The organism is Lentibacillus sp. (assembly GCF_035301675.1).
Classification (GTDB): domain Bacteria; phylum Bacillota; class Bacilli; order Bacillales; family Amphibacillaceae; genus Lentibacillus.
The window spans coordinates 1-56,189 of sequence record NZ_DATGTT010000001.1 but is presented as its reverse complement, the minus strand read 5'-3'; the positions used below and the strand labels follow the sequence as shown (position 1 = coordinate 56,189).

At 43.4% G+C, this 56,189-nt stretch carries 46 protein-coding genes and 1 riboswitch; of the genes, 31 read left to right on the top strand and 15 right to left on the bottom strand.

Annotated elements, in window-relative coordinates; genetic code table 11:
* Window positions 1–448: 448 nt before the first annotated feature.
* From VK097_RS00230 to VK097_RS00200, 7 genes are all read left to right on the top strand, one after another.
* On the top strand, window positions 449–673 hold the full coding sequence (locus VK097_RS00230) for a DUF1659 domain-containing protein (RefSeq protein ID WP_324209782.1): 225 nt from the start codon (window positions 449–451) through the stop codon (window positions 671–673).
* A gap of 33 nt (window positions 674–706) precedes the next feature.
* Window positions 707–922 carry a DUF2922 domain-containing protein gene (locus VK097_RS00225; RefSeq protein ID WP_324209781.1) on the top strand — a complete coding sequence of 72 codons (216 nt, stop codon included), beginning with the start codon at window positions 707–709 and terminating at the stop codon, window positions 920–922.
* Window positions 923–1,023: 101 nt separating this feature from the next.
* Entirely contained in the window at window positions 1,024–1,158 is a 135-nt protein-coding gene (locus VK097_RS00220) for a YvrJ family protein (protein ID WP_324209780.1), read from the top strand.
* A 244-nt stretch (window positions 1,159–1,402) separates the two neighbouring features.
* The gene (locus VK097_RS00215) at window positions 1,403–4,567 is read left to right on the top strand and encodes a DEAD/DEAH box helicase (protein ID WP_324209779.1); all 3,165 of its coding nucleotides are present in this window, start codon (window positions 1,403–1,405) and stop codon (window positions 4,565–4,567) included.
* A gap of 75 nt (window positions 4,568–4,642) precedes the next feature.
* Window positions 4,643–4,792, top strand: coding sequence for a hypothetical protein (locus tag VK097_RS00210; RefSeq protein WP_324209778.1), 150 nt, complete (start codon window positions 4,643–4,645; stop codon window positions 4,790–4,792).
* A 273-nt stretch (window positions 4,793–5,065) separates the two neighbouring features.
* Complete coding sequence (locus tag VK097_RS00205) at window positions 5,066–6,079, top strand: TAXI family TRAP transporter solute-binding subunit (protein ID WP_324209777.1); 1,014 nt, start codon at window positions 5,066–5,068, stop codon at window positions 6,077–6,079.
* Window positions 6,080–6,296: 217 nt separating this feature from the next.
* Window positions 6,297–8,204, top strand: coding sequence for a TRAP transporter permease (locus VK097_RS00200; protein ID WP_324209783.1), 1,908 nt, complete (start codon window positions 6,297–6,299; stop codon window positions 8,202–8,204).
* A gap of 87 nt (window positions 8,205–8,291) precedes the next feature.
* On the opposite strand, the gene VK097_RS00195 is transcribed toward VK097_RS00200, so the two are convergent.
* Window positions 8,292–9,590, bottom strand: a complete 1,299-nt coding sequence (locus VK097_RS00195; protein WP_324209776.1) for a hypothetical protein — start codon at window positions 9,588–9,590, stop codon at window positions 8,292–8,294.
* Between the two features lie 201 nt (window positions 9,591–9,791).
* Between VK097_RS00195 and VK097_RS00190 the strand changes: the two genes are divergently transcribed.
* Window positions 9,792–10,844 carry an NAD(P)H-dependent flavin oxidoreductase gene (locus VK097_RS00190; RefSeq protein ID WP_324209775.1) on the top strand — a complete coding sequence of 351 codons (1,053 nt, stop codon included), beginning with the start codon at window positions 9,792–9,794 and terminating at the stop codon, window positions 10,842–10,844.
* A gap of 335 nt (window positions 10,845–11,179) precedes the next feature.
* Here the strand turns inward: VK097_RS00190 and VK097_RS00185 are convergent, their stop codons facing one another.
* Complete coding sequence (locus VK097_RS00185; protein WP_324209774.1) at window positions 11,180–12,796, bottom strand: long-chain fatty acid--CoA ligase; 1,617 nt, start codon at window positions 12,794–12,796, stop codon at window positions 11,180–11,182.
* Window positions 12,797–12,964: 168 nt separating this feature from the next.
* On the opposite strand from VK097_RS00185, the gene VK097_RS00180 reads away from it, so the two are divergent.
* From VK097_RS00180 to VK097_RS00165, 4 genes are all read left to right on the top strand, one after another.
* Window positions 12,965–14,338 carry an MATE family efflux transporter gene (locus VK097_RS00180; RefSeq protein WP_324209773.1) on the top strand — a complete coding sequence of 458 codons (1,374 nt, stop codon included), beginning with the start codon at window positions 12,965–12,967 and terminating at the stop codon, window positions 14,336–14,338.
* Between the two features lie 88 nt (window positions 14,339–14,426).
* Window positions 14,427–15,053: a lysozyme family protein gene (locus tag VK097_RS00175; RefSeq protein ID WP_324209772.1), complete on the top strand. Its 627-nt coding sequence runs from the start codon at window positions 14,427–14,429 to the stop codon at window positions 15,051–15,053.
* Window positions 15,054–15,111: 58 nt separating this feature from the next.
* Window positions 15,112–15,489 carry a RidA family protein gene (locus VK097_RS00170; RefSeq protein WP_324209771.1) on the top strand — a complete coding sequence of 126 codons (378 nt, stop codon included), beginning with the start codon at window positions 15,112–15,114 and terminating at the stop codon, window positions 15,487–15,489.
* Window positions 15,490–15,507: 18 nt separating this feature from the next.
* On the top strand, window positions 15,508–16,692 hold the full coding sequence (locus tag VK097_RS00165) for an iron-containing alcohol dehydrogenase (RefSeq protein ID WP_324209770.1): 1,185 nt from the start codon (window positions 15,508–15,510) through the stop codon (window positions 16,690–16,692).
* Window positions 16,693–16,888: 196 nt separating this feature from the next.
* Here VK097_RS00165 and VK097_RS00160 read toward each other — a convergent pair whose 3' ends face one another.
* Window positions 16,889–17,134 (bottom strand): YuzB family protein, encoded by a 246-nt coding sequence (locus VK097_RS00160; RefSeq protein ID WP_176448532.1) that lies wholly within the window; start codon window positions 17,132–17,134, stop codon window positions 16,889–16,891.
* Window positions 17,135–17,297: 163 nt separating this feature from the next.
* Window positions 17,298–18,524 (bottom strand): MFS transporter, encoded by a 1,227-nt coding sequence (locus VK097_RS00155; RefSeq protein ID WP_324209769.1) that lies wholly within the window; start codon window positions 18,522–18,524, stop codon window positions 17,298–17,300.
* Window positions 18,525–18,786: 262 nt separating this feature from the next.
* Between VK097_RS00155 and VK097_RS00150 the strand changes: the two genes are divergently transcribed.
* On the top strand, window positions 18,787–19,686 hold the full coding sequence (locus VK097_RS00150; RefSeq protein WP_324209768.1) for a DUF1002 domain-containing protein: 900 nt from the start codon (window positions 18,787–18,789) through the stop codon (window positions 19,684–19,686).
* Window positions 19,687–19,821: 135 nt separating this feature from the next.
* On the opposite strand, the gene VK097_RS00145 is transcribed toward VK097_RS00150, so the two are convergent.
* From VK097_RS00145 to VK097_RS00130, 4 genes are read right to left on the bottom strand one after another with little or no spacing between them, the layout of a single operon-like run.
* Window positions 19,822–20,835, bottom strand: coding sequence for an ABC transporter ATP-binding protein (locus VK097_RS00145; protein ID WP_324209767.1), 1,014 nt, complete (start codon window positions 20,833–20,835; stop codon window positions 19,822–19,824).
* Complete coding sequence (locus VK097_RS00140) at window positions 20,822–21,835, bottom strand: ABC transporter ATP-binding protein (RefSeq protein WP_324209766.1); 1,014 nt, start codon at window positions 21,833–21,835, stop codon at window positions 20,822–20,824. Before VK097_RS00140 ends, VK097_RS00145 begins: the two co-directional genes overlap by 14 nt.
* A 21-nt stretch (window positions 21,836–21,856) precedes the next feature.
* Complete coding sequence (locus VK097_RS00135; RefSeq protein ID WP_324209765.1) at window positions 21,857–22,777, bottom strand: ABC transporter permease; 921 nt, start codon at window positions 22,775–22,777, stop codon at window positions 21,857–21,859.
* Window positions 22,778–22,792: 15 nt separating this feature from the next.
* Window positions 22,793–23,692, bottom strand: coding sequence for an ABC transporter permease (locus VK097_RS00130; RefSeq protein ID WP_324209764.1), 900 nt, complete (start codon window positions 23,690–23,692; stop codon window positions 22,793–22,795).
* 135 nt (window positions 23,693–23,827) lie between these two features.
* Between VK097_RS00130 and VK097_RS00125 the strand changes: the two genes are divergently transcribed.
* Window positions 23,828–25,450, top strand: a complete 1,623-nt coding sequence (locus tag VK097_RS00125; protein ID WP_324209763.1) for a glutathione ABC transporter substrate-binding protein — start codon at window positions 23,828–23,830, stop codon at window positions 25,448–25,450.
* Window positions 25,451–25,871: 421 nt separating this feature from the next.
* Here the strand turns inward: VK097_RS00125 and VK097_RS00120 are convergent, their stop codons facing one another.
* Complete coding sequence (locus VK097_RS00120) at window positions 25,872–26,234, bottom strand: DUF3899 domain-containing protein (RefSeq protein WP_324209762.1); 363 nt, start codon at window positions 26,232–26,234, stop codon at window positions 25,872–25,874.
* Window positions 26,235–26,705: 471 nt separating this feature from the next.
* Between VK097_RS00120 and VK097_RS00115 the strand changes: the two genes are divergently transcribed.
* From VK097_RS00115 to VK097_RS00055, 13 genes are all read left to right on the top strand, one after another.
* Window positions 26,706–28,397 carry a peptide ABC transporter substrate-binding protein gene (locus VK097_RS00115; RefSeq protein WP_324209761.1) on the top strand — a complete coding sequence of 564 codons (1,692 nt, stop codon included), beginning with the start codon at window positions 26,706–26,708 and terminating at the stop codon, window positions 28,395–28,397.
* A 154-nt stretch (window positions 28,398–28,551) separates the two neighbouring features.
* Window positions 28,552–29,481, top strand: coding sequence for an oligopeptide ABC transporter permease (gene opp3b / locus VK097_RS00110; RefSeq protein WP_324209760.1), 930 nt, complete (start codon window positions 28,552–28,554; stop codon window positions 29,479–29,481).
* Window positions 29,482–30,639, top strand: a complete 1,158-nt coding sequence (gene opp3C, locus VK097_RS00105; RefSeq protein WP_324209759.1) for an oligopeptide ABC transporter permease — start codon at window positions 29,482–29,484, stop codon at window positions 30,637–30,639.
* 19 nt (window positions 30,640–30,658) lie between these two features.
* Entirely contained in the window at window positions 30,659–31,714 is a 1,056-nt protein-coding gene (locus VK097_RS00100; RefSeq protein WP_324209758.1) for an ABC transporter ATP-binding protein, read from the top strand.
* The gene (locus tag VK097_RS00095) at window positions 31,714–32,649 is read left to right on the top strand and encodes an ABC transporter ATP-binding protein (protein WP_324209757.1); all 936 of its coding nucleotides are present in this window, start codon (window positions 31,714–31,716) and stop codon (window positions 32,647–32,649) included. Before VK097_RS00100 ends, VK097_RS00095 begins: the two co-directional genes overlap by 1 nt.
* Before the next feature lie 441 nt (window positions 32,650–33,090).
* On the top strand, window positions 33,091–34,107 hold the full coding sequence (locus tag VK097_RS00090; protein ID WP_324209756.1) for an ABC transporter ATP-binding protein: 1,017 nt from the start codon (window positions 33,091–33,093) through the stop codon (window positions 34,105–34,107).
* Window positions 34,094–35,026 carry an ABC transporter ATP-binding protein gene (locus VK097_RS00085; RefSeq protein ID WP_324209755.1) on the top strand — a complete coding sequence of 311 codons (933 nt, stop codon included), beginning with the start codon at window positions 34,094–34,096 and terminating at the stop codon, window positions 35,024–35,026. Before VK097_RS00090 ends, VK097_RS00085 begins: the two co-directional genes overlap by 14 nt.
* Window positions 35,027–35,031: 5 nt before the next feature.
* Window positions 35,032–35,994: an oligopeptide ABC transporter permease gene (opp4B, locus tag VK097_RS00080; RefSeq protein WP_324209754.1), complete on the top strand. Its 963-nt coding sequence runs from the start codon at window positions 35,032–35,034 to the stop codon at window positions 35,992–35,994.
* 29 nt (window positions 35,995–36,023) lie between these two features.
* Window positions 36,024–36,944, top strand: coding sequence for an ABC transporter permease (locus VK097_RS00075; protein ID WP_324209753.1), 921 nt, complete (start codon window positions 36,024–36,026; stop codon window positions 36,942–36,944).
* Between the two features lie 149 nt (window positions 36,945–37,093).
* The gene (gene opp4A, locus VK097_RS00070) at window positions 37,094–38,959 is read left to right on the top strand and encodes an oligopeptide ABC transporter substrate-binding protein (RefSeq protein WP_324209752.1); all 1,866 of its coding nucleotides are present in this window, start codon (window positions 37,094–37,096) and stop codon (window positions 38,957–38,959) included.
* 290 nt (window positions 38,960–39,249) lie between these two features.
* The gene (locus VK097_RS00065) at window positions 39,250–40,101 is read left to right on the top strand and encodes a 3D domain-containing protein (protein ID WP_324209751.1); all 852 of its coding nucleotides are present in this window, start codon (window positions 39,250–39,252) and stop codon (window positions 40,099–40,101) included.
* A 719-nt stretch (window positions 40,102–40,820) separates the two neighbouring features.
* Window positions 40,821–42,011 (top strand): glycine C-acetyltransferase, encoded by a 1,191-nt coding sequence (locus VK097_RS00060; RefSeq protein ID WP_324209750.1) that lies wholly within the window; start codon window positions 40,821–40,823, stop codon window positions 42,009–42,011.
* A gap of 208 nt (window positions 42,012–42,219) precedes the next feature.
* Window positions 42,220–43,152 carry an L-threonine 3-dehydrogenase gene (locus VK097_RS00055; RefSeq protein WP_324209749.1) on the top strand — a complete coding sequence of 311 codons (933 nt, stop codon included), beginning with the start codon at window positions 42,220–42,222 and terminating at the stop codon, window positions 43,150–43,152.
* Between the two features lie 140 nt (window positions 43,153–43,292).
* On the opposite strand, the gene VK097_RS00050 is transcribed toward VK097_RS00055, so the two are convergent.
* On the bottom strand, window positions 43,293–44,915 hold the full coding sequence (locus VK097_RS00050) for an ABC-F family ATP-binding cassette domain-containing protein (protein WP_324209748.1): 1,623 nt from the start codon (window positions 44,913–44,915) through the stop codon (window positions 43,293–43,295).
* Between the two features lie 294 nt (window positions 44,916–45,209).
* Between VK097_RS00050 and VK097_RS00045 the strand changes: the two genes are divergently transcribed.
* The gene (locus tag VK097_RS00045) at window positions 45,210–46,196 is read left to right on the top strand and encodes a helix-turn-helix transcriptional regulator (protein ID WP_324209747.1); all 987 of its coding nucleotides are present in this window, start codon (window positions 45,210–45,212) and stop codon (window positions 46,194–46,196) included.
* A 418-nt stretch (window positions 46,197–46,614) separates the two neighbouring features.
* On the opposite strand, the gene VK097_RS00040 is transcribed toward VK097_RS00045, so the two are convergent.
* From VK097_RS00040 to rarD, 4 genes are all read right to left on the bottom strand, one after another.
* Entirely contained in the window at window positions 46,615–47,241 is a 627-nt protein-coding gene (locus VK097_RS00040) for a YpmS family protein (RefSeq protein WP_324209746.1), read from the bottom strand.
* 13 nt (window positions 47,242–47,254) lie between these two features.
* Window positions 47,255–48,163, bottom strand: coding sequence for an SGNH/GDSL hydrolase family protein (locus VK097_RS00035; protein ID WP_324209745.1), 909 nt, complete (start codon window positions 48,161–48,163; stop codon window positions 47,255–47,257).
* Window positions 48,164–48,483: 320 nt separating this feature from the next.
* Entirely contained in the window at window positions 48,484–50,247 is a 1,764-nt protein-coding gene (locus VK097_RS00030) for a PLP-dependent aspartate aminotransferase family protein (protein WP_324209744.1), read from the bottom strand.
* Between the two features lie 117 nt (window positions 50,248–50,364).
* A riboswitch (SAM riboswitch) is annotated at window positions 50,365–50,482 on the bottom strand.
* Window positions 50,483–51,098: 616 nt separating this feature from the next.
* The gene (rarD, locus tag VK097_RS00025) at window positions 51,099–52,001 is read right to left on the bottom strand and encodes an EamA family transporter RarD (RefSeq protein WP_324209743.1); all 903 of its coding nucleotides are present in this window, start codon (window positions 51,999–52,001) and stop codon (window positions 51,099–51,101) included.
* A 317-nt stretch (window positions 52,002–52,318) separates the two neighbouring features.
* Here rarD and megL point away from each other — a divergent pair, with 317 nt between their 5' ends.
* Window positions 52,319–53,503: a methionine gamma-lyase gene (gene megL / locus VK097_RS00020; RefSeq protein ID WP_324209742.1), complete on the top strand. Its 1,185-nt coding sequence runs from the start codon at window positions 52,319–52,321 to the stop codon at window positions 53,501–53,503.
* On the opposite strand, the gene VK097_RS00015 is transcribed toward megL, so the two are convergent.
* Window positions 53,504–54,058 (bottom strand): short-chain dehydrogenase, encoded by a 555-nt coding sequence (locus VK097_RS00015; RefSeq protein WP_324209741.1) that lies wholly within the window; start codon window positions 54,056–54,058, stop codon window positions 53,504–53,506. It abuts the gene before it with no gap.
* Between the two features lie 144 nt (window positions 54,059–54,202).
* Between VK097_RS00015 and cls the strand changes: the two genes are divergently transcribed.
* A complete protein-coding gene (cls, locus tag VK097_RS00010; protein ID WP_324209740.1) occupies window positions 54,203–55,645 on the top strand; it encodes a cardiolipin synthase in 1,443 nt (480 codons plus the stop codon).
* Between the two features lie 50 nt (window positions 55,646–55,695).
* On the top strand, window positions 55,696–56,189 hold a 494-nt coding region (locus VK097_RS00005; RefSeq protein WP_324209739.1), incomplete at its 3' end, for an acyl-CoA thioesterase.

Genomic DNA, 56,189 nt, shown 5'->3' with positions numbered 1-56,189 from the left:
GGTCAGATTGCCTCAGTGTTCGGCTATAGCATGATTTATCTGACAGCGGCCGGGTCTGTACTATTTTCACTCCTCCTTTATTTTTATTTATATATAAGAGCAAAAGTCCGGGCAGCTGACTGACTGCCCGGATTTTTTAATTATATCAGAAAGTATAAATTTTTGGCTCTACGAATGCTTTATCAAAAATAGCCACGTCTGGCTCCAGCGCCTAGCGTGACTTCCTTCACCTCCGTCCGATAAGTCAACAGCGATTGACTTACGTTCATCGTGTTTCCTTTATCTCCTGCGGTTCAGTCCAGTCCGTACGTCGCTAAACGGGCGCTTGCGCCTTTGTTCTGAACCGCAATCCTCCGTCTGCGGGATTGATACTCCATAAAAACTTTTCGTTATGATGCCCCCTTTTGCTCAATTATTTCGATTATAGGGGTGAAAGGAGGTGGACAGCATGGCTGCAGCACAAAAAGTGGGATCACGGTTAACGCTTGTGTTGGATGACGGGGACGACATGATGACAGGCAAAACCATTTTTAAGTCAAAAAGTTTTAACAATGTGAAGCCGGAAGCAACTGCGGATCAGTTGTTTGCTATTGCAACAGCTGTTGCGGGACTACAGGAACGTCCGCTTTATACGATTGAACGTCACGATGAGTCTGAAATCACACAGGCATAATTCTTAAAAGTAATAACAGGAAGGAGGGGCATAATGAAAAAACTTGAGCTTAAATTTTTGAATGAAGACGATAAAACCGTCACGTACTCGCTGGAAAAGCCGGTTGAACCAGTAGATGCGTCCGCCGTGAGCGCTGCAATGGATGAAATCATTTCACAAAATGCGTTCACCTCATCAGGCGGTGATCTCGTTTCCAAGAAAAGCGCCCGTATTGTGGATCGCACTGTCGCCGAAATTGAGCTTCCATAAGGCATAAGGTAAAGACCAGCGGCTTCATCGCCCCTGGTCTTTTTCTAAAAAAAGGGCAGTGGAAGCCCATTTGAATAAAAATCCAAAAGGAGGTCATATCAGTGGAAACATGGGTATCTTTTGTCACGGAAGTCGGCTTTCCAATCGTGGTGACATTTTACTTGCTGCACCGGATCGAAGGCAAACTGAACGATCTGATTGAATCCATCCACGCACTTCCGGGTAAAATGAAGTGATATATTTGAGTGGAGAACTTCGGCAATTGCCGGAGTTTCTCATTGCATTTTCGCACAAAACAGCACTTTTTGAGGAAAAGACGTTTATAACCCGCTTGATTCTTCCATCCTATGAATATTGCATGTTCAAAAAGGATAAACAGGGATTTCTTGAATAATCCAACAGTCTTTAGTTTAAAAACGCCATCGTCTCATTTACAATATTAATAGTTAATAAGATGCCAGAAGGTAGGGTAAATGTGTTTTGAAACAAATCCGTGATCTTAATATACAAAAAATGTTTTCAACCGCCATCTATCAGCGCGGCTGGCAATATTATCAAAAAGGTCTGGTAAGTGATTTGACCTATGATAAAAATTTTAAAATCTGGTCCGCATCGGTACAAGGGACTGAGGAATACTTTGTGGAAGTGAACACCTCCGAGCTGTCCAATGGCTCAATGGATGTGTATTGCGATTGTCCGGCATATTCCACGTTTGGACCCTGCAAGCACACCGCAGCCGTCCTTATAAAAATCAGCAACAGCAACGCTGATAATCCAATCAAAATGTCGAAGGATTATCGTATGACCGATTGGCTGATGAATTCTATTGCATCGTTGTCGACATATCAGCCGGCTTCCGAAATCACATTGCAAAAAGTGCCGCTTCATGTCGAGTATTACTGCAGATGGAATGATGAACATAATCTGCTTCTGGAACTGAAAGTCGGTGAAAATCGGCCGCTTGTCGTCAAAAACATACAGGATTTCCTGGGCGATGTTTTTTCAGGAAATGAGCATTATTTTACGAAAACATTCACATACAACCCGGAAATCCATTACTTCCATGAACAGGATATGGAAATTCTCGAGACACTTTATTCCATTTTAAACAATGAAAAAGTCTATTTTGACCGGAATATTTACCGGTTTATGGATGCTCCCGAGCGGGCAGTAATCATTCCGCCATTAACTGCTAAACAATTGCTGCAGAAGCTGTCGGAGCTTGACTTCACTGTTAAATCGACCGAGGGAAACTATCAAAATATTGTGATTGCCGAGGATGAGCTGCCGTTTCAGTTTGACCTTTCCAAAACGGAGGAAGGCGAGTTGTCCCTGCTGATGGATGATATCGGATCCGTCACTTATTTCGAACGTTATAACTTATTATTTTCACATGGCACGTTTTATTTTCCGGCTAAAGAGCAGATTCCGATCATTTCGCAGCTCACTTTCGCCGGTAAGCAAAGCGAGCGATTGCCGGTACCCAAGGAAAAAGCTGATGATTTTATTTCACAGGTTGTACCGTCCCTGAAAAAAGTCGGCGATGTGCAAATATCTGAAAATATAGCCGATGAAATCATTCAGTTTCCCCTCAAAGCCCAATTATACTTGGAATTGAAAGACAATTGGATTGCCGGCAAATTGTCTTATCATTACGGCAGTCACGAGATTGATCCATTTAACGGACGTGAGCAGGATGATGATATTATTATTATCCGTGATGTGGAAAAAGAACAGCAGATTATGAACCTGATTGAGCACGCAAACTTTCATTATAACGGCAAAGAACTGTATATTGAAATCGATGATGATACGCTGTACGAGTTTTTGTTCAGTGTTTTGCCGGTGCTCGATAAATATCTCGAATTGTATATGACCGATGAAATTCGCCGGTTTTTTGTTGATACGCAGGCCTCACCGAGTACAAGTGTACAGCTTGAATCGTCGTCCAATTTGCTGGATATCGGTTTCGATATTGAAGGGATTAACGATGAAGAAGTGGATCAGGTGCTTAATGCAGTCATGGAAAAAAGACGCTACTATCGCCTGCAGGATGGAGCATTTCTTTCTCTGGAAGGGGAGGAATTCGCATCCGTTAAGCAGCTGTTTGATGACTTGGATATTGGCCAGGAGGATTTACAGGACGGAAATGTGCAAATGCCCGTTTATCGCGGCACCCAGATAGATAATCTAATTGATACGAAAAAGCAGTATGACCCGGCATTTCAAAAGCTGCTGCATCAATTGCGTTCCCCCGAAGAACAGGTTTACCCGCTGCCGGAAAATCTGAATGCGGAGCTGCGCAATTACCAGCTGACCGGCTATCAGTGGTTCAAATCATTGAGCCATTATCATCTTGGCGGTATTCTTGCGGATGACATGGGGCTCGGAAAAACAGTGCAAAGCATTGCCTATATCCTTTCAGAACCTGGCGATACACCCCATTTAATTGTCGCGCCCTCGTCGGTATTGTACAACTGGAAAAATGAATGTGAAAAATTTGCACCTGACTTAGAAGTGGCCGTTATGACCGGAGCACCAGCTGAACGGGTGAAGATGATAGAAGAGAATGACAGCAAGGATGTTTGGATCACATCCTATGCGACATTAAGACAGGATATCGAATTATATCAGGAAAAAACATTCCAGACGCTGATTCTGGATGAAGCACAATATATTAAAAATTACGCTACCAAGACCTCCCGGGCCATCAGACAAATAAAGGCAGGAAGACGCTTTGCCTTGAGCGGAACGCCAATTGAGAATTCAATTGATGAACTATGGGCGATTTTCCAGGTAATTTTACCGGGATTAATGCCGGGGCAGCGAAAGTTCAAGCAACTGGAACATGATAAAATCGCCTCACTGACGAGACCGTTTATTTTACGGCGGGTTAAAGGCGATGTCCTGAAAGAACTGCCTGAAAAGATTGAATCGGTGCACGTATCCGAGCTGACGAAAGATCAAAAAGACTTGTATGTCGGATACTGGCGGGAGCTGCAGCAGGAAGCGGCCCAGTCGATGAAAGAAAGCGGATTTCAGCAGAACCGGATGAAAATATTGGCAGGGCTGACACGCCTGCGCCAGATTTGCTGTCATCCATCCATGTTTGTGGAAAATTATGAAGGAGAGTCCGGCAAGCTGAATCAGCTGATGGATACAGTCAGAAATGCGGTGGCAAACGGCAAACGTATGCTGATTTTTTCGCAGTTTACCAGTATGCATGAGATCATTATGGAAAAAATGAAGGAAGCGGGCATTGATTATTTCTATCTGCATGGTCAAACCGGATCCGAAGAGCGCGTTCAAATGAGTGAACGGTTTAATCATGGCGAAAAAAACGTGTTTCTTGTTTCCCTGAAAGCAGGAGGGACCGGTCTGAATTTAACCGGCGCAGATACGGTCATCCTTTATGATCTATGGTGGAATCCTGCAGTTGAAGACCAGGCGACAGGACGAGCGCATCGGTTTGGACAAAAAAATGTCGTTCAGGTGATCCGTCTTGTAACAGAAGGGACGATTGAAGAAAAAATATTCGACCTGCAGCAAAAAAAACGTGAGCTCATTGATCAGGTCATCCAGCCAGGAGAAACAATGCTGTCAAGTCTGAGCGAGGAAGATGTGCGTGAATTGTTGAATATTTGATGGTGTTAGACAGTTTACAGAATTGTGAATAAATATTACAATGAAATTAACGGCAAACCATGAAAGGTGGTTAATATGAATTCCTTTTTCAAAGGAACCGCAAAATTCATCGTTGCCAACATTGCTGTGATTTTCACCATTATGCTGTTGCCGGTATTTCTGATTACTGATTCAATCCCTGTCTATGATGAATTGATGAATTACCTGTTCAGCAACAGATCGTGAACAAACCGGGTGTGCACCACTGCATATCCGGTTTTTTTTACGTATTGAAACACTCCCTGTTATTTACAGAATCTCTCCATGGAACTGTATATATGTCAACTGCGGGCAGGTACAGAGCTATTATCATAGCAGAAGAATGCCATGCATATAATAATCTAAATATTTTTAAAACTTGAAATAACCGTGAATAAAGGGTAAAATACAAAGGTAAACCGTTTTCAGTGAGTCCTGTATAATATTGGTTTGAATAAAAAATGAAGAGGGGGAATTATTTTGAGAAAACGCAATCTTTACTTACTCATTTTGATTTTTGCCATGGGCATGATTTTGAGTGCCTGTGGTGATAGTGGTCAGGGCAGCAGTGGCGGAAGCGACAGTTCCGGCGATTCTGCTGAGCCGATGACGAATCTGACGATGGGAACAGGAAGTGTCGGTGGTGTTTACTATCCGCTTGGTGGTGAGATGGCTAACCTTTTTACAGATAATATTGATGTAGAGGGATTTGATGTAAGCTCAGTAGAGTCCGGTGCATCAGTTGAAAATATCGCCAAAGTTCAATCAGGTGACTATCAGCTGGGGATTGCACAAAATACAACATTGATTAATGCTGTCAATCAAAAGGGCGAATTTGAAGGGAAAACCACTGATAAAGTCGGTGTTATTGGTTCACTTTATCCGGAAGCACTGCAGGTGGTTACACTTGAATCAACAGGAATTGAATCCATTGAGGAATTGAAAGGCAAGAAGGTTGCAATCGGCCCTCCAGGCGGTGCCACCCGTGAAGCAGCCGAATTGGTGCTGAGCGCATACGGAATTGAAAAGGGCGATTATGAAGCTTATGAAGAGGGCTTTGGAGATGCAAAAAGTAAACTGCAAAATGGAACTATTGACGCATCATTTGCTGTCGTAGGTGTGCCATCATCAACAACAGACGAACTGGCTAACGCGACAGGTGAAGTGAAATTCCTCGATATTGAAGGGGATGCATTACAGAAAGTATTGGATAACAGCCAATATGAAGCATATACGGTTGAGCCTGGAACTTACGAATGGCAGGAGGAGCCGGCAGAAACAATTACTGCAATGGCACTGTTGCTTGGATCTACGGAACAGGTGAGTGAAGATCTTGCTTATAAAATGACAAAAACGTTGTATGAAAAATCGGATGAAATGACAATCGAACAGGCATCACTGATAACACAGGATAATGCAATGACTGGTGTTGGGGAATTGCCTCTGCACCCTGGTACTGAAAAGTATTTTAAAGAAGTCGGTATTACTGAATAGTGAGAGCCGGACATATAGTGTCCGGTTTTTTCTCAGATAGACACAACGTATAACTTGAAATCGGCGGAATGGCCGATTTCTTCTATGCCGGCCTCTGGCATCTTGCCTCAGGGAACACGGGGTGGTGCGGAATAATTCTTACTGAACAGCAGACGAAAAGAATGGAGGGAAACCGGTGGCTGAGCAGCATACAAACGAAATCGACAAACATGAATTAATGGCAAAATATGATAAAGAGAGTAATTTTCGAACCAAGCTGGGCCCGTGGGGATGGCTTACACTTGCAATTGGAGCTGCATTAACCATTTTTCAGCTTTATACGGCCTATTATGGCGCTAAAGTTTCCATGATCCAAGGGGCAATACACCTTGGAGCAGCCTTAAGTCTGGTATATTTGCTTTATCCGATAAAACCCGCCATGGCTAAAAACAAGGGTGTTCCTTGGTATGATGCTCTGTTGGCACTGATTGCATTATTTACGAATTTCTATATCGTTTATAATTATGACCATTTAATCAACGAAGCTATCGTTTTTGGATTTACAGCATTTGACCAGATTGTAGCCACCGCAGGAATTCTGTTGTTGCTTGAGGCAACAAGACGTGTTGTTGGTATTCCAATTGTCATAATAGCAATTATTGCTTTGCTTTACGGCTTGTTTGGCAATCATATTCCTGTCATTGGACATGCCGGTTACGATTGGCCCTCGCTGGCAACGGAGATGTTTTTTAGTTCAAGTGGTGTTTTTGGTATTCCTATTCAAATTTCATCTACTTACATTTATTTATTTCTGTTTTTTGGCGTTATTCTAGTTAAAACAAATATAGGCCAATTTTTTAATGATATTGCTTTGAGATTGACAGGAAAGTATACCGGCGGAACGGCAAAAGCTGCTGTTGCGGCAAGCGGGCTGCAGGGGATGGTCAGCGGCTCATCCGTTGCAAACACAGTCGGATCGGGTTCGTTTACGATTCCGATGATGAAAAATGCAGGCTTCAGACCTCACTTTGCCGCTGCGACAGAGGCAGCAGCATCGACAGGGGGGCAGTTAATGCCGCCGATCATGGGTGCTGCCGCTTTCATTATGGCATCCTATACAGGCGTTCCATACAGTGAAATTATCGTTATTGCGGTGATTCCTGCAGCGCTGTATTTCTCCGGTGTTTTTATGGGAACACACTTTGAAGCAAGAAAACAGGGAATTTTAGGGCTGACAATCGACCAGCTTCCAAAATTGAAAAATTTAGTCAAGCGGATCGATCTATTCGCACCGCTTGTCATTATCATTGGCTTCCTGCTGGCGGGATATACTCCAACATTTGCAGCACTGTTTGCAATCTTTGTTGCATTTATCATTAGTTTCTTCAGGAAAGAAACACGGATGACATTAAAAGAGATTATTAAATTGCTTGAAGAAGGAGCCCGGACGGCGCTGCCCGTCATTGCAGCCTGTGCGACAGCAGGTATTATTGCAGGTACCGTCACGACAACAGGATTAGGTCCAAAAATTGCCGGCGGGATCATCGATTTGGCACAGGGACAGTTTTTCCTTGTCATGGTCTTCACCATGTTTGCCTGTATCATATTGGGTATGGGACTCCCGACCACTGCCAACTATGTCGTTACTGCAACAATGGCAGCTCCGGCGTTATTGGCCTTTGATGTACCGGTCATCGCTGTGCATATGTTTGTGTTTTACTTTGGTATTGTTGCAGATATTACACCACCTGTTTGTCTGGCAGCCTATGCCGGCGCAGGGATCGCTCGTGCCAACCCGATGAAAGCCGGCGTAACTGCCGTTCAGCTCGCGATTGCGGCATTTGTTATTCCGTATATGTTTGTTTCGCAGCCAATTCTTTTGCTGCAGGGCGATGCAAATGCGTTAAACGTGTCGGTTGCTGTGATTACGGCAATGATTGGCATGGCGGCAATCAGCTCAAGTTTGATTGGTTATTACGTCAAGTCACTGAACTGGATTGAGCGGGTTATCATGATAATTGCCGGTTTGCTTCTTGTTTATCCGCATATGGCCATTTCGCTGACAGGCCTGGTGATCTTTGCAGTCATTACCGCTATGCAATTTATGCAAGGTAAATCGGATAAAGCGAAGCGGCAAATTTCATAATAAGAAAATGCAGGCGATGTTGGCTCGCCTGCATTTTTAATTGCTAAAATTCGAGTAAGCATGTATGGCGACAGCGTTCATTTGTATTTATTGATTCAATTTAAATAATTTTCGCGGGCGGCCTTTCACATACGGTTTTTCTTCACCAATCACTTTAATAACGTTTCCCGCCATCAGTTTTTTAATGGTGCGTTCAGCACTGCGTTTTGTTACACCATAATAAGTTGCGATATCATTGGATGAAAATGGTTCATTGTTACGCACTTCAATGAAATCAATGAAATTATAGGATAGTTCATTGTTAAGTTTGGCTTCATGGATTAACGAACGGTATAATGCCGATGGGCTGAACTCCTTTTTAACGCCGAGTGGGCCAATCATGTCACGACGTTCATTGACAATGTAACACGTTCCATCATCCTTGCTTTCACAGGTCTGCAACGCAAGTTTAGCATTTTCGTCGGCATGTTTTGCGGTTAATCCGAGACCAAACCCGATGTCGACCGGTGCGTTTACGGCGTTTTCCATTTCCCTTAACAATGCAAAATCACGATAGCTGCTGGTAATGTGATCGAGCATTCCACGAGTCCCAAACAACACAAACTGGCCATTGCCGGTCGATAAAACAGACGCATGTGTTTTCTTGGAATAATTCAATAAAATCCGCTGCAGTTTAGGATGCAATTCCCTCGTATGCAAATCACCTTTTTCTGATTGGATGGCATCAATGGACTTAATACGGACATATCCGGTAACAATTTGTGTGCTTTGCGACTGATTGATGACCACAATTGATTTAGCTTTTTCAATGGCATACATAAAATTCAATTTGGGAATCGCCATGCAGCTGCCCGGTATACCCTTTGTACGCATGATTTGACTCACTTCGCTGATGGACGTCAGGACGTAATCGATTTTCCCTTCCTTCCAAAGTTTTTCGTGATAGGCCGCGATTTGGCCGGTATCAATACGGACGTTATGTCCATAGTCGTAAACATAAATCCCTTGGTCACTGGTATCTGTTTCATGCAGGACTTCGTTAATATATCTGCTTTCAGGTATATCGATGGACAGTCGCCTTAATTCCTGTTTGTGATAATTTTTCACATGGTACAGGGAAGAAAGGATCATATAAGAATCAAAATCAACTTTAACGGCGGGAAGTCTTTTTTTATCAATTATTTGCTTTGCATATAAATAAGACAAGGCATCGGCAAATAAATATATATCACACATAATGGCTTTTTCCACCAGTTGCACTGTTTCTTTTGGATTTGAGCAGTCAAACGGAAAAATTTCGATATCTTCCTGGTCTGCAGTAAAGCTGTGAAGTTTGTGTATGATGTCTTTATGGCCAAACACTGCAATCTTGACATTCAATTTCATCCCCCCAAGCATGAATTCATGCAAGCGTCATGAGCGCTTCTTAACGACATGATATACTAATAATTATCATAGTACGGAATTTTCACAATATTGTCAAGATGTATAAAGCAGAAAACATATAAATTAGATGGAGCGAATGGGGCGGAATTTTAGAAGAATGTGATATGATTGGAGTAACTGCAGAGAAGGAGGTATATGGTCGTGACTACATTAATGGACAAGCTCGGAGTGGATGTACCGATTATTCAGGCCGGCATGGCAGGCGGCATCACGACTCCTGAAATGGTCGTATCTGTTGCGAATGCAGGGGCGCTTGGTACAATCGGGGCAGGCTATATGAGTGATGCAGCCTTAAAAAAAGATATCCGGGAAATCAAGCAGCTGACTGATAAGCCATTTGCCGTGAATCTGTTTGCTGTTAATCTGGAGGCATTTTCTGATGATATTCAGCCAATGCAGCAATTTCTTAATCGATATCGCAAGGAATTGGAAATTGACCCCGGCGGGAATTCGATAAAAGTGCATGATTATTTACAAGAAAAAGTAAATGTTATTCTCGAGGAAAATATTCCGATTGTCAGCACAGCATTCGGCGTACTGTCCTACATGTTGATTGACCGTTTGAAAGCTAATGATGTCACGTTAATTGGCATGGCGACAAACCTGGATGAAGCCAGACAACTGAAGGATGCCGGGTATGACGCTATCGTTGCTCAGGGAACAGAAGCAGGCGGTCATCGCGGAACATTTGATGTGGACAAATATCCAAATGGCTGCCAGACAGGATTGCATGTATTGGTGCAGGAATTGCTCGAACATATTGATCTGCCTGTGATAGCAGCTGGCGGAATACATACGAAATCACAGGTTGATGCGTTATTGGAAATGGGCGTTTCAGCCGTTCAGCTCGGCACACGGTTTTTAGTGGCGGAAGAAGCCGGAACAAACACAGCCTACCGTCGTGCTCTTATTAAAGCCGGTACAAATGACACGTCGATTACGAAAGTATTTTCCGGTCGTCCGGCACGTGCAATCCGAAACCGTTTCATTGAAGAGGTGGAAAACAACGGGATCAGATTACAGTCATTTCCTGTGCAAAATCAAATGACAAAAGATATCCGCTCCGCCGGAAAAGAATTTGCCGCAGCCGATATGCAATCGTTGTGGGCAGGACAGGGTGTTGGTGCGATTGAAAAGGAAGAGAGTGTTGCGGCGATTGTAAGGTCACTCGATCAAACCACGGTCAAGAGCTGATAGAAGTGAAACTTCATTTATTACAAAAAACCCAAACTAACTAGAATTTAGAATTGGTGCATTTACCCCGCTCCGGAAATATACTTGGTGCTCGTCACTTTCCGCGGGCGGCTGGTGAGTCTCCTCGTGCTCGTCGTGTTGCAAGTTTTTCGGTGAAGCAGCACTCCTCGCAGGTCGAAGATTACCCAGGAGAGCCTTGCTTTGTGCTGACGCACTGTGAGGTCTCACCAATGCCATTTTCCCGCGGTCTACATACATTTCCTCCGCTCAAGGAGTAGATTGTTCTTCTTTAGGCTAGGTTGTTTAGTTTCGTCCCACCCTCATTACAATCTTGATCACCCTTGCATCTTGTAATGTTCTTTCACCTGTTTGCGCAGCTTGCGCTTTAAAAATTTACCGACAGAAGTTTTCGGAATTTCGTCGAAGAACAGAACATCATCAGGCATCCACCATTTGGCGAATTGCGGCCGGATGAATTCAAGCAATTCATCTTTATCTGCATCATTATTGCCCTCATGGAGCACAACGCAGGCGACTGGGCGCTCCTGCCACTCAGCATCAGGAATGGCCACAACACTAGCTTCGAATACGGCTTCATGTGCCATAATAGCATTTTCAATTTCGACTGATGAAATCCACTCGCCGCCGCTTTTTATCAGATCTTTCGTACGGTCGACGATTTGGATATTGCCTTCTTCATCAACAGTTACCACATCACCGGTATGGAACCAGCCGTCATGGAACGCATCCGCGGTGCGGTCATCCTCGTAATATTCACTGGCTATCCACGGGCCACGCAACAGCAGCTCACCCATTTCTTCACCATTCCAGGCTACTTCCCCGGTATTTCCCAAAACTTTCATTTCCAGACCTGGGACAAGCATTCCCTGTTTAGTACGTTCATCCAACTTCTCTTCTTCGGTCAAATCCTGCTGGTAGCTCTTCAAACGTGAGTAAGTGACAAGAGGGGTAGTTTCAGTTGCGCCGTAAGCATGTGCAAAGGGCACGCCCAGTTTTTGTTCAAATGCCTGGATCAATCCTCTTGGCGCAGCGGAACCGCCGCAAAGTACAGCACGCAAACTTGACGTATCGTAATCACCCTGTTCGAGTTCACGGAGCATACCAAGCCAGATGGTCGGAACACCTGCCGTAATTGTCACATTAAACCTGTCAATGAATTCAGCCAGCCGTTTTGGGGTGAAACGCGGTCCGGGCATTACTTGCGTCGAACCGAACCAGGTACAGGCGAAAGGGGTTCCCCAGGCATTGACGTGAAATTGCGGTACAACAGGCATCGATACATCTGATTCGGAGATGGCAGCTGTGTCGGCAAGCCCAAGTGCATAGCTGTGGAGCACGATGCCGCGGTGAGAGTAGATGACACCCTTAGGCTTCCCGGTTGTTGCGGATGTATAGCACATGCCGGCAGGGTCATTTTCATCAATATCTGTTTCAAAAGGTTGTTCAGGATTTCCGGTTTGCAGCAGTTTTTCATATGAATAGAGTGGTGAAAGGGTTGATTCGGGAAGCTCATTTTTGTCGGTCATGACCACAAAAGCTTTAACTGTTTGGAGTTTGTCTTGTACTTTTTCAATCAGCGGGAGGATATCTTCATCAATCAACAGGACTTGATCTTCGGCGTGGTTGATGATGTAAATAATGTGCTCGGGAGCCAATCGGATATTAATCGTATGCAATACGGCACCCATCCCCGGTGCTGCAAAGTAAATCTCAAGATGACGGTGGTGATTCCAGGCAAGTGTTCCGACACGATCGCCCTTTTGTACACCGAGCTGTCTGAGAGCGCTCATGAGGCGTCGCGTACGCTCACCAATCTGAGCATATGTTAGCCGGTGCAGCTTATCGTGTGTTTGTGAGATGACTTCTTTTTTGGCAAAAAACTTTTCCGCATGTTCCATCATTGGGCCAATGGTAAGTGGTGTTTGCATCATAATACCATCTCCTTTAATTCGATTTTTACAAGCTTAGGTATATAATATCACATATTATAAAAAAATTTAAAAAATTAAATGAACGAACTTTAAAAAGGAAGTACTATACAATCCATGCTACAATAAAGAGTGGATGAATATATAGAGTAAGTGGAGTTACGAATAGATATGGTTGGAAAACGGAAAGGCAAAATACCAATGAAAAAACAGCATGACTTCACTGATGGGAATATTTTTAAACATTTACTTATATTTTCCGGACCGCTGATGCTGACGAATTTGCTGCAAACATCTTATCAGTTCGCAGACAGTCTTTGGGTGGGTAATCTGCTCGGGGCAAATGCACTCGGGGCGGTGGCAATTGCGAGTACGATCATTTTTACAATTCTTTCATTTGTGCTGGGACTCAATAACGCGGCTTTGACAATTCTTTCCCAACAAAAAGGGAAAGAGAATGAATCCGGTTTGAAACGCTATTTGAATGCGTTTGTCGTTATTCTGACGATTCTCGCGCTCTCACTGAGCGTGCTCGGATTCGTGCTGGCAGAGCAACTGCTGCATCTATTGGGAACACCGGAAAATATGCTTGGTGAAGCTGAAACATATTTGCAGATCAACTTTCTTGGAATTCTGTTTTTGTTCGGCTACAACTTTATCAGCACAGTACTAAGGGCACTTGGTGATAGCAGGACCCCACTGCGGTTCGTCATGATTGCTGTACTGCTCAATATCCTTCTGAATCCGTTGTTTATTGCCGGTTTGAACCTGGGCATTAATGGGGCTGCGTTTGCAACCATTGTGGCACAGGGCACTGCTTTTTTATACGGCATCATTCATGTGCTGTCCAAAAAACTCGCTCCATTCAGTTTCCCAGTGCCACCCTCAAAGCGCGAAGTCGGTCTAATACTGAATCTCGGAATACCAGCAGGTCTGCAAATGGCAGTCATTTCAGCCGGATCGGCGGCCATCATGAGTGTTGTCACAATTTTCGGCAGCGGTGTTGTAGCAGGCTTTGGGGCAGCCCAGCGTCTGGACAAGATTTTAATGCTGCCGGCACATGCGCTGGGAACAGCTGTGAACAGTATGGCCGGACAAAACATTGGTGTCCGGGACTGGCTGCGGGTGGGGAGGATTGCGAAATACGGTGTGCTCTACAACTTCTTGATTATGGTGCTGGTCGGCCTCACCGTGGTGTTGTTTGCGGAACATGGCATCCGGCTGTTTATTGAGGATGCAGAAGCGGTGGCATTCGGGACAAAGTACTTGCAAATTGTTGCTTTATGTTATCCGTTTCTCGGGATCAACTTTATTTTAAATGGTATTGTCAGGGCGTCAGGAGCAATGTATCAGGTACTCGTGCTGAATATCATCTCCTTCTGGGTGCTGCGCTTTCCATTGACCTACATCTTTTCCAGCTGGTTTTGCGATACCGGAATACCCCTTGGTATGGGGTCAAGTTTCCTGTTAAGCAGTTTCGCAGCCATTATGTATTACCGGTTTGGAAAATGGCGTGAGAAACGATTGTTTTCCAGGGAAAATTAGGTGCGAAAATCTATGAAAATAGTTATCAGGCTGCTTGCCCTTGCCATATATGGAGTAGCGGGGAGTTTGACCTTTCCAGGAAGGACAGATGGAAACGATGAAACGAAAAACAAAACAGGCTATCAAGAAAACAATACTTATCTCAGCCGTTCTGTGCGGTTTGTTTATCTTACTTTCCATTTTATCACTGGAAGGAGACCGGCAATCGCACGGCCCGTCAAAGCAAGCCCTCAGTGAACAGGTGCTGGAATACCGGCCTATTGTGGAAAAATATGCCACACAATATGACGTTGAAGAACATGTTGATGTTCTCTTGGCAATGATGATGCAGGAGTCAGGCGGCCGCGGTGAAGATCCAATGCAATCTTCCGAGAGCTATTGCGGGTCAAGGGGGTGTATTAAAGACCCCGAATTGTCCATCAAACAGGGTGTCCATTATTTTTCCGGGACGCTGGAAGAAGCTGATGGCGATGTGATGCTGGCAGTCCAATCGTATAATTTTGGAAAGGGCTTTATCGATTATGTGGAAACCAATTCGGGTGAATACACGCAAAAAGCAGCAGTTAATTTTTCACAGGAAATGTATGCTGCCGCTGATAATCAGGCGAAATTCCGCTGTCCACGGGAGGAGGCCCAGAAAATTGATGCGTGCTACGGGGATATTTTCTACGTCCGTGATGTCATGGCCTATACAAAAGATGCTTCGGAAAACTAGTATTTTAAAGTCATAACATGATACGATAAATGTAAATTTTGGAATGGGAGGAATGATGATGAGAAAAGAAATCTATACGGAGAAATCACCGGCTGCAATTGGTCCGTATTCACAGGCAATCGAGGCAGGTGACTTCATTTATGTGTCCGGTCAGATTGGCATTAATCCCGAAACAGGTGATGTTGCTGAGGGGATAGAAGCACAGACGAAACAGGTTATGCACAACCTGCAGGCGATTTTGACCGAAGCGGGAAGTGACTTTTCCCAAGTGGTTAAATTTACCATTTATATCAATTCCATGGACAACTTTGCAACGGTCAATGATATTTATGGCAGCTATTTAACGAAACCATATCCCTCAAGGGCAACGGTTGAAGTTAGCCGGCTTCCTAAAAATGTGTTGGTTGAAATGGATGCGGTTGTTTATAAAAAATAACTTCTGGAGGCCCTTTGAATGGACAACTTTACATTTCATAATCCGGTGAAACTCATTTTTGGTAGGGGAAAGCTCGAGGCCCTTACTGAAGAAATTCCCAAGTATGGAAATAAGGTGCTGTTGCTATATGGGGGCGGAAGTATTAAATGCAATGGCATCTACGACCGGATTATTGAAAAATTGAATGAAATAAACTCTGAAGTGTTTGAATTTACAGGGATAGAGGCAAACCCGAAACTGTCAACGGTACGCCAGGCAATTGATGTCTGTAAAAGAGAACAAATCGAATTACTGCTGGCAGTTGGCGGGGGCAGTGTAATTGATGCTGCAAAAGCTATCGCTGCCGGAGCTAATACAGAAACTGACATTTGGGATATTATTACCAAAAAAGAAAAAGTAACTGAAGCCCTGCCGATTGGAACGGTTGTAACCATCGCTTCAGCGGGATCGGAAATGAATGCAAGCTCTGTTATAACAAATTGGGAAACAAAGGAGAAGAAAGGATGGGCAAGCCCTTACACCTATCCGAAGTTTTCGGTTCTTGACCCGGTACTTACATATTCCGTTCCACATGAACAAACAGTATTTGGAATTGTTGATGTTATGGCACATGTCCTGGAGAATTATTTTCACCATACGTCAAATACACCGGTACAGGATGGTCTTTGCGAAGCCATTTTGCGGGAAATGATTGAAGCCGGACCCCGCCTGTTGGAGAACCCCAAAAGTTATGAACTTCGTGAGAGCGTCATGCTTAATGCGGTCCTGGCTCGAAATGGCATGCTTAATATGGGATATAAAGGCGATTGGGCGACACATGAAATCGAGCATGCCATATCAGCTGTCCACGATATTCCGCATGCTGGGGGTATCGCAATATTATTTCCAAACTGGATGAGGCATGTAGTAGATAAAAATAATACTGGACGTTTTAAGCAGTTGGCAGTTCGTGTGTTTGACATTGATCCTGAGGGGAAAAGTGACCGCGAAGTATCACTGGAAGGAATTGCTCAGCTGCAGGAATTCTGGAAGGGACTTGGTGCACCGGTTTCATTGAAAGAATATGAAATCGACGAAAGCACACTTGACGAGATAGCTGATAAAACAGTTAGTAAAAGTCCGGAATTTGGAAGATTTAAAAGGTTAACAAGGCATGATTCAATGAACATCTTAAGGGAAAGTTTACAGGAAGTTGGGGTTTAATACGGTCCCAAGTTGCCCGAACTGTGGATTGCTCACAAGTGTTGAGAAATCACCGAGTTGCTCGAAAATAGTCGAAAGATGACGATGGCGGCATTTGTCATGAAAATACTCTGCCAAAAGTACAATTTCCGACAAAATATTACCCGGGAAATATTTTGTCGGAAATTAATCTTTCAAAAAAACTGGCTGTTCATCATTATTGATAAACAGCCAGTTCTTCTTTTATAGCTTCGCGAATTTTATCTAAACACTCTTCAGGGGTTTTGCCGTAAACACGACGGTTATTAACAAGTGCATAAGGGCGAACCCTGCATAAGCCGCAAATAGCCAGGCATTCGTTCATGAGCACAGCAACCTCTGGAAATTCGCTTTCGATGATTCCTTCTATATCCAAAGAAGTGATGGCGTTTCCGTCACAGACTTCTACAACAATTGCGCCCATAGCTATCACTTTCTTTCTAATTTAAAATGGTACGATGTTATTTTTAACATATTCAGCTTAATATATCAAATCGGTTGCCTGTGATATCCGAAAATGTCAACAGTAAAACCGGCATGATATTCACCGGGTCCTCCAATTCAAACCATACTTGTCACAGCTCACATCAGCTACTGTGATTAGGCGAATGAGAAGATAAAGAATGTGTACCTTTCCGCTGCTTACCTTCATATTCATGTCTGTACCACGTAATAAGCACGATGGCACCACTAACAATCAAAAGGGCACTGGTGACGAAAAACACCGAGGAAATACCGAAAAATCCGGCCAGCATGCCGCCGAATGCAGGTCCGATAATATTGCCCAGGAAACGTAAACTTGTGTTGTAGCCAAGCATTTCACCCTGAATGGATAATGGTGCTTCCTGTCTGATATAAGCAATACGGACCGGGATGATGCCGCCAATTGAAATTCCGAGCAGGAAGCGCAGTACCACCAGCTGCCAGATATTTGTAACAAATGCTCCCGGGAAATAAACGATACCCGCCATGAATAGTAAAAATATTAATATTTTGATGTAGCCGGTACGATCGCCAATCCGGCCCCAGCGTCTCGCCATCATTAAATTGCCCAGACCTGCCGCGGAAAAGGCCATCCCGGAAAAGAATGCAATACTTGTTGGACCATGTATCTCTGCCACATATAACGATAAGATAGGTTGGACGCTGAAGTGTGCAACCTGCACAAGAGCAGATATGAGCATGACTGCAAGCAGTACGGGGTGCCCAAAAATATGTAGCAGCACTTGCTTGCTCGTATAGGCTGTTTCTTTGTTTGTACTTTCTTCAGTTTTGTACAGCAATTCCCGAATGCCAAGCAGCACAAGCAGTCCGGACATAAAAATGGTGATGGAAACCCATTTGAACGTTGCGGAATAGCCGAACATATCGGCAAGCACCCCGCCAAGCAAAGGCCCCATCAGATTGCCGGTCACACTTCCGGTCTGAAGTGTCCCCAATACACGGCCAGCGATTTCTTTTGGCGTCTGTGTCGAAATAAGAGCCTGTGACATCGGAATAAAGCCGGTGAATATCCCCATAATCAAGCGCAGGAAAAAGAGATCCCAAACTGAGTTGGCAAAACCCATTAACAAAACCGATAACCCCATTCCCGCAGCAAATAGGATTAATATATTCTTTCTTCCGAATTTATCGCCGACCCGCCCCCAGATGGGTGAGAAAATAAATGCTGTACCAAACGTAATGCCAAAAATCCATCCCGACCAGTTTTGCACGTATGCATCTGAGAAGTTTCCGAATTCCTCGATATATAGCGAAAGAAATGGAAGCACCATCGTCAGACTGCCGCCAACAAAGAAATTTGCAAACCACATGATAATTAAATTTCGTTTGACATGAGTGTTTTCCTCAGTAATTATAATTCCCTTCTTTCTAATTTACTTCCCTGACCTGAATGTATAATATATAGGAATGCGAAATAAGTTTAAAGAATAATGCTCACCTCGTAATTTTCCCCGAAATTGACACCATGACACTGAAAAAAACTATTCAAATGAAGCATAAAACGGTATAATGAGTTTTGATTGTTCGTAAGATGGACAAGAGAAGTAAAACTTTCTGTAAAGGAGAACAAACATGAAACGTTATGTGCATTCAGTTGTTACTTTCCTGGTTGCGGCAGTTATGATGATTGGTTTTGCGGTGCCAGCGCACGCTACAAACGACAGCATTAATGAGAAACTGGGTGTTCCGATTGTTGTATATGGTGATACATTATCAGACGCTCAGAAGCAGGAGGTCACAGAACTGCTTGAAGTGACCGATCCTGAGAGTGTTGAAAAATATACTGTAACAGGTGAAGATATAGCGAATTATATTGATGGCAATCCGAATTCGAGAATGTTTTCATCAGCGAAAATCAAACAGGAAGAAGAGGGCACAGGACTGACGATTAATATTGTCACACCCGATAACATCACTGAAGTGACCAATGAAATGTATGCCAACGCACTGCTGACAGCGGGTGTGGAAAATGCCACTGTTGATGTTGCGTCACCTGTCAAAGTCAGCGGCCATTCCGCATTGACAGGTATCTATAAAGCCTATGATGCAAAAGGTCAGCAACTTGATAAAGAGCGAATGGAACTGGCGAACGATGAACTGGATGTGGCAACAAATCTTGCGGAAAAAGAAGGGCTGAATCAGGAAAAAGTCAGTGAACTGCTGACTGAAATTAAGAAGGCGATAGCTGAGCAAAATCCTGCCACTAAAGAAGAAGTGCAGCAGATTGTCGAGGAACAGCTCAATAATCTGGAGATATCTTTAAGTGAAGAGGATCGGCAGATGCTGATTGACTTGTTTAACAGAATGCGTGATTTGGATATAAATTTTGATAATGTAAAAAAACAGCTTGATGATATTGCCTCCAAAGTGCAGGAAGTGATCAACGATGAAGGTTTCTGGAATAAAGTGGAAAATATTTTCAACAAATTGTTTAGAATGATTGGCAATTTCCTGGAGGGCGTATTTAATTAATAGAGCGTCGCTTTTAGCCACCAATAACAATCGAATGATATAAAACGGGGCTGGGACATAAGTTAGATCGGGTGTTTCTTTGATTTAATATTTTTGTCCCAGTCTTGTTTTTGGCTTTAAAAATGGTCATCCATTTTAGTACTTTGCCTGCATTTCACCAGATTCGATTGTTTCAATGTGGTGACAAGCAGCACTATGTCCTTCTTTCATGTGATCCAGGTTGCGTAATTCCGGTACGTCTGTTTTACAAATTTCAGTTGCAAAAGGACATCTCGTATGGAAGCGACATCCGGATGGCGGCGAGATGGGTGATGGGACATCTCCCTGTAATATAATCCGTTCTTTTTTCACTTCAGGATCTGGTATAGGGATTGCTGATAATAAGGCTTTTGTATAAGGGTGCTGCGGGTTTTCGAAAAGTGTCTTCTTATCCGCAATTTCAACTACATTACCTAAATACATGACAATAATACGATCGGAAATATGCCGTACGACTCCGAGGTCATGGGCTATGAATAAGAATGTTAAATTAAATTGTTTTTGAAGTTTCTTCAATAAGTTTAAAACTTGTGCCTGGACGGAAACATCCAGTGCAGAAACAGCTTCATCACAAATAATCAATTTCGGATTCACCGACAAGGCACGGGCAATGCCGATCCGTTGTCGTTGACCCCCGGAAAACTCATGTGGGTAACGATTGATTTGCTCAGCATTCATTCCTACTGTTTCAAGTAATTCAATCGCCCTTTCACGCTGCTTGTCTTTTGGAACAGAATTTTGAATTCCCATTGCTTCAGTTAAAATTTTTCCTACTGTTTGCCGTGGATTTAAAGACGCATATGGGTCCTGGAAAATAACCTGAAGATTTTTGCGTCTTTTTCGCATTTCGCTTTTGTTAAGAGATAAAAGATCTTCCCCATCAAACTTGATGTCCCCATCAGTAGGTTCGTCCAGACGAAGAATCGCCCGTCCAGTTGTTGACTTTCCACAACCTGATTCACCGACGACACTTAATGTTTCGCCTTCGTATATTTCAAAAGATACATTGTCTACTGCCTTGACTTGGTCAACCGTCTTTCCCAGGAATCCACCTTTAATAGGAAAATATTGCTTTAAATGATTGACTTTCAAAAGCTCATTTTGGCTCATGAACATTCACCTCCGGATCACCGTTCCAGCGTTCAGTATAAATCCAGCAACGAATCTCGCTGCCATCTTTTTGCTGATCAAGCGCAGGTAATTCTTCATGGCAAAGATTTGTTGCAAATGGACACCTCGGAGCAAAACGGCAGCCTTTGGGCATATCCTTCGCACTTGGGACTGTCCCTCTAATCGGTTCAAGTTCCTCCACATCTTCATCATGTCGTGGAATAGAATTCAACAATCCAACCGTATATGGGTGTTTAGGTTTTTTAAATAAAGATTTAACGTCTTGATATTCAACGACTTTACCACCATACATAACAGCAACATTATCACAGGTTTCGGCTACGACACCCAGATCGTGTGTGATCATAATGACGGACATGCTGAATTCTTCTTGTAAATTATTGATTAAGTCTAGTATTTGCGCTTGAATCGTCACATCCAATGCAGTTGTTGGTTCATCGGCAATCAATAACTCAGGCTTACAGGCCAATGCCATCGCAATCATGACCCGCTGACGCATGCCACCTGACAATTCATGCGGGTACTGCTTGATACGCTCTTCGGGTGCTGGGATTCCGACTAGCTCCAAGAGTTCAATCCCCCTTTTTGTTCCATTTTCTTTGCCTAAACCTTCATGGACCTTAAGTGTCTCACGGATTTGTTGTCCAATCGTATAAACAGGATTCAGCGACGTCATGGGCTCCTGAAATATCATTGAGACTTCATTTCCGCGTATATCACGGATATCTTTGTTACTCGCTTCTGTAAGGTCTTTTTCTTTAAAGTTTATTTCCCCGCCCATGATTTTGCCTGGTTTATCAAGTAATCGTAAGATAGACAGAGCTGTAATACTTTTGCCGGAACCGGATTCGCCAACAATTCCGATCGTCTTTCCTTTAGCCAATTTCAAAGAAACACCATCTACAGCTTTAACTTCAAAATCATCAGTAAGGAACGAGGTTCGCAAATTGTTTATTTCCAAAATGGTTTCTTCATTCATCATGTTCACCTCTCTCACCTATTAATTTAAATCAATCCGTTTATTCAGGAATTTGTATGAAATGTCGACGATTAAGTTTACCAAAACGAATACAACCGCAATAACCAATACAGCAGCCTGGACCACAGGGAAGTCCCTTGCGAGTATGCGATCAATGATTAATTTGCCCATTCCATTAATAGCAAAGACAGATTCGGTTAGCACCGATCCTGCAAGCAAGCTGCCGAATTGCAGCCCTGCAACTGTCACAACCGGTATGAGTGCATTTTTCAATGCATGGCGGTAAACAACCACACTTTCCTTCAGACCCTTGGCACGTGCCGTTCGAATATAGTCCTGGGTTAGGACATCCAGCATACTGGATCGCGTCATTCTCGCTATAACGGCCGCTCCCATTGTTCCTAACGTTATAACAGGCAATATAACCTGCTCAGGCGTGCCCCAGCCTGTTGGCGGCAGCCATCCCAGATTGATAGAAAACCATTGCATTAGCATAAGACCAAGCCAGAAGTTCGGCATCGACAAACCGAATAAAGCGACGAGCATGATAGCAATATCTGAAAATGTATACTGTCTGACCGCGGAAATGATACCTGCGATCAAACCAAGAAAGATACTGAAAATCGTACTGTATACAGCTAACTCAAACGTGACCCAAAATTTTGGCCATAATTCATGCGTAACCGGTAAGCTTGTTCGCCAGGAGTATCCGAATTGAAGCATTGCTGCATCTTTGACAAAACTAAAATATTGTATCGGAATCGGGTCGTTTAATCCCAGACGTTCTTCTATTTGTTCTACCGTTTCTTTTGGTGCGCTTTCGCCGGCAATAATGTGTGCAGGATTACCAGGAGTAAGGTGCATCAATGAAAATACAAGGATTGTAACGCCTATCAAAACAGGAATTAATTGAATTAAACGACGAACGATAAACTGAAGCATGTTTACACCTACTTTCTATCGTTTCATTTTTGGATCTAATGCATCACGCAGTCCGTCACCGAATACATTAAATGCCAGCACAATCAACATAATGACTAAACCAGGGAATAATGTTATATGACCTGCATCCCACATATAATCACGACCGTCACTTAATATGGCGCCAAGTTCCGGAGACGGTGGCTGAGCCCCCATTCCAAGAAAAGAAAGTCCGCTTGCAGACAGTACGGCAGTTGCGATATAAAGGCTGGCCTGGACAATTATCGGTGATACAATATTCGGTAAAATATGTTTGAAAATAATTCTGATGTCTGAAGCACCTAATGCTTTCATGGCATCAATATATTCCAGGTTTTTCGTTGCCAGAGTGGATCCCCGGACAATACGTGCAAAAGTTGGTATAGCAGAAATAGCTACTGCAATAACCACGTTTCGTGTATTGGCTCCGAGTATACTGACTAAAGCAAGCGCCAGCAGAATCCCCGGGAAAGCCAGCAATACGTCCATTAGACGCATCATAACGGCATCAATTTTTCCACCATAATAACCGGATATGATTCCGGCCGCCACACCTGCGATACCGCCTATCAGGGTCGAGAAAAATCCAATGGACAGTGTCAGCCCAAGTCCGTGCACAACTCTGGTAAAAATGTCCCTTCCATGGTGATCAGCACCAAACCAATGTTCAGAGGATGGTGCCTCAAATTTCACACTGTAGTTCGGTTCGAATGGATCAAAGGTTGTTAAGAATGGTCCGGCAATCGCGATAATAATTAAGAAGATAATCAGATAACCGCCAATTAAGGCACCTTTATTTTTAGACAGGTTTATGTAAAAATCTGTTATTGATCTTTTTAAAGGACTGTCCACTTTTTTGCGATGGCTGTTATAATTTTCTGCCGGTTCAGCACTCATATTGTTACCCCCTTATACTGCTAATCGTATGAGATTCATTAACGGTTTTTAAAATATTATATATTAATGGTATATGCGCTTGTATTGGACAATAGAAATAATATTAATAAAAAATAATAGGGGGTACTGAGACTTATGAGACTGAATAAGTTATTATGGCTGTTCTTATTAGTGCTCACACTGACTCTGGCTGCTTGCGCGGGGGATGGTGAGCCAGAGGGTGATGCAAACGAAGGCGGAGGTGACACGTCTGAAGAAGAAGGGGACGGTGAGGCAGCATCAGAATCCGGCGGTGATCTCACTATTGCAATCGGTGCTGATGTTGTGTCCTTATCTGCACATGGATCAAATGATGTTCCATCCAGTAATGTTCAGGAGAATATTTATGAAACACTGACAACACTGGATGAGAACCAGGAAGTTCAGCCGGGGCTCGCTGAGGACTGGGAGGAAGTGGATGAAACTACGTGGGATTTTCATTTGCGTGAAGGTGTCACGTTTCATGATGGTGCAGAACTGACTGCAGAAGTGGTAAAAATGAATTTTGAGCGTTTAATGGACGATAAAATTGCCTCACCACGGGCATTTCTGCTGGAAGCCGTTGAAAGTGTTGAAGTACGGGATGAATATACGGTTCGCATCAATTTAAAATATCCATATGCGCCGCTGCTGGCTAACCTGGCACATAGCGGGACAGGAATTATGAGCCCGAATATTATTGAAAAAGATTATGCCCAAATGGAAGAGGGCGGTGATGTCGATACGTACATTAACCAGAATCCGGTTGGAACCGGTCCTTTTGTATTTGAAGAATGGACACCGGGGGAAAGTGTTGTCTTAACCCGTAATGACAATTATTGGGGAAAGCCAGCAAAACTCGATTCTGTAACGTTTAAAGTCGTAACTGAGCAAAGTTCACGCATAGCTGAGCTTGAAACCGGAACATCACACGTAGCAGATGCAATCGGCCCGAATAATGTATCCCGTGTGGAAGGCATGCCAAACGCAAAAGTTGTGCAGGAACCAAGTGTATCCTTGTCTTACGTTGGCTTTAATGTACAAAAAGCGCCATTTGATGACCAAAAAGTTCGCCAGGCAATCTCAATGGCCATCAATAAAGAAGAAATCATTCAGGGTGTTTACAATGGCGTCGGAATCCCTGCAATCGGACCATTGGCACCGCCGGTATTCGGTTATGATGAATCAGTCGATGGTTTGGAATATGACCCTGAGCGGGCACAGGAATTGCTTGCAGAAGCTGGGCATGAGGATGGCTTTTCCACAACACTCTGGACCAACGATAACGAACAGCGTGTGGACACAGCTGTAACAATCCAGTCACAGTTGGAGGAAATTGGTATCGATGTCGAGATTCAGGAACTTGAATGGGGGGCTTATCTCGAAAGAACCGCTAACGGGGAACACGATATGTTTATCCTGGGCTGGTCTACCGTGACTTCTGATGCCGACTATGGCATGTATCCCTTATTCCACTCATCACAGGTTGGTGACCCGGGCAACCGCTCATTCCTGAAAAATGACGAGTTGGATAAGGTGCTGGATGAAGCGCGCCGTGAGACCAATCCTGAAGAACGACAGAAGCTGTACACGAAGGCTCAGGAAATGCTCGTTGAAATTGCACCAATGATATATATTCACCACCAGGAGTACCTGCTGGGGGTAAGCAATACCGTCAAAGATTTTGGTATAGATGCACAAGGTATCTATCAAATTAAGCAAGCATATATTGAAAAATAAACTCTGTTATTTTAAAATCAATTCGAATGGTAAAAACAAACAGACCGGGCCCGGGTGGTATATGCCACAACCGGGTCCGTTTTTATCGTTATCAAAAATGTGATTGCCGAAGATTTACAATTAGGTTGCTTTCTAAAAGATTGTTTGTGACACAAAATCCAAACTGCTACACAATGAAATAGTGGCTGAGTGGAGTGCCCCAATACGGAAATACACTCGGTGTTCGTCGAGTTGCAAGAATTTCGGTGATGCAGCACCCCTCGAAACGCGCAGCTTACCCGGTGGATGTTTAGCTCGTCGCTTTTCGCGGGCGGCTGGTGAGCCCGCGGAAAGGGTATATTTCAGCTGCGTCGTTACAGAAGCTCACTAAATGCTGCCAATCGGTCTCTCCCAGTGAACCAGGCTCCGATTATGGGTAGTTTCAACTATAATAGACCAAGAAAAGAATTAATAGAAGCAAAAATAGCGCAATTGTCTGAAAGCGTACAATCCTGTAAAAAGGCTGATTAATACTTGCTGATGGTGCAGGTTTATCACGCCACTCGTCCAATGGGTCCCCGTCTTTTGACATCTTGCTGCGGAATCGTCGGAGCCCAAAAGCGACGCCATCATAGAAACCGCCTTTGATGGTATATGTGGCCAGTGTTAAAATCATATAAATGAGCGCAATATAAAATGTCATATTCAGAAATTGAAGCATTGTAAAGGTCCAAGCTGACCAGTAAACCAAAAGTACGATCATTGCGATGTTAATGAGCAATATCTGTAAGTTTCTTTTAAACATGTTAATTTTGTCCTGCCCTTAAAGTTTGTCGATTAGAGATTGTTCAAAAGTCCGGTGAAAATGACAAGTGTGTGTTTCTGGCTGGCTTGTTTTCCCGAGGCTCATGTATCTAAAGGCATGCATACCGCTCCTTTGGAAAAGAAAAACACTTTTACTGTGTGCAAAGTAGCTCAGTGATGTTTTCCTTGTGCTCAAAACTGCACCGCCTCGAACTTTCCGATCCTTTTATCCTTCTTTTTGAACATGTACCCTTAAATAATAGTATATCATAGTCAGTAAAAATAGATTAAAATATTTTAAGTCCTGAATTCATTGTCATGAAAGCGTTTTATTAACTGGTTTATACTAACTGAGTCTTATTCCCTAAAATAAGCCTTTACAAACTTGTAAGAAAAATAGTATAATTTGTATCAGCGGTTAAATCTGCTAAATTATCAGAAAATAGGACTAATTTAAGGGGGTATTTTCAACATGAAGTTCAAGAAGGTTTGGCTTTTGGCCTTAGCTTTACTTTTCGGTCTTTCCCTGGCCGCATGTTCCGGTGGAGGTGACTCAGGATCATCAGATTCCGGCGGTGACGGAGGATCAGAAGAAGGAACAGAAGAAGAATCCGGCTCAGATGCAGAACAGGTTCTTCATTTTATTAACGGTGACACGATTCCGTCAATGGACCCTGGCATGGCTACGGACGAATACGGGATTCAGTTCACTGGTGCGACAATGGAAGGTCTTTATCGCGTGAAAGACGGTGAGATCGTTCCAGGTATTGCGAAGGACCATGAAGTAAGTGAAGACGGTACAACATGGACGTTTAATCTTCGTGAAGATGCTACATGGTCAAACGGCGATCCGGTAACGGCTCATGACTTTGTTTATGCATGGCAGCGTGCGGTTGATCCTGAGACCGGTTCGGAGTATGGACCATACATGCTCGGCGGTGTAGTTAAAAACGCAACAGCTGTAAACGAAGGCGAAGTTCCGGTTAAAGAATTAGGCGTCAGCGCACCTGATGATTATACATTGGAAGTGAATCTGGAAAACCCGGTGCCATATTTTGAATCACTGGCCACATTTCCAACCTACTATCCATTGAATGAGGACTTTGTTGAAGAACAAGGCGATAAATATGCAACAAGCACGGATACATTGTTGTTCAACGGACCATTTACATTGGAAAACTGGGAAAGCACAGCAAGCTCCTGGGAACTCCAGAAAAACGGAGACTACTGGGATGCTGAAACAGTACAGCTTGAGAAAATGACTTTTGAGGTTGTTAAAGACCCGCAAACAGCGGTAGACCTGTATGAGTCAGGTAAAGTTGACCGCGCAGGACTGTCTTCAGATCTGGTCGATAAGTATCAGTCACATGACCATTATAAAGTGTTTCCTGAAGCGTCTTTATTCTATCTGAAGATGAACCAGACGAAGAGCGATGCTTTAGCGAACAAGAAAATGCGTAAAGCCATTGCTATGGCAGTTGATAAAGAAGCATTGGTTAACGAAATTCTGAATAATGGATCAATTGCTTCAAATGGATTTGTACCAAAAGATTTCGTACAAACACCAAGCGGTGAAGACTTCCGTGAAGCAAACGGCGATCTGATAACACATGATCCTGAACAAGCGAAGAAGCTTTGGGAAGAGGGTCTTGAGGAAATTGGCAAGGATTCCGTAGAACTTGAATTGCTTGGCGGTGACAGTGAGACTGCAAAACTATCTGATGAGTATATTGCCAACCAGCTGCAGAAAAACCTGCCTGGATTGGAAGTGACACTTAAATCAGTACCATTTGAACAACGTCTGGATGCCGATACAAACATGGAATACCAGCTTCAGACTTCGGGCTGGGGACCTGACTATATGGACCCATACACATTCCTGAACCTGTGGCTTACAGACGGACAAAACAACAAAATGGGTTACTCAAATGAAGAGTATGACAAGTTGATTCAAGAAACAACAGACGAACTGGCACAAGATCCGGAAGCACGTTACCAGAACTTCCTGGAAGCTGAGAAAATCTTGGCTGAGACGGCTGCTGTCGCACCACTTTACCAAAGTGCAAAAGCACAGCTGGTCCGTCCGAAGATACAGGATATTTACTTTAACTCTTTCGGTCCGACATATGAATGGAAATGGGCAAGCGTAGGGTCTGGTGAATAATCTGTAACGCCAACCAAATATGCTGTAAATTTAGTGAAAGAGAGTATATGACCTTATGGCATGTACTCTCTTTTACCCTGTAAAGGAAAAAATCTTATAATAATGAATATTTTTTACAGTATGAAAAACAATCACGAAACCAGGAGGTGCAAAAATGCTTCGATATATATTACGGCGTGTGTTTTATATGGCTATCACGCTGTTTATTATTGCTACCATTACATTCTTCCTTATGAAGTTGCTTCCCGGCAGCCCGCTTTCAGCAGAAAACAAGCTGTCAGAATCACAGCAGGAAGTTATATTGGCTAAATACGGACTCGATGATCCGATTCCCGTGCAATACGTCAATTATATGGTAGGCCTTGTGCAAGGTGATTTGGGAATATCTTTTCATTTTGATAATACCCCGGTAACTCAAATCCTGCTGAACAGGATGCCTCCCTCTTTGATACTTGGGATGCAGGCACTTATTTTTGGAACAATTGCGGGAATACTGTTTGGACTGATTGCCGCTATTTATCATAATGGGTGGCTGGATTATACCTCAACGATTATCGCCGTATTAGGTACATCAATTCCGTCCTTTGTATTTGCAGGTATATTGCAATGGTATCTGGCGACGAAATGGGAGGTATTTCCCGTCGCGTTATGGGGCACCTATGCACACACGGTTTTACCGACGATTGCGCTGGCAATTTTTCCAATGGCAACGGCAGCCCGCTTTACACGAACGGAGATGCTGGAGGTCCTTGGTTCAGACTACATTATGACGGCTAGGGCAAAAGGTGTTACGGAACCTGGGATTATTTTTAAACACGGCTTGCGGAACTCGCTGATTCCATTGGTAACTGTAATGGGACCAATGGCAGTCTCCTTGATGACCGGAACTCTTGTTATTGAGAAGATTTTTGCTGTTCCGGGTATCGGGGAACAGTTTGTCAGTTCCATAGAGGTGCTTGACTATCCGACAATTATGGGGACAACCCTTTTGTTTTCGGTCTTATTTATCGTGATCATACTTGTCATCGATATCCTTTACGTATTTATCGATCCGAGAATCCGGCTGACAGGAGGGGGAAGTTAAATGGCCACGAATCAGCAGAAACACGAACCACCAAAGGAACTCTTTGTCCCCCACGAGCGGAAAGAGGATACAAGTGAAAAGATAACAAAGCCGAGCAGGTCTTTTTTTCAGGATGCGCGACGTACGTTTTTTAAGAATAAGTCTGCTGTTCTAAGTATTATACTGATGATAATTATCATCATCCTGAGTATTATCGGTCCATATTTTAATGATTATAAAATGGATGGTCAGGATTTGTCGCGTGCCAAAATGCCGCCAAAAGTTCCGGTTATAGAGAATTTGCCGTTTTTTGGTATGGACGGCACACTTACGTCGGAGTTTAAAGGCGACGATGTTGAAGAGGCAACGCAAAATGCCGTTATGCGTTATGATAATAATGAAGAATTCATTGATATCAAAGTACTTTCTGAAGGTGATGGAAGCGCCGATTCGGCTGAAGTTTCAGCAACGTATAACATCTATGAAGCAAAAGAAATGCAGGATGAATACTTCTGGCTTGGCACAGACCAACTTGGGCGTGACCAATGGACTCGAATCTGGCTTGGTGCACGCGTATCGTTGATTATCGCTTTCGTAGCCGCGGCAATCGACCTTCTCATTGGGGTTGCTTATGGCGGTATTTCCGGTTACTACGGTGGAAGAATTGATGATATTTTGCAACGTATTCTAGAAATCCTTATTGGAATTCCGAATCTCGTTGTCATATTCCTGTTGATGATTATTTTGCAGCCGGGCATCACTTCCATTGTTTTGGCCCTTACAATAACCGGATGGACAGGCATGGCACGTATTGTAAGGGGAGAAGTGCTTAAACAGAAAAACGAAGAATATGTACTTGCAGCAAGGACATTAGGGCAATCTAACGGAAAAATTATACGGAAACACCTGATGCCTAATATTGCTGGTATCATTATCATTAACACGATGTTTACGATTCCGAATGCGATTTTCTTTGAAGCATTCCTCAGTTTCATCGGACTCGGTATTGTACCGCCGGAAGCATCACTCGGTGCATTGGTCGACGCCGGCTTTAAAGTATTCAGATTATATCCGTACATGGTATTCTATCCGGCCGTCCTGATATCGGTCATCATGATTGCATTTAACCTGATTGGTGACGGACTCAGGGATGCGTTTGATCCGAAAATGCACAAATAACAAGGGAGGTGTTTCTGAAATGAGCAAACTACTGGAAGTCAAAGATTTAAGCGTATCATTTAATACCTACAGCGGCGAAGTTCAGGCTGTAAGAGGCATTGATTTTGATTTGAAAAAAGGGGAAACATTAGCTATTGTGGGTGAATCCGGTTCAGGTAAATCGGTCACGACCAAGGCAATCACCCAACTACTGTCAAAACCCCAGGGATATATCAAAACAGGGGAAATCCTGTTTGAAGAAGAAGACATTACCAAGTATTCGAACAAACAAATGCAGAAACTGCGCGGGAAGGATATATCGACCGTATTTCAGGATCCGATGACTTCTCTGAACCCTACCATGAAAGTAGGCCGGCAGATTGCTGAAGGGCTGATCAAACATAGAAAAATGAGCAAAGCCCAGGCAAGGGACAAAACGATCGAACTCCTGGAACTTGTGGGCATTCCACAAGCAGAAAAACGGATAAATCAGTATCCCCACCAATTTTCCGGTGGGATGCGGCAGCGTGCAGTCGTTGCGATTGCACTCGCCTGTAATCCGAAAATCCTGATTGCGGATGAGCCGACAACTGCATTGGATGTGACGATTCAAGCTCAAATCCTTGAACTGATGAAGGAAATTCAGCGCGAAATGGACAGTGCTATCATCTTCATCACACACGATCTGGGCGTTGTGGCGAACGTAGCTGACCGTGTTGCTGTCATGTATGCTGGAAAGATTGTTGAAATCGGAACAGCGGATGATATTTTCTATAATCCGAAGCACCCATATACATGGGGACTTCTAGGATCGATGCCGACATTGGACAGTGATGAGGAAGAACTGTATGCTATTCCGGGAAGTCCGCCCGATATGCTGAATCCGCCGGAGGGAGATGCATTTGCGCCAAGGAACAGATTTGCTCTTGAAATTGATACGAAGATGGAGCCTCCAATGTTTCAGGTATCCGATACACACTATGCTGCCAGCTGGCTCCTTCATGAACATGCACCGAAGATTGATCCGCCGGAATCGGTCCAGCGCAGAATGCAAGGCTTTGCTTCAATGGACGATGGCAAGGATGGTGAAGACTGATGGAACAAGAAAAAGTTTTGGAAGTGAAAAATCTGCAGAAACATTTTAAACTTGGCCGTAAAAACATCGTCAAAGCGGTAGATGACATATCATTTGATATTAATAAAGGTGAAACATTCGGTCTTGTCGGGGAGTCCGGGTGCGGGAAATCCACGACAGGCCGGACGATCATCCGCCTGCATGATGCTACCGGCGGACAGGTTGTTTTTAATAATGAAAACGTCCATGGGAAGAAATCGAAAAAGGACTTGCTGAAGTTGAACCGGAAAATGCAAATGATTTTTCAGGATCCATCTTCATCCCTTAATCCAAAAATGACAGTCATGGACATTGTTGCAGAGGGAATTGATATTCATAAGCTGGCGGAAAGTGAAGCTGACCGTAAAGCACGTGTGGAAGAACTTCTGGAAACAGTTGGGCTGAACAGGGAGCACGCTACACGCTTTCCCCATGAATTCAGTGGCGGCCAGCGTCAGCGGATTGGTATCGCACGGGCGCTTGCCGTTGAACCTGAGTTCATTATCGCTGATGAGCCAATTTCAGCACTTGACGTATCCATCCAGGCACAGGTTGTCAATTTGTTGAGAGGATTGCAGCGTGATTACGGTCTGACATTCCTATTTATTGCGCATGACCTGTCAATGGTGAAATATATCAGTGACCGGATCGGTGTGATGTATTTTGGAAACATGGTTGAACTTGCAGAGAGTGACGAACTGTACAGAAACCCTCTTCATCCATATACAAAATCACTGATGTCTGCCATTCCGCTTCCGGATCCTGATTATGAGCGGAACCGCACACGAGTGGCTTATGACCCTGCTGAACACGATACAAGTGAAGAACCGGAATTTCGAGAAGTTAAGAAGGATCATTGGGTACGGTGCACAACAGAGGAATTTGAACAATATAAAAGGCAATTGGAAAATAAATAATTCAAGTTGAGTAATCACAAAACAGGCTGGGACAAAAGTATTTAGTCAAAGAAAAATCCGAACAATGATTTCGAATCAGTTCGGATTTTTCTTGTTATAGTATATTGGGCTTATATCAAAATCAGCGGAGGAAAAAATGTGGAGATTCCTGGGCGAGCATAGGCCTGTATTGAAATCCCCCGAAGTTCGGCAGCACAAAGCAAGGGTTCCCTTAGTAATCTACGACCTGCGAGGAGTGTTGCTTCCACGAAATCACTTTCCTATCATTCGTCTTTAATGATTAACGTTTTAGTTTTATCCCAAATTTTTTCTATAATTATGGGAAAATTAGTAATAAAAACAATAAAAGCACTTGTTAAATATCTGAATATACTTTATACTTTAACAAATATCATTTTTATTACAAAAACATTTCAAGCAGATTTCTTTAGGGGGATCATGGTGCATGAAAAGTTACTGGAAATAAAAAATCTAAAAACCTCATTTCGAATTGGGGATAAGTATTATGCAGCAGTGGATGATGTTTCACTAACCGTCAATAAGAATGAAGTAATGGCCATTGTCGGTGAATCGGGATGCGGTAAAAGTGCTCTTGCGTTCTCGTTAATGGGATTGCACAATCGGGCAAAAATTGAAGGCGACGTTCGTTTCAAAGGTGACGATGTGACGGAATATTCTGCTGGACAAATGAATAAACTTCGAGGCCATGAGATGAGCATGATTTTTCAGGATCCGCTTACGGCATTAAACCCTTTAATGAAAATCGGGGATCAAATTTCTGAAGTATTACTATTACATAATAAGAAGTTCTCAGGTTTAAAACGAAAGCAGAAGGCAATATCGTTGTTGGAAAAGGTAGGAATTGGCCGGCCGGAGCAAGTTTATGAGCAATTTCCGCATGAGTTATCCGGTGGTATGCGCCAGCGTGTTGTTATTGCTATAGCAATAGCAAATGATCCGGAAGTTTTAATAGCCGATGAACCGACAACCGCACTGGACGCAACGATTCAATCACAAATCCTGGATTTATTAAATGAATTAAAAGAAGACATGAATGCCGGTATTATCCTTATTACACACGATTTAGGCGTAGTGGCTGAAACGGCTGACCGGGTAGCAGTCATGTATGCGGGTCAAATTGTTGAAGTTGCTGATGTGCATGCTCTGTTCGGTAACCCGCAGCATCCTTATACGAGATCACTATTAAGTTCAGTTCCAAATGCTGAATCGGTTGACTCAAAACTTCATGTCATTCAGGGAATTGTGCCTTCTTTGAAAAACTTACCCCGTGAGGGCTGCCGTTTCCGTAATAGAATTCCATGGATTGACGACGCAGTGCATGAAGAAAACCCGGTATTGCATGAAATAAGTCTAAATCATTTCGTCCGCTGTACATGTTATAAAAATTTTTACTTCCCTGACGAGCAAAAGGGGGATCAGCGCCATGGCATTTCTTGAAATAAAGGACCTGAAAGTACATTTTCCGGTTAAAGGCGGGATATTTGGGAGGACCGTTGATCATATTAAAGCTGTTGATGGTGTATCCTTTTCACTTGAACAAGGGAAAACATATGGGCTTGTCGGTGAATCAGGCTCAGGAAAAACCACAACAGGCCGTGCGATTATTGGACTCAACAAAATTACAGCAGGCAAAATTAACTACAATGGACACGATATAACCAAAATTAAAAAAGCGGATTTGGATGTAAGAAAAGAAATTCAAATGATTTTTCAGGATCCTTATTCGTCATTGAATCCTAAAAAAAGAGTTTTGGATATTATCGCTGAACCGTTGCGAAATTATGAGAAATTAACAAAACAAGAAGAAAAAAAGCGCGTTCAGGAATTAATGGAGCTGGTCGGTTTAAGCCCTGAAAGTATTGTGAGATATCCTCATCAATTCTCTGGCGGGCAGCGTCAGCGGATCGGAGTTGCCAGGGCAATTGCCTTAAAACCAAAGCTCATTATAGCCGATGAGCCGGTTTCCGCGTTGGACGTATCGGTTCAGGCGCAGGTTCTGAACTTTATGAAAGATATTCAGGATGAGTTGGGCTTAACGTATATTTTCATCGGCCATGACCTTGGTGTTATCCGCCACATGTGTGATGATATTGGCATTATGTATAAAGGAAGATACGTTGAAGAAGGAACCGTACAGGATATTTTTAATAACCCGCAACATATTTATACAAAGCGTCTCGTAGCTGCAATACCTGATATTAATCCAGAGAATCGAAAAAACCTGATTTATTATCGTCATGAAGTACAAAGGGAATATGAAAAGTCTTATGATGATTATTTTGGTGATGACGGTTTGGCTTACAGTTTGAAACCTATATCTGATACACACCTGGTAGCACTGCCGGAGAAAGGTTGAATCATATGTGGAAATTCACAGTACGACGAACCTTAATAATGATCCCGCAACTATTGCTGCTGAGTGTACTTGTGTTTTTAATGGCCCAGGCAATGCCGGGCGACGCATTAACAGGTCAAATAAACCCTGACCTGGACCCCCAGGAAATGCAGGAACAGCGGGAGAAATTAGGACTGAATGACCCATGGCATGTAAAGTATGCTGACTGGATTACTGGAGCCTTCCGGGGTGATCTTGGTCAGTCATTCCAGTTTAAAATGCCGGCATCAGAATTGATTTGGAATCGAATGGTCAATTCTTTTTGGCTCGGGGTTGCAACATTAATTATTACATATTTGATAGCTATTCCCTTGGGAATAACGAGCGGAAGGTTTAACGATTCATTGTTGGATAGTTCGATAACCGGATATACGTATATCGGATTTGCAACACCAATCTTTATTTTCGCATTAGTTATGTTGTGGATTTTCGGGTATCAACTCGGCTGGTTTCCGACAAGTGGAAGTGTTAGCCCTGAAGCCGAATCCGGAAGTATTGACTACCTTTTCAGCAGGATAAATCACTTATTGCTCCCCGCAATTTCTCTGGGACTGATTACGACGGTTAATACAGTTCAATATTTACGCAGTGAAATTATTGATACCAAACAGAGAGACTTTATTATTACAGCCAGAGCAAAAGGTGCTTCTGAATCAAGAGTCTACAATCGTCATATTTTCCGGAATTCATTATTGCCAATCGCTGCATTCTTCGGGTTTGAAATTACCGGTTTAATCGGCGGGACAGTATTTGTTGAGCGGATTTTTGGCTATCCCGGTATGGGCAACTTATTTATTGAATCCGTTCTATTACGTGACTATACTGTCGTGACATCAGTTGTGCTGCTATTCGGCTTGGCTTCGATTCTAGGGGCATTGATATCAGATATTATATTAAGTCTCGTGGATCCTCGTATTCGCATTAAATAGGAATTCGACAGATTCTGAGGTGATTGAAAATGGAGAAGAAAAACGAACAAGAATATATATATCAGTCCGTACAGAATTCAGAAGTAAGTGAAAGTCCATCCGGATTGCGCATTCTTTGGCGGGAAATTGTGCGGGATAAGATCGCATTGATATCATTGATACTTATAATATTGGTTGTCGCTTTTGTATATGGAACTTCCATCATTATGGATAAGGAGGAAATTGTAAAGGTAGACTTATTTGCCATCCATGAACCGCCGTCCGGTGAATTTATCCTTGGTACAGATTACGGCGGACGTGATATTTTTGGACAGCTGATTATTGGAACGCGGAATTCGCTTTCAGTTGCCATCCTTGTCACGTTGATGACTGGAATAATTGGGATTATCTACGGCCTGGTGTCCGGTTATTTTGGCGGACATGTTGATAATATTATGATGCGTATTTTGGATTTTTTTCTAATTTTACCATTTATCATGGTTGTTATTGTATTCGTTTCAATTGTACCGAAATACAGTGTTGTTTCATTCTCGTTGATTATGACAGCATTTTTATGGATGGGAATAGCCAGACTGATACGTTCAAAGGCATTGCAGGAGAGGGAACTGGATTACGCACAGGCCTCCAAAACACTTGGCTCGTCTAATTTAAAAATTATGTTTTCACAAGTTTTGCCTAATTTAAGTTCGCTTATAATTGTAACAATGACATTGAATCTGGCGGCAAATATCGGACTGGAATCCGGGCTTTCTTTCCTGGGGTTTGGATTTCCCGAGAGCACACCGAGTTTAGGAACACTAGTCAGCTATGCAACAAACCCGACAACGCTGGAAGAAAGATGGTGGATTTGGGTTCCGGCATCATTAATGATTTTTATATTAATGCTTGCGGTCAATAATGTCGGGCAGGCGCTTAAACGTGCAACAGACGCAAGACAAAGAAGGGGTTAATTTCAGGGAGGTGAGGTTGCTCACATAATATAACGAGGGATGGTTACTTACATTGATGCTGCCACTCTCAGCATTGATGATGAGTATAAAATAGTCAGACAGACAACTGTTTGACTAAAAAAACCAACATTAAGGGGAGGGTCTAATGGATGAGAAAGTCTTATTACACAAAGGGGTTATTTGTACTGTTATTAGTGCTCCTACTTGCACTGACAGCCTGCACCGGAGGTTCTGATGATAGTGGCGATTCATCAGATTCCGGTGAAGGAACTGAGGAAGGATCAAATGAGGGTGGAGAAGCTGAGGCTTCAGAAGACAAATTGTATTCGATTGAGGATTTTAGTGCTTCAGCTTCAAATGACGGTGAACCGATTGATGGTGGTTCGATAACGTTTGGTCTTGTATCAGATACTTCCTTTGAAGGTACATTGAACTGGAACTTCTATGATGGGGATCCTGATTCACAAATCCTTCAATGGTTCGATGAGGGATTAATAACGTATGACGAAAACTATACGATGACAAATGATGGGGCTGCAACCTTTGAAGTGAGCGATGACAACAAGACATTCACGTTTACTATTAAAGAGGGTGTTAACTGGCATGATGGCGAACCGGTTACTGCTGAAGACTGGGCATTTGCACATGAAGTAATCGGACATCCGGATTACAAGGGTCCGCGTTATAGTGCAAGCTTCCGGAATATAGAAGGGATGGAAGCATATCATAATGGCGAAGCCGATTCCATTTCCGGAATTGAGGTAGTTGATGAAAAAACACTAAAGATAACGTACAAAAAAGCCACACCATCATTGTTAACCGGTGGTGTTTGGATTTATCCAATGGCAAAGCATATATTTGAGGATATCCCTGTAGCCAAAATGGCGGAATCGCCAGAAGTACGTAAAAACCCAATCGGATTTGGTCCATTTAAAGTGGAGAATATTGTTCCTGGTGAATCTGTTGTATTGAAGGCAAATGAAGACTATTGGCGCGGAGAGCCGAACCTTGATGAAGTAGTTGTAAAAGTAATTAGTCCAGACACAGTCGTTCAGGCATTGGAAAGCGGCAAAGTTGACCTTGTCAGCAGTTTCCCAACAGATCAGTACCCGGATAATGCTAATTTATCCAACGTTGAATATCTTGGAAAGATAGATCTTGCCTACACATATATTGGATTTAAATTGGGTACATGGGATAAGGAAAATAAAGAAGTCAAACCTGATCCGGATGCCAAAATGGCAAATAAAAAGCTTCGCCAGGCAATGTGGCATGCGGTTGATAACGAAGCTGTCGGTAAGAAATTCTATAACGGGCTGCGCTGGAATGCGACGACATTGATTCCACCTTCACATCCAGCCTATCATGATGAAAACAATCCCGGCCGTAAATATGATCCTGAAAAAGCAAAACAACTGCTGGACGAAGCAGGTTATAAAGATACGGACGGAGATGGCGTCCGTGAAGACCCCGATGGTGAGGGGTTAACCATTAATTTTGCCTCAATGTCAGGCGGCGATGTAGCTGAACCAATCGCGAACTATTACATTCAGGCATGGAAAAAAGTTGGGCTTAACGTTGAACTATTAAATGGCCGCTTGCTGGAATTCAATACGTTCTACGATAAAGTAGGTCAAAGCGGAAATGACGATCCTGACGTTGACATCTATCAGGGCGCATGGAGTGTTGGCTATGATGTTGACCCGACGAGTCTTTATGGACGCAAGGCGCTATTTAACTTCTCACGCTATGCAAGCGAGAAGAATGATGAACTTCTGGCAAAGGGTGTATCAGAAGAAGCCTTTGATCAGGAGGTACGCAAGGAAGTATACAATGAATGGCAGGAATTCATGGTTGATGAAGTACCAGTATTCCCAACATTGTATCGTTCATTAATTGTTCCGGTGAACAACCGTATTGTAAATTACGATTTGTACGCTGACGATATGTCAACTGGGGATACTTACCTGTATGAACTCGGAGTTACGCAGGAGGAACCAGCTAAAGCCGAGTAACTTGCACTTTAAAGAGAAAGGGCTGACTCCAAAAAGTTTTTGGGTCAGCCTCATTTTTTGTTAAAAAGACTGATAGATATTATTTCATTTAAGTGACTAAACACTTCTGAAAGGCCGTTTTGGACATACATATGTAATATAGGAGCCTTTGTGATACAAATCTATTAAATTTGTAATATTTTCCGCGTGTTTCGACAGCTCTTGTAACAAACTCTTAACTCTCCTGTAACTGCATTGCCTATGAAGCTATGATAGTATTGTCAATGCAGTAATTAAAGGAGGGACTACCTATGAAAAAGATGGTAGCTTCAATCGCTACAGGAATTATTATGGCTGGCGCTACAGTAACCACTGTATCAGCAGCAGAGTATGAAGTAGAAAAAGGAGATAATCTTTGGAGTATTGCTCAGGAATATAATACAAGCGTGGATGAACTTGTTGACATAAATGAATTAAAATCAACGACAATTTATCCAAAGCAGACACTTTCTATCAATGACAGCAATGACAGCAACGACACCAATGGCACATATAAGGTACAGAAAGGTGATACATTATATGGCATCGGTAATGAGTTTGGTGCGTCAGTAAATGAATTGAAAGCTTGGAATAACCTTCAGTCAGATCTCATTGTCGTTGGTCAACAACTAGCAACTGAAGGATCAAATGTTGAACAGAATGAAGCTCAGTCTGCTTCTGCATCCGAAGCAACTGAATCAAGTTCGTCAAATGAAAGTTCATCCAATGAATCAGCGGAGCAGTCTGACGAGTCAGCACAAGCGACTGCAGTATCCTCTGAAAATAATACAAATGAAAAACAATCACAAGAATCCTCCCAGGATAATCCTGAGGGCAAAACCATTACAGCAACAGCAACAGCATATACTGGTGACTGTGACGGGTGCTCAGGTGTTACGGCAACCGGTGTTGACCTGAATGCTAATCCAAACAAAAAAGTCATTGCGGTCGACCCTGACGTTATCCCATTAGGATCAAAAGTTCATGTTGAAGGCTATGGTTATGCAACTGCTGCAGACACTGGCGGTGCCATTAACGGCAACAAAATTGATGTTCATGTCCCATCAAAAAGTGAAGCTTATGACTGGGGCGTTCGCACAGTCGATGTAACTATCGTTGAATAATAGCAAGTCAGCAATAAGAAAGGGAGCATCTAATCAGATACTCCCTTTCGTTTAATTGATTTAGGTAATATTACTGCTCAATGTGTAATGTGTATAGAAGACTGCCTAATTCAATATAATTGTATTGTTGTTATCCTTTTCCTCTTCTTCGACCATATCTTCTGTATCAACGGATGTTTGGAAATACCCGATTATACTAAAACAGACAATTAAACTAATAAATATTGTCATTAATATTTGCTTCATTATATGTTATCCTCTCTATTATCTTAGACTCGTTTTGTGAAATTTATTGCTCTTCAAGCCTCATAATTGATATAAAGTGAAACTTCATTCAGTAGCGGTCTATTCTTATTTTTTGATGCCTTTCTTCAATAATAAGGGATGGTGCCGATCCGTCGCTGTGGAATAATACTCGCTTTCCACGGGGAACGCTTTAGCCTCCTCAGCTCGTTTCTCGCTTACGGGGTCTTCAGACTGTTCTCTCTTTTAGAAAAAACACCTTCTCTTATATTTCAATTGTATTACAAATTGATGGTGCATTACTATAGTTTAATAAAAAAATAAGAGGGAATTTTTTACTTCTCCTCAATTCATGATATTTTTTGGTGGAAATACCAAATAATAAAATCATGTGTTAAACTAAATAATGGAACATGTTAATTTTAAAAATGAACAATGATTAAAACGCTTACATAATAAAAGGGAGGAAGTATAAAATGACGAGCGGTGTATTGCAGCGTTTTTTGGAGGAAAATATTTCAGATTTAAAAGAGCGCGGGCTCTATAATGAAATTGATCCGGTACAGGGAGCAAACGGTCCGGTTATTAACATTGACGGAAAAAAGCTGATTAATCTGTCATCCAATAATTATTTGGGTCTTGCCACTGATGAACGTCTGAAGGAATCTGCCAAGGATGCAGTTGATTCACATGGGGCAGGTGCCGGCGCTGTCCGCACGATTAACGGGACACTGGATCTGCACCTTGAACTTGAAAAGAAACTGGCCGAATTCAAAGGGACTGAAGCGGTCATTTCCTATCAGTCAGGATTTAATTGTAATATGGCCGCGATTTCTGCGGTAATGGATAAGCATGATGCGATTCTTTCCGATGAATTGAATCATGCGTCGATTATTGACGGCTGCCGTTTATCGAGAGCAAAGATTATCCGCTTCAACCACTCGGATATGGACGATTTACGCACCAAAGCGAAAGAAGCGGTGGAATCCGGCCAATATAATAAGGTAATGGTGATTACGGATGGTGTCTTTTCCATGGACGGTGATATTGCCAAGCTGCCTGAGATTGTAGACATTGCTGAAGAGTTGGATCTGATCACCTATGTTGACGATGCGCATGGTTCAGGTGTGCTTGGTAATGGCGCCGGCACGGTAAAACATTTCGGGCTGCAGGATAAAGTTGATTTTCAGATGGGGACACTGTCCAAAGCGATTGGCGTTATCGGTGGCTATGTTGCCGGCAAGACGGAATTGATTGACTGGCTGAAGGTCCGCTCTCGCCCATTTTTATTTTCAACGGCTGTTTCACCGGCAGATGCGGCAGCAAGTACAAAAGCGATTGAACTGCTGATGGACTCAACAGATTTAAATGAAAAATTGTGGGAAAACAGCCATTATCTGAAAGACGGTTTGAAAAAGCTCGGATTTGACATTGGCGAAAGTGAAACGCCAATTACACCTTGCATTTTGGGTGATGAGAAAGACACACAGAAATTCAGCAAACGGCTGTATGAAGAAGGGGTTTACGCCAAGTCAATCGTTTTCCCGACAGTTCCAAGGGGCAAAGGGCGTGTCCGCAATATGCCGACAGCAGCACATACAAAAGAAATGTTGGATGATGCACTTAAAGCCTATGAAAAAATAGGCAAAGAACTTGGTCTGATATAAATTTGCTGTTAATCCCGCCTTGGCAGGCAGTAATCCCCCGCTTCAAGTTTTCGTGGGACAAAACTTAGTGGGGGATTCAACTGGCCATAAAGGTCCTGTTCGAATAACTAACATTTAGCGGAAAAAATCAATCTGATGAATGAAGTTTATCTTACAACAACTGCACGAATCAACATATTTATGAGAGGAATAGCTGGGGGAAATAACGATGAAAAAAATTCTGGTTACTGGGGCGATGGGTCAAATCGGCTCAGAACTTGTTGAGAACCTGCGGGAAAATTACGGTTCATCCAATGTCGTTGGTTCCGATCTTTGGAAAAAAGAAGAAATGGAAGGTCCATTTGAAATTGTTGATGTCACCGATGGACAGGCAATACATGATGCAGCCAAAAAACATAATGTGGATACGATCATGCACTTGGCGGCGTTGTTGTCTGCCAAGGCGGAATCTGCTCCGCAACTGGCATGGGACTTGAACATGGGTGGGCTGATCAATGCTCTGGAAGCAGCAAGAGAGCTTGATTTACAATTTTTCACACCAAGTTCGATTGGAGCATTCGGCCCGACAACACCGAAGCGAAACACACCACAGGAAACGATTATGCGCCCAACGACGATGTATGGTGTCAATAAAGTGGCTGGTGAGCTGCTGTGTGATTATTACTATTTTCGGTATGGATTGGATACGCGGGGCGTCCGTTATCCCGGTCTGATTTCCTGTGTAACCCCACCGGGCGGAGGGACGACTGATTATGCGGTGGAAATTTACCATGAAGCAATGAAATATAAGAAATACACTTCCTATATCGCGGAAAACACGTACATGGATATGATGTACATGCCGGACGCACTGAATGCGATTATCAAGCTGATGGAAGCTGATCCCGACAAGCTGGTGAACCGAAATGCTTATAATATTTCGGCTATATCCGCAGCACCGGAGGACTTTGGCAATGCGATCCGAAAGCATATTCCGGAGTTTGAGCTAAACTATAATGTTGACCCTGTCCGTCAGCAAATCGCCGAAAGCTGGCCTGATAATATTGATTCATCCGCAGCTAAAGCGGAATGGGGCTTTGAAGCGGCTTATGATATTGATAAGATGACAGAGGATATGCTCGCAAAACTTCGAAGTATATAAGAAAAAAACGTTCCCTTACGTTGGTAGGGGAACGTTTTTTATCTCAATGTGTGGAAGCGGGCAATTCGTGCGAGGGCTGCGTCATATTATGTGCATACCGCAAAATCATGCAGGAAGTGCTCAAACTCAATCACGAGTTATTAGCTCGCGTACATCGCATCAACTTTCTCCTGCAATGCTTTATCAGCAATATATTCGTCATAGCTCATTTCTTTATCGACAATGCCTTGTGGCGTAATTTCAATCAGTCGATTGGCAATCGTCTGAATAAATTCGTGGTCATGGGAGGTGAATAACACCGATCCTTTAAACCGTTTCAGACCGTTGTTCAGCGATGTGATTGATTCCAGATCCAAGTGGTTGGTCGGTTCGTCCATTACCAGAACATTCGCACCTGAGAGCATCATTTTTGACAGCATGCAGCGGACGCGTTCACCGCCTGATAGGACGCTTGCTTTCTTCAGAGCCTGGTCGCCTGAGAACAGCATACGGCCAAGAAATCCGCGCAGGAAGGTTTCCGTTTCATCTTCCGGCGAATATTGCCGGAGCCAGTCGACCAGTGTTAAGTCGCTGCCGTCAAAGTAGTCCGAATTATCCCTTGGGAAGTAAGATTGTGAAGTGGTTACACCCCACTTGTATGTCCCGGCGTCAGGTTCCATATTGCCCATTATGATCTCGAAAAGCGTCGTCTTGGCAATGTCGTTTTTTCCGACTAAAGCTATTTTATCATCTTTTTTCATGGTAAAGCTGACATTATCGAGCACCTTTTCACCGTTGATGGTTTTGGTTAAGCCGTCAACGAACAACAGGTCGTTGCCGATTTCACGATTTGGTGTGAAGTTGATATACGGGTACTTCCGTGATGACGGTTTGATGTCATCCAGCGTTATGCTGTCGAGCAATTTTTTTCGTGATGTGGCCTGCCGTGACTTCGATGCGTTTGCACTGAATCGCTCGATAAATGCTTTTAGGTCCTTGATTTTTTCCTCCTTCTTTTTATTTTCTTCCTGTGCCATTTTCTTCGCCAGCTGGCTGGATTCATACCAAAAATCATAGTTACCGACGTAAATTTCAATTTTTCCGTAATCAACATCGGCAATGTGTGTGCATACTTTATTTAGAAAGTGGCGGTCATGGGAAACAACGATCACTGTGTTTTCAAAGTTGATTAAAAACTCTTCCAGCCACTGAATGGCGTGAATGTCCAAACCGTTTGTCGGTTCGTCCAGAAGCAAAATATCCGGATTTCCAAAGAGTGCTTGTGCAAGCAATACCTTGACTTTCTGGTCCTGAGGCAGTCCCGCCATTTTTGCTGAATGAAGGGATTCTTCAATACCGAGTCCTTTCAAAAGAACGGCTGCATCGGACTCTGCTTCCCAGCCGTTCATTTCAGCAAACTCACCTTCGAGTTCAGCAGCACGCATGCCATCTTCTTCGGAAAAATCAGGCTTCATATAAATCGCATCTTTTTCCTGCTTGACCTCATACAAACGTTCATAACCCATTAGAACGGTTTCCAGAACATCATACTCTTCGAAGGCAAAGTGATCCTGCTTCAGTACAGCAATCCGTTCATTAGGGGAAGTGGAAATGCTGCCCGACTGCGGCTCCACGTCACCTGAAAGGACCTGCAGAAAAGTGGATTTTCCGGCACCATTCGCACCGATGACGCCATAACAGTTGCCGGGCGTGAATTTCAGATTTACATCTTCGAACAATTTTTTATCAGCATATCGTAAACTTACATTGTTAACGGTTATCATTCATTAACGTCCTCCAATTAATATAATCAACGTTAGCTTAAGGGATTTGAACCCATTTCGTCAACGTAAATGGATTGTACGCATGCGTTTGTTTATGAATATTCCAAAGAAAGTGTATTTTTTGACTGGTTTATGCAACAATGGAAGAAACCAACGACAGTCGGCCAAACCGAAAGCGGCAAGCGAATCATTCGTACTTATAATAACAGAAAAATGAAAAGGCTTGTCTTCAGTTGATCAGAACCTTACAGTGGATGTAGGTTCTTTTTTATCTTTATAAGGGGGATAATTTTTATGGAACGGGGGAGCAATTACCGCCTCCTGCGATTGCAGGAGATTTTGTTTAATGAGACGGATGAATATCATGATCTTGGAATTGATCAATTAATAGAAAAACTTCGCTCGGCTACAGGGGACGCGACATTTGATAAACGAACAATCAAACGGGACCTGCAGACACTCGATGATATGGATTTTGAAATTGTCCGCAATCTGGGACGTTACGGCAAAACGCTTTACAGTCATCAGTCACGGTTGTTTGAAACGTACCAGCTTAGACTGATCAATGACGCAATTTTATCTGCACGCTTTATCACAACGAATGAAAAGGAAAAACTGATCAATAAGATAAAAAACCTGACCAGCAAGCATATTGCCAAGACATTTCCGGAGCCCATAGTGTTCAGTCAGTCCGCGAACATCGACTATGAACTGGTAAAATTGAATATCGACAGTGTGCACAGGGCCATTTCAGAGGGTAAAGTCCTGACCTATAAGTATGGAACATTCAATGTGAAAAAAGAATTTGTGCATCACCGTGAAGGCAGCCGCTACCATGTTGAGCCATATGCGTTGATCTGGCAGAATGATTTCTATTATTTGATTGGCGTTTTTCAGGAAACGAACGAAATACGGCATTATCGCCTTGACCGAATCCGTGATATTTCAGTCAGTGAAAAAACGTTCAAAAAGAGGGATTTCAACCTGCAGGAGTACGTCAACCAAAGTTTTCATATGTTTGCAGGGGAAGAAATGCGCATCAAAATCCGTTTTCACAACAGTCTGGTGAATGTCGTGCTTGACAGGTTCGGGCAGGATGCAGATATCCGGGAAATCGATGATGAGCATTTTGTGTTGTCAACGAAAGCAAAGCTGTCGGACGGGCTGATCAATTGGATCCTGACATGGGGAAACCGTGCGAAAGTGCTATCCCCGGAACATTTGGTGAAACGAATAAAGGAGCAGATCAGGCAAATGATCGACATGTACGTTGGCGATTAGGTCAGGTTTTTGTTTAATGAAAAGAAAGATATTACTCTTCAATAGCTGTAGCCGCATTTCTCCAGTTTAGAACTTTTCAAACAAAAAGGGGCTGGGACAAAACTAAAACGTTCAACACTAAAAACGAATGATAGCCAGGAGATTCTAGTAAAATGTAGGTATATGTTTTAACTACCGCTTCGGAAAAACACTACGCTTTCCGGGGGCGGCTGATGAGCCTCCTCGTGCTTTCAGCACTCCGGGGTCTCATCCAGGCCTATGCTCCCCCCAGGAGTCTCCGTATTTTTCCTGCGCTGGTTTACGCGGAACCCCATGTTACAACAAAAAGAAAAATCCGAACTGATTCGAAAGCTATCTGAAGAAATTTGAATCATCGTTCGGATTTTGCTTTACCTTAAATGCTTTTGTCCCAGCCCCATCAATAGTATCTTTTTTCGATTCCCAATGTTTCGTAAGGTATTTCAATATTAAAAGCAAGGTTGTTAGATTCCAGGTCAAAACTTTCGACACTGACGTTTAAGTTACTTCTAATTTCCATATCGGTTACTGCGACGTAGATTTCTTCATTTTTCGGATCGACCGTTACCCACTCCGGCATTGGCAGGTACTTTTTCAGGTACTCCATAATCTTTTTGTTAGGCAGTGCCAGTTTACCGATAGAAATTGATTCCTGTTTCAGAATGACATCGCCGTTGTCCTGGACAACTGGTTCCAGATGTACGGACACCGGAACAGTTGATGAAAAAACAGGAAGTTCCCCGATCAATTCCACATCCTTATCAAGTGAAATACTGTACTGATGGTCACTATCGTCCAGCAGTGTTTCAATATAAGCATTTACCAGCTCATTGACATTTTGCTTCGAGGTCCGCACCGTAAACTCCGAGCTTCGTTGCGTGTTGTCTTCTGACGGTGTCGGTGTCTCTGTTTCAGATACTGGCCAGAAAATAAGCGCCAGGATGCAGAGGAGTACCAGCACGTTAAAACCAAGGAGCCAGAAGAAAATGCATTTCCATGTGTTTCTTTTCTTTTTATGTTTCGGCACAGTGTCCGCCCCCCTATTGTTCTGTTACATATTTCAATACACGTCTGGCAAAAAGTTGGTACCCCTGATGGCTCGGATGAAAATTATCCTCCGCAAACAATTCTTTATCCCCGCTTTTGAATAAGTCCGCGATCGGTATGAATGTCGCATGATCATATTGCTCTGTTATGCGCCGGCTGGTTTTATTCCAGTCCTCGACAATCATGCTCAGTTCTTTTATATTCGGAAAGTAATGCATGAAAGGATTATATATACCGATTAAATAAATCTCAGCGTTATCATTCAAAGTGTTTATTTTATCAAGAATTTCCTGTAAGTTATCTTCGTATGCTTCTTTTGCCGGTGTGAAATCATTAATCTTCAAATCGGTGAAATTTTCTTTAACGACCTGCATAATATCATTAGCCCCGATAGTAATCAGGACGATATCAGCTTCTTCAACGGACTGAGTTACCTTTGGTTTCTCAAGCCGTTTTAGAAGCTGATCCGATCGATTTCCGCGTTTGCCGTAATTATCAAATGTCACCAGCTGATTGTTTCGATTAATTGTATTGTCCAAAATACCGACATAACCGCCATCCACAACATTATCACCGACACCTTGGGTCAATGAATCACCAAGAGCCGTAACGTTTGCTTCCCGATTGGAAAAAAAGTTAATGGTACGTTGGACGGCTTCACTGAATATGTCCTGCAGATTTGTCATCGGCTTTCCGGTTGTTTCCGCAGACGTCTGATTATCGTCCTGGGATGTTTTTTCTTCTTTGTCGGCAGTGTCTTTGGTATCTTCTTTCTGTTCCTGCTGTTCATTGTTATCAGTGGATACGTTCTTGGAATTTTCCGGCGGATCCACGACGAGAAAGAGTGTTATGCCAATAAGCAGTATGCCCAAAATAATGAGCGTGTATAGTCTTTTATTCATGATTTCACACCTATTGTAAGTTATTCTTGTGGTGCTGGCTGGGTTCATCATATATATGTAATGCTTTAATTTGCAAGTGTCAGGCTTTCCAGTACATTTAATTCACATATAATGTTCGGTAAACCACTGAAAACAGCGGCTGGCTGCTCGTAAATGTCCGATTATGTTCAACTGACATATAGTGAATACACCGCTATGTAGTTTTATTTTATTATACCATGATTACGCTTGGCTAATCCCCACTATATATCATATTTAAACTTAAAAAATTCGCCTTCAATCGAAGGCGAATTTTTAAGTTGCAGTTTTATAAACAGTTTTTAAGCCTGGACGTTCGCTGGTGCTTTTCGGACGCCGTTTTTCCGGATACTTACGGCTTCCTCGTAAGCATTTTTGTCTGAAATAACGGTTATCCCGGCAGTCTGCACGTTCTCCGGTGTCCGGACTGCAGCAGGGTTTTCCGCCCAAACAATACGGGTGTTTTTCTCGTTCAACTGTTTGGTTAAGTCTGCCGGAAGTGCCTGATCATTGGTCAGAACGGCATCAACCGTTAATGGGACGTTGTTTATTTGATCAAACGTCTTATCAGTTAAAATCGTTTTTTCTGACGGATTGATTGAAACAATTTGAAATCCGAGCTGCTGCAGCCGTTTTGCACTTTGGTAAACTGAACTGTCCGTTGAATCCAGCCCGAATACAGCAATTGTTTTTTGGCGTATGCCGCCATTCGCACGGTCAAACGGCGAAGCGAGCAGCCAGTTAATGGCATCTTCTTCGGTCGGTTCAATGGTTGGTGCTTTACCGGTTGCCTTTGCAATCGCATGATCAAGATCGGCCAGCGTGTCTTTTGTTGATTCCAGCCCGATTGACAGACGAACTAATTCTTCGGTTACACCGCTTTTTTTTAGGTCCTCGGTGCCAAGCTGCTGGTGGGTGGTGGATGCCGGGTGGATAATCAGTGATTTTGCATCCCCGACGTTGGCAACGTGTGACCAAAGATTAACGCTGTCGATTAATTTCCTGCCTGCTTCACGCCCGCCTTTAATGCCGAATGTGATGATTGATCCGTAACCGTTTTGCAAATATTTATCCGCTAAGTTGTGGGAAGGGTGTTCTTCCAGCCCCGGATAGTTAACCCATTCGACGGCGGGATGATTTTTCAGATAGTCTGCCACTACTTCAGCATTTTGATTGTGACGTTCAACGCGCAGATGGAGCGTTTCAAGGCCTTGCAGCAGCAGGAATGCATTTTGCGGGCTCAGACTGGCACCGATATCCCGCAGCAGCTGGACACGCAATTTCGTAGCAAACGCAGCTGGTCCGACATCGACATAGCGCAGGCCGTTATAGCTTTCATCTGGCTCGGTAAACCCAGGAAAGTTCCCGTTGCCCCAGTTGAAACGACCACCATCAACAACGACGCCTCCAATCGCGGTACCGTGCCCCCCGATCCACTTAGTGGCGGAATGGACAACAATGTCAGCTCCCCAGGAAAGTGGTTTTGTGCCGTATGGTGTTGCAAACGTATTGTCAATAATAAGCGGGATATCATGATCATGTGCGATCCCGGCGAGTACCTCAAGATCCAATACGTTCAAACTTGGATTGGTAATGATTTCACCAAATATTGCTTTTGTTTTATCGGTAATCGCATTTTTGATGGCATCATGGTCTGTGCCGTCGACAAGTTTTACATTAATACCATATTTAGGCAATGTGTTAGCAAATAAATTGTATGTGCCGCCGTACAGATTACTGTCAGCGATAATTTCATCACCGCTGCCGGCAAGGTTCAAAATGGACAAGGTGATAGCGGCCATTCCGGATGAAGTGGCAACGGCTGCAACACCATCTTCGAGAAGGGCCATTCGCTGTTCAAACGCATCATTGGTCGGGTTCATAATACGGGTATAGATGTTGCCTGGCTCCGCAAGTCCGAATAGATTTTGAGCGTGTTCGGTATCCCGGAACACATAGGAAGTTGTCTGATAGATTGGAACCGCCCGGGATCCGGTTGTCGGATCTGGCTCCTGACCTCCGTGAAGCAGTTGTGTTTCCTGGTTGGGAAGATGAAAATTGGTCATGAAAAATTCCTCCTTAAGTAATGGTGTATTTCTGTATTCAGTGAAGATAAGCGGTTGGAGGGATGAAACAAAAACCCCCTTCATAAGAGAAGAGGGTTGTTTATGTAACCGGTCCTCCCCTTATCTTCCAGATCCCGCCTGATCTGTAGGATTTAGCACCTTTCAAGGCAAAGTGACTTGCCTCGATGGTTGCCGGGCTTCGCAGGGCCTATCCCTCCACCGCTCTTGATAAGAGATTCAAATGTTATTAATTTAATGAACATTATATACATGGTTCAGTCTATTAGTCAAGTATTTTTTGAATTTTTAACTCTTTTAGTAAAGATTGTTGCTGCTTTTGCATAAGCCTCCTTTTTCATCGGAGTTGATATAAACTGCGACGTGCTATGAAAAGATGTGTGAGTGCAATAATACCGCTTCGGAAAAACACTTGGTGCTCGTCGTGTTGCAAGAACTTTGGTGAAGCAGCACTCCTCGTAACTCGCAGATTACTCGGTGGATGTTTCGCTCGTCGCTTTCCGCGGTCGGCTGGTGAGCCTCCTCGAACTCAGTTCTGCGGGGTCTCACCGATGCCTTTCCTCCCGCTGGAGTCTCCGTATTTTTCCTTCGCTGGTTTGGAGATATTTCGCTTCTAATCATTATGGGTTCTATTATGATGGTTGATTGGAGCGGAGGGCAGTTGTCTCCTGCGGGAAAGCGGGCGGCTAAGATCTGAGCGGGAAGCCGTCTTTGCTTCCGAGGAAGCTGAAGCGTTGCCCGCGGAAAGCAGCTGCCCGAAGCGGAAATCAACTCTGTCACTACATCGCAGTTTATAAAATTTGTAAAAAAACAATAATCTTTTTGAAAACAATCTAGCTTTTTTCCTGCCGGCGAATCGATTTTGGATGGGCAGAAGCCATGTAAATAATGAGAGCTGCCCAGATCAATGCAAAAGAAGTCAGATGTGCAGTGGAGAAAGTTTCCTTATAAACAAACACACCGAGAATCAGGATGATGGTTGGTGCAATATACTGCAAAAATCCGACCATCGATAATGGAATCTTTCTTGCACCAGTTGCGAACAGGAGAAGCGGAACAGCAGTTGCCACGCCAGCTCCAATCAATAATGGGCCTGTAGTGGAAAACATGATATCCGGTTCTATGGAACTATCCGGTATGAAAAGCAGATAAATAAGGGCAATGGGTGAAACGATCATGGTTTCGATGGTTAGTCCGAACATGGCACTGATATCGACCGTCTTTTTCAAAAGACCATAAATGGCGAAGCTGAACGCCAGCACCAGCGCTACCCATGGAAATACACCATAGCTGAAGGTGAGATTGACGACTCCGACTCCGGCCAGAATAAATGCGAACAGCTGCCGTCTTGTCAGCGATTCTTTTAACACAATCATCCCCAATAAGATACTGACAAGCGGGTTGATGTAATAGCCGAGACTTGTCTGGATGACATGATCATTATTGACGGCCCAGATAAAGGTGAGCCAGTTCAAACTGATAACAAAAGAGGCAAGCGTAATGCCAATCAATTGTTTCTTATTTTTTATGATTGTTTTAAATTCCTGGACGAACGGTTTCCATTTCCGCACAGCGAAAACGATGACAAGCATAAAAATAAATGACCAGAGAATGCGGTGAGCTAATATTTCATCAGGGGATGTGTCATTGAGCAGTTTCCAGTAAATTGGCAAAAACCCCCATAAAAAATAGGCGCTGACGGCATATAGAATACCTGCTTTATTTTCCTGGTTCATGGTGTGCCTCCTTTATGTAATGGTGCTGAATTATGTAAATAATCCAAGTTTAGATCCTATTCTATAAAAAAGCAATCAGCCTGCACTGCTCTTTTAGAGGAAACGCTTTCAAAATTGTTCAGAATGCAATAAAATAATAGTATAGCAGTTTTATCCTGCCTTTACAGACAGTCAGCTGTCCCGCAATAAAATGATAAAGACAGTAAAATTCTTAATGGCGCGAGAAGTTGCCTGTACAGGTCCGATTGCGTTCAACTATCATTCAGCGTGAAAAAGCGCTGCGCTGGATGAAATTTCAATTTATAGGGGGATTATCAATGACGAAAAATCATAAATACTTCGAAACATCCGCTATTCATGACGGTTATGATCCGTCCGATGTGCTGGGGAGTCTTACCACACCGCTGTTCCAGACATCCACGTTTACATTCAGAACCGCGGAGGAAGGGGAGCGCCGTTTTGCCGGTGAGGAAGATGGCTATATGTATTCAAGGCTTGGCAATCCGACCGTCAAAGTTCTCGAGGAAAAAATGGCTGCCCTGGAAAAGGGAGAGCGAGGATTGGCATTTGCGTCAGGGATGGCCGCAGTTTCGGCGGTTCTGGTTGCACTGACGAAAGCAAACGATCATATTCTATGTTCGGCGGGTTTATACGGCTGTACATTTGGTTTAATAAGTATGATGAAAGAAAAATATAACATTGAACACGATTTTTCAATGATGGAAACAAAGGATGAGGTGCGGGCATTAATCCGGCCGGAAACGGCTTGCATTTATGTTGAGACACCGATTAATCCGACAATGAAACTGATTGATCTGGAAATGGTTGCAGAGGTGGCACATGAACATGGCATACCGGTTGTGGTCGATAACACATTCGCCTCACCGTATTTGCAGCGCCCGCTTGAACTTGGCTGTGATGTCGTTATTCACAGTGCGACCAAATACATTGGCGGACATGGTGATGTCATAGCCGGGGTCGCTGTCGGGAAGAAGGATTTCCTGGATAACGTGCAGATGACGACACAGAAAGATATGGGTGGCATCATGTCACCGCTTGATGCGTGGCTCCTGATCAGAGGCCTGAAAACTCTCCCGATCCGGGTTGACCGGCACTCTGACAATGCAGAAAAGATCTATGCAAAGTTGAACAGCCATCCAAAAGTGAGCCGTGTTCTATATCCGGATGACAGTGACCATCCTGATTACCGCATTCGGCAAAACCAAATGAAACGCGGCGGCGGTCTCATTTCCTTTGAGATAAACGGCACAAAAAAGGATGCGCAGAACATGCTGAATAATCTCGGCTTTATCAAAATTGCCGTCAGTCTGGGGGATGCCGAGACGTTGATTCAGCATCCGGCAACGATGACCCACTCGGTCGTTCCGGAAGCATCCAGGCAGGAAATGGGAATAACCGACCAGCTTATCCGGTTATCGGTCGGGCTTGAAGAATGGGAAGACGTCTGGGAAGACTTGGAGCAGGCGCTGGATCGGCTATAATTATGGCCGTTTATCCCAAGGCTCGAGTGTCCCGACAACCGTCTCGTCTTTATCCGATTTGATTGCTTGAATGACGCCATCTGAAATTTCTTCGTGTGTGAGCCATCTTGAGTGGTTACTTTCCACAATAAATCCCAGATAGACACGCCTGTACAGACATTTTTTCGGTACAGGCGTGTTTTCTTTAATCCAAAAACGTGCACTGCTCTGAACATGAAACAAATGCCATGAATTATTTGCATGATAATCCTGTATGACGTTCAAAATATCGGATAGTGCATTTGGTGCTGTCGAGTGAATCCAACTGACAACGATATCCGGGACCCCATCGGCTGCTAAAACGCTAGTCAGTTGTTGTTTCAGCTGTTCGCTGTCTCGATAATCAACTGATATACCATAACTGTTTTCCGGATGCTTGCTTTCAATCCGGACATTTTCCAATTTTCGTCTGTCACGCCCGATGATATAGACCGTATAATCCATTTCATTGAACCAGCGGGAAACACCTTTCAGCATGCCGGATCCCCCAATGATCAGTGCCCGTTTAGCTGACACGTAAAGCCCTCCTTTTGTTATAACCCGGAGTAAATGCTCTGATCTCAATTTTTTCAAAGCGATTTAACAACAGATTAACGCATGAAGGAAAATTATGCTATGATAAGGTGAAATGACTCGTTTTCGCAAAGAGAGGTTTTACGTGTGGGACTTTGGTCAATCCTTTTGGAAGTCGTCATTGGTTTAAACATTGCGCTGGCCTTAGCCATCATTTTTCTGGAGCGGAAAGATGCAACGGCAACGTGGGCCTGGCTGATGGTCCTGCTTTTTATCCCTATAGCCGGCTTCCTTTTGTATTTGATTTTTGGGAGACGGATCAGCGGACAGCGTATTTTTACTTGGGACACTAAAGTGAAATTAGGGGTGAAGTTCGCTGTACAGGAACAACTGCGTGCGCTGAAAAAAGGTAATTTTCATTACAAAAATCCGAAACTGGCCGAGTATAAAGAACTGTACTACTTGCATCTGAGCAATGATGATGCGATTTTGACACAAGATAACAGTGTGGACATCTATACAGACGGCAAGGAAAAGTTTGACGCACTCATTCAGGATATGGAGCAGGCGACAGATCATATTCATTTGTTATACTATATCCTGCGCCATGACCGGCTGGGTAAACGAATGTCAGATGTACTCATCCGAAAAGTCAGACAAGGGGTGGAGGTGCGTGTCCTGTATGACGACATGGGGTCAAGAAGAATCAGCAGAAAGTTTGTTCGCCGCATGCGCCAGGCAGGTGTTGAAATTGAATCATTTTTTCCGGCGAAGATTCCGAAAATCAACCTCAAGATTAACTACCGCAACCACCGGAAGTTAGCAATTATTGACGGGAAAATCGGCTATATCGGCGGGTTTAATATCGGTGATGAATATCTGGGGTACAGTAAAAAGTTCGGCTATTGGCGCGACACCCATTTGCGTATTTGCGGTGATGCGGTGGCCAACATGCAGACCAGGTTTATTATGGACTGGAACCAAGCGTCCCGGCACAATATTGTATATGAAGACCGCTATTATGCCAGCGAAAAATGTGGGGATACCGGTGTGCAGATTGTTTCAAGCGGCCCGGACTCCGACTGGGAGCAGATTAAGAATGGCTATATTAAAATGATTATGTCGGCAAAAAAATATGTGTACATCCAGACGCCTTATTTCATTCCGGATGACAGCTTGCAGGATGCGCTGCGTATTGCTTCATTATCGGGTGTTGATGTAAAAGTGATGATTCCGAATAAACCCGATCATCCGTTTGTCTACTGGGCAACACTGTCATATATAGGTGATTTGCTGAATGCGGGAGCTGAAGCCTATATTTATCAAAAAGGTTTTCTGCATGCCAAAACGATTATCGTTGATGGAAAAATTGCCTCAGTTGGTACAGCAAACATTGATGTGCGCAGCTTCCGTCTGAATTTTGAGGTGAACGCATTCCTGTATAACCAGGGGTTGTCGGAAAGGCTGCTGGAGGCATTTAATGAGGATATTTCCTATTCAACCCAAATAACCCGGAAATTATACCTGAAGCGGTCGCTCGGTGTGCGCCTGAAGGAGTCAATTTCGAGATTGATTTCTCCGATATTATAACAAATAAAATGGGAACACTACCAGTAAACCTTTGAAACGGAGGAATTGATATGGATAAGAAACCTTGCAGAGATTCGCTTGCTGTTAAAACATCGCATGTGCTGCCGCCGGATACCAATAATCACGGAACACTGTTCGGGGGCAAGCTGATGGCATATATTGATGATGTTGCTGCGATTGCAGCTGTGAGACATGCGCGAAAACTGGTTGTAACGGCATCAACAGATTCAGTTGATTTTCTGTCGCCGGTTAAAGAAGGGGATTCCATCTGTGTTGAAGCATACGTAACATGGACACATAATACATCTATGGAGGTGTTTGTGAAGGCTGTGACTGAAAATCTGTTAACAGGTGATCGGAAAGTGTGCACGACAGCCTTTTCGACCTTTGTAGCGATAAACGATGACGGAAAACCAGTCCCTGTTCCACAGGTTTATCCGGTTTCGGCTCAGGAGAAAGAATTGCACGAATCAGCGCCCGAACGCGCAGCTCAGCGGAAGAAGCGCCGGAAGCATTCCAAGGAAATGGCCGCAACGTTCGGTAC

What these genes read in the sequence shown, in the direction of transcription:
- opp3b (WP_324209760.1), top strand. Translation starts at nt 28,552, where the DNA reads ATGCTTCGATATATATTACGGCGTGTGTTTTATATGGCTATCACGCTG.
- VK097_RS00035 (WP_324209745.1), bottom strand. Translation starts at nt 48,163, where the DNA reads ATGAATAAAAGACTATACACGCTCATTATTTTGGGCATACTGCTTATT.
- VK097_RS00100 (WP_324209758.1), top strand. Translation starts at nt 30,659, where the DNA reads ATGAGCAAACTACTGGAAGTCAAAGATTTAAGCGTATCATTTAATACC.
- VK097_RS00065 (WP_324209751.1), top strand. Translation starts at nt 39,250, where the DNA reads ATGAAAAAGATGGTAGCTTCAATCGCTACAGGAATTATTATGGCTGGC.
- VK097_RS00030 (WP_324209744.1), bottom strand. Translation starts at nt 50,247, where the DNA reads ATGACCAATTTTCATCTTCCCAACCAGGAAACACAACTGCTTCACGGA.
- VK097_RS00115 (WP_324209761.1), top strand. Translation starts at nt 26,706, where the DNA reads ATGAAGTTCAAGAAGGTTTGGCTTTTGGCCTTAGCTTTACTTTTCGGT.
- VK097_RS00130 (WP_324209764.1), bottom strand. Translation starts at nt 23,692, where the DNA reads ATGAGTGCTGAACCGGCAGAAAATTATAACAGCCATCGCAAAAAAGTG.
- VK097_RS00140 (WP_324209766.1), bottom strand. Translation starts at nt 21,835, where the DNA reads ATGAATGAAGAAACCATTTTGGAAATAAACAATTTGCGAACCTCGTTC.
- VK097_RS00055 (WP_324209749.1), top strand. Translation starts at nt 42,220, where the DNA reads ATGAAAAAAATTCTGGTTACTGGGGCGATGGGTCAAATCGGCTCAGAA.
- opp4B (WP_324209754.1), top strand. Translation starts at nt 35,032, where the DNA reads ATGTGGAAATTCACAGTACGACGAACCTTAATAATGATCCCGCAACTA.
- VK097_RS00050 (WP_324209748.1), bottom strand. Translation starts at nt 44,915, where the DNA reads ATGATAACCGTTAACAATGTAAGTTTACGATATGCTGATAAAAAATTG.
- VK097_RS00180 (WP_324209773.1), top strand. Translation starts at nt 12,965, where the DNA reads ATGGTTGGAAAACGGAAAGGCAAAATACCAATGAAAAAACAGCATGAC.
- VK097_RS00060 (WP_324209750.1), top strand. Translation starts at nt 40,821, where the DNA reads ATGACGAGCGGTGTATTGCAGCGTTTTTTGGAGGAAAATATTTCAGAT.
- VK097_RS00170 (WP_324209771.1), top strand. Translation starts at nt 15,112, where the DNA reads ATGAGAAAAGAAATCTATACGGAGAAATCACCGGCTGCAATTGGTCCG.
- rarD (WP_324209743.1), bottom strand. Translation starts at nt 52,001, where the DNA reads ATGAACCAGGAAAATAAAGCAGGTATTCTATATGCCGTCAGCGCCTAT.
- VK097_RS00155 (WP_324209769.1), bottom strand. Translation starts at nt 18,524, where the DNA reads ATGTGGTTTGCAAATTTCTTTGTTGGCGGCAGTCTGACGATGGTGCTT.
- VK097_RS00075 (WP_324209753.1), top strand. Translation starts at nt 36,024, where the DNA reads ATGGAGAAGAAAAACGAACAAGAATATATATATCAGTCCGTACAGAAT.
- opp3C (WP_324209759.1), top strand. Translation starts at nt 29,482, where the DNA reads ATGGCCACGAATCAGCAGAAACACGAACCACCAAAGGAACTCTTTGTC.
- VK097_RS00160 (WP_176448532.1), bottom strand. Translation starts at nt 17,134, where the DNA reads ATGGGCGCAATTGTTGTAGAAGTCTGTGACGGAAACGCCATCACTTCT.
- VK097_RS00195 (WP_324209776.1), bottom strand. Translation starts at nt 9,590, where the DNA reads ATGAAATTGAATGTCAAGATTGCAGTGTTTGGCCATAAAGACATCATA.
- VK097_RS00210 (WP_324209778.1), top strand. Translation starts at nt 4,643, where the DNA reads ATGAATTCCTTTTTCAAAGGAACCGCAAAATTCATCGTTGCCAACATT.
- VK097_RS00165 (WP_324209770.1), top strand. Translation starts at nt 15,508, where the DNA reads ATGGACAACTTTACATTTCATAATCCGGTGAAACTCATTTTTGGTAGG.
- VK097_RS00230 (WP_324209782.1), top strand. Translation starts at nt 449, where the DNA reads ATGGCTGCAGCACAAAAAGTGGGATCACGGTTAACGCTTGTGTTGGAT.
- VK097_RS00150 (WP_324209768.1), top strand. Translation starts at nt 18,787, where the DNA reads ATGAAACGTTATGTGCATTCAGTTGTTACTTTCCTGGTTGCGGCAGTT.
- VK097_RS00125 (WP_324209763.1), top strand. Translation starts at nt 23,828, where the DNA reads ATGAGACTGAATAAGTTATTATGGCTGTTCTTATTAGTGCTCACACTG.
- VK097_RS00225 (WP_324209781.1), top strand. Translation starts at nt 707, where the DNA reads ATGAAAAAACTTGAGCTTAAATTTTTGAATGAAGACGATAAAACCGTC.
- VK097_RS00175 (WP_324209772.1), top strand. Translation starts at nt 14,427, where the DNA reads ATGGAAACGATGAAACGAAAAACAAAACAGGCTATCAAGAAAACAATA.
- VK097_RS00045 (WP_324209747.1), top strand. Translation starts at nt 45,210, where the DNA reads ATGGAACGGGGGAGCAATTACCGCCTCCTGCGATTGCAGGAGATTTTG.
- VK097_RS00085 (WP_324209755.1), top strand. Translation starts at nt 34,094, where the DNA reads ATGGCATTTCTTGAAATAAAGGACCTGAAAGTACATTTTCCGGTTAAA.
- VK097_RS00145 (WP_324209767.1), bottom strand. Translation starts at nt 20,835, where the DNA reads ATGAGCCAAAATGAGCTTTTGAAAGTCAATCATTTAAAGCAATATTTT.
- VK097_RS00185 (WP_324209774.1), bottom strand. Translation starts at nt 12,796, where the DNA reads ATGATGCAAACACCACTTACCATTGGCCCAATGATGGAACATGCGGAA.
- VK097_RS00135 (WP_324209765.1), bottom strand. Translation starts at nt 22,777, where the DNA reads ATGCTTCAGTTTATCGTTCGTCGTTTAATTCAATTAATTCCTGTTTTG.
- VK097_RS00095 (WP_324209757.1), top strand. Translation starts at nt 31,714, where the DNA reads ATGGAACAAGAAAAAGTTTTGGAAGTGAAAAATCTGCAGAAACATTTT.
- opp4A (WP_324209752.1), top strand. Translation starts at nt 37,094, where the DNA reads ATGAGAAAGTCTTATTACACAAAGGGGTTATTTGTACTGTTATTAGTG.
- VK097_RS00120 (WP_324209762.1), bottom strand. Translation starts at nt 26,234, where the DNA reads ATGTTTAAAAGAAACTTACAGATATTGCTCATTAACATCGCAATGATC.
- megL (WP_324209742.1), top strand. Translation starts at nt 52,319, where the DNA reads ATGACGAAAAATCATAAATACTTCGAAACATCCGCTATTCATGACGGT.
- VK097_RS00200 (WP_324209783.1), top strand. Translation starts at nt 6,297, where the DNA reads ATGGCAAAATATGATAAAGAGAGTAATTTTCGAACCAAGCTGGGCCCG.